Raw genomic sequence first — 55,272 nt, 5'->3', positions numbered from 1 at the left:
TGGTGGTTGCTCCCTCCGGCGCCGGCAAGTCGACGCTCGTCAACGCCCTGCTGGCGCAGGAACCCGAGATCCGCCTGTCCATCTCGTTCACTACCCGGCAGCCCCGACCGGCCGAACAGCACGGACGCGAGTACTACTTCACGACGGTCGAGGATTTCCTCCGGCGGCGCGAAGCCGGGGAATTCCTGGAGTCCGCTGAAGTCCACGGAAACTACTACGGTACTTCGCGCCTGCTGATCGAAGAGGCGATGGCGGTCGGCACCGACGTCCTGCTCGAGATCGACTGGCAGGGTGCGCAGCAGGTAAAGAAGCAATTTCCGCATGCGGTCGGCATCTTCATCCTGCCGCCCTCGATCGCGGCGCTGGAGGAGAGGCTGACGAAGCGCGGACAGGACGACCACCTGGTGATTACCCGCCGCATTCTGGCCGCCGGCGGCGAGATCGCGCACGCCTCGGAGTTCGAATATGTTATTATTAATCAAGAGTTTGCGACTGCTTTGTCTGAACTGACCGCGATTGTCAAAGCGACCCGTTGCCGGTTCCCGCAACAGGCTGCCCGCAACACCTCCCTGTTCGCCCAACTGGGCATTCACGCCAATTTGAGCTGATTTCGCAATTTAAGGAGCACCCCATGGCCCGTATCACCATCGAAGATTGCCTGAAACAAGTCCCGAACCGCTTCCAGCTGACGCTGGCCGCCACCTACCGCGCCCGCCAGCTCCTGCAGGGCCACACCCCGAAGGTGGAGGCCAAGGACAAGCCCACGGTCGTCGCCCTGCGCGAAATCGCCGCCGGGAAGGTCGGGATTGAAATGCTTAAAAAAGTCCCGAGCTGAGTAGCATTAAAAGGGAAGCGGCTGATATGCTTTGTCTATGAACGTGACTCCCGCAGAATTGGCATTGTCAGTCGCTCAAAACAGCCGGGCGAACCCTGATCGTCCGGCTGGCAAGAACCCCGATCCCTCCGTCACACGCGATACCGCGGATACCGCGGCCCAGAACGCCTGCGTCGCGTCCGTCACTCTCCTCAACAACAAGCTCGCCGAATACCTGACGCCTTCCGAGATGAAGAAGGTCAAGGAAGCCTACCGCTTTTCGGACGAGATGCACCTCGGCCAGATCCGCAAGTCCGGCGAACCGTACATCTCTCACCCGATTGCGGTGGCGGAGATCTGCGCCGACTGGAAGCTGGACGCGCAGGCGATCATGGCGGCGCTGCTGCATGACGTGATGGAGGACCAGGACGTCAAGAAAGAAGAGCTGATCGAGCGCTTCGGCGCGCCGGTCGCCACCCTGGTCGACGGCCTCTCGAAACTGGACAAGATCGAGTTTCAGAGCCAGATCGAGGCGCAGGCCGAGAATTTTCGCAAGATGCTGCTGGCGATGGCGCGCGATGTCCGCGTCATCCTCGTGAAGCTGGCCGACCGCCTTCACAACATGCGCACGCTCGGCTTCATGTCGCCGGAAAAAAAGCGCCGCATCGCGCGCGAGACGATGGAGGTCTATGTGCCCATCGCCCACCGTCTCGGCCTCAACAACATCTACCGCGAGCTGCAGGACCTGGCCTTTTCGCACCTGTATCCGCTGCGCTACCGGACGCTGTCCAAGGCGGTGAAGGCAGCGCGCGGCAACCGCCGGGAAGTGGTCAGCAAGATCCTGGACTCCGTGAAGAACACGCTGGCGGCCGGCGGCATCCGCGCCGAAGTCTACGGACGCGAGAAGACGCTGTTCGGCATCTACCGCAAGATGCGCAACAAGCACCTGTCCTTCTCCCAGGTGCTGGACGTCTACGGTTTCCGTATCGTGGTGGACAGCTTTGCCGGCTGCTATGTCGCGCTGGGCACCCTGCACGCCCTGTTCAAGCCGATGCCGGGCAAGTTCAAGGACTACATTGCGATTCCAAAACTGAATGGCTACCAGTCGCTGCACACCACGCTGATCGGCCCCTATGGCACGCCGGTCGAATTCCAGATCCGCACGCAGGAGATGCACCGCGTAGCTGAAGCAGGCGTGGCCGCACATTGGCTCTACAAGAACGACGACGCCAGTCTGACCGACCTGCAACAGCGCACCCACGCCTGGCTGCAGTCGCTGCTGGACATCCAGCAGCAAACCGGCGACTCGGCGGAATTCCTCGAACATGTGAAGGTGGACCTGTTTCCGGACTCGGTCTATGTCTTCACGCCGAAGTCGAAGATCATCGCGCTGCCGCGCGGCGCTACCGTGCTCGACTTCGCGTACACGATCCACACCGACATCGGCGACCAGGCGATCGCGGCCCGCGTCAATCACGAGCACGCGGCGCTGCGCACCGAACTGCGCAATGGCGACATCGTCGAGATCGTCACCGCGCCCTCCTCCCGGCCGAGTCCCAACTGGCTGACCTTCGTCCGCACCGGCAAGGCGCGGTCGGCGATCCGGCATCACCTGCGCACCATCAACCTGACCGAATCGACCGAACTCGGCAAGCGCCTGCTTGCACAGGCGCTCAGCGCGGTCGATATCGATCCCCTGCTGCCCGACGCGCTTGCGGAACGGCTGCTGCGGGAATCAAGCGCCAAGTCGCTGGAGGAGCTGTACGCGGACATCGGCGTCGGCAAGCGCATGGCGACGCTGGTGGCACGCCACATCCGGACGCTGATGGAGTCCGACCCTTCCTGCGCGCTGCCGCCGCTCGCGACGGACAACCCGCAGGGCAAGCTGGATCCGGTGGTTATTACCGGCAACGAGGGTACGGCGGTTCAGCTGTCGCCCTGCTGCCTGCCCATTCCTGGCGACGACATCATCGGGCAGCTCAAGCGCGACCAGGGCATCACCGTCCACAGCATGGAATGCGAGCTCGCCAAGCGCCAGCATGCGAAGGAGCCGGAACGCTGGATCGACCTTGCGTGGGGCACGGGCCTCGGCCGCCGATTCGACTGTCGGGTAAAGGTGCTGGTGAACAATGAAAAAGGCGTGCTCGCACGGGTGGCCGCCGAGATCGGCGAGTCGGACGCCAATATCACGCACGTCGGCATGGACGACGACCGGGATCACCTGATGAAGCAGCTGCGCTTCACCATACAGGTCGAGGACCGCGTGCACCTGGCGCGCCTGATGCGCAATGTGCGCCGCATTCCCGGCGTCGCCCGCATCCTTCGCGAACGGGCCTGAGCAGCCGCGCCGACCTGCTCCCTTCCTTCCTTTTTCGCTCTCCACTGGCACCCGCGGTGGCTGTCACGCAAGCGCGGGGCTGCGGTTTCAGCGCGCGGGGTAGCGGACGTCGAGGATCGTCAGTTCATCCAGCCCGGCCGGGGTCCGCAACGTGACCGTGTCACCCTCGCGCGCCTTGGTCAGCGCCCGCGCGACCGGCGAAATCCAGCTGATCAGGCCGTTGAGGGGATCCAGCTCGTCGATGCCGACGATGGTCACCGTGTGCTCGTCGCCGGCCTGGTTCTCATACGTCACCGTCGCCCCGAAAAAGACCTGGTCGCTGCCGTGGTGCACGCTTGGATCGACGACTTCGGCAAGGTCGAGTCGCTTGGTGAGGAAGCGGATGCGACGGTCGATCTCGCGCAGGCGTCGCTTGCCATAGATGTAGTCGCCGTTCTCGGACCGATCACCGTTCGACGCGGCCCAGGAAACGACTTTCACCACCTCTGGCCGCTCGACGTCGATCAGCCGCAGCAACTCTTCCTTCATGCGGCTGTGGCCGGCGGGGGTCATGTAGTTCTTGCTGCCGGGCGGTATCGACGGCACACCCGGATCGAGGTCGTCGTCGTCGTCGCTTTCCTTCACAAATGCCTTGCTCATGCTGGCGCCCTCCTCGGGAACATTTCACAGCGCACGGTCACGGCGCGAAACGTTCTCTTCCGCCCGGCGACCCGGGCCGGTGACCGTACTTCCCGTCTCCAGGGTGAAGCCGGCGCCGCTGTCCATGCCGAGCGCCTTCACCAGCCACGGCATCAGTTCGCGCAGCATCGGCTCCAGCGTGTAAGGCGGATTGATGACGAACATGCCGCTGCTGTGCAGGCCGAAGCCGTCCGGTGTCGGCGCCCGGATCGAGAGCGTGACGTTGAGCCAGCCGTTGGCCTGGAGCCGCTTGAGCTTGTCCGCGAACTGGCGCGATTCCATCCGCTGCAGTACCGGATACCAGACCGCATAGGTGCCGGTGGCAAAACGGACCAGCGCATCCTCCAGCATCAGCTTGACCTTGCGGTAGTCGTCCTTCACCTCGTAGGGCGGGTCGACCAGCACCAACCCACGCCGCGACGGCGGCGGCAGCAGGCTCCGGAGGCCGGTAAAGCCATCCCCCTTGTTGATCATCACGCGCTTGCCGCGCGACGACGACCGCTGCCCCTGGGCAGCAAGATGGGCTTCCTGCTTGCGGAAATTCTCTTCCAGGATCTTGCTGTCGCTCGGGTGCATTTCGAACAGGCGGATGCGGTCCTGCTCCCGTGCCACGCGGTCGGCGCAATAGGGCGAACCGGGGTAGTAGCGCATCTTGCCGCTCGGGTTCATGTCGCGCACCAGCTGCAGATACTCGGCCACCGGCGGCGGCGCGTCCTTGCGGTCCCACAGGCGGGCGATGCCGGTTTCGTACTCGGTGCTCTTGGCCGCGTAGCCGGTGTCCAGCGCATAGACGCCGGCACCCGCATGGGTGTCGATGTACATGTAGGGCGTGTCCTTCTGCCCGAGATAGCGCAGCAACTGGATGAGTACGACGTGTTTCAGCACGTCGGCGTGATTGCCCGCGTGAAAGGCGTGGCGATAGCTCAGCATGGGAACCTTGGATGGCGGGAATGGAAAAGGGACTGCATTGTATCAAGGCTGCCCCTGCGCCTCGCCGTGGCAGACGCAGTCGTTGCTGGTTGCGGCGCTCTGGAGGTTTTGCAGGATGCCGCATTGCCTTGCACTGAGATGGGCGCCGCAGGTTTTGCGCAACACCTCCAGCTGCTCCTGAAGGCGCTGCAGCGACGCGATCTGCGCGCGAGTCTGCTGCAGTTGCCTGTCCAGCAAGGCATCGATGTCGTCGCAGGCAAGCTCCGGCTCGGCCTGGAAGCGCTGCAACGTGCGGATATCCTCGAGCGACATGCCGAGCGACCGGCAATGCCGGATGAACAGCAGTCGCTCCGCATCCTTCTCTCCATACTGCCGGTAGTTGCCCTCGCTGCGCGCGGGGCGCGGCAGCATGCCTTCCCGCTCGTAATAGCGGATGGTCTCGACTTCGCAGCCGCTGCGTCTTGCCAGTTCGCCTATGCGCATGATGTTCTCCTGGATTGACCTACCCTATAGTAGCTACAGGGTGCGGGAACGGCAAGGCATGCGCAAAAAAAAGGCCGCCCGAAGGCGGCCAGCATGATGGTGCGTGCGGCTCGGCGCACACCGGGCACGCGGATCAGTGGAACTGTTCTTCTTCGGTCGAACCGGTCAGTGCCTTGACCGAGGACGTGCCGCCCTGGATCACGGTGGTGACTTCGTCGAAGTAACCTGCGCCGACTTCCTGCTGGTGCGACACGAAGGTGTAACCCTTCTCGCGCGCTGCGAACTCCGGCTCCTGCACCATGTTCACGTAGTGCTTCATGCCTTCGCCGCGAGCATAGGCATGGGCAAACTGGAAGGTGTTGAACCAGTTGATGTGGATGCCTGCCAGCGTGATGAACTGGTACTTGTAGCCCAGCTCCGACAGCTTCTGCTGGAACTCGGCGATGGTCTTGTCGTCCAGGTTCTTCTTCCAGTTGAAGGACGGCGAGCAGTTGTAGGACAACAGCTTGCCCGGGCATTTCTCGTGCACGGCCTGGGCGAATTCACGCGCAAAGCCGAGGTCGGGCGTGCCGGTCTCGCACCATACCAGGTCGGCATACGGTGCGTAGGCGACGCCACGGCTGATTGCCTGCTCCAGGCCGTTCTTGACGCGATAGAAACCCTCGTTGGTGCGCTCGCCGGTCAGGAAAGGCTTGTCGTTGGCGTCGTGGTCGGAGGTGATGAGGTTTGCTGCCTCGGCATCGGTACGGGCCAGCACGATGGTCGGCACGCCCATGACGTCGGCGGCGAAACGCGCCGCCACCAGCTTCTCGATCGCTTCCTGGGTCGGCACCAGCACCTTGCCGCCCATGTGGCCGCACTTCTTCACCGCAGCCAGCTGGTCTTCGAAGTGCACGCCTGCCGCGCCGGCGGCGATCATGTTCTTCATCAGTTCGAAGGCGTTCAGCACGCCGCCAAAACCGGCTTCGGCATCCGCGACGATCGGCAGGAAGTAGTCGATGAAATTTTCATCGCCCGGGTTGATGCCGCGCGACCACTGGATCTCGTCGGCGCGCTTGAAGGTATTGTTGATGCGGCGAACCATCGTCGGCACCGAGTCATAGGCGTACAGCGACTGGTCGGGATACATGGTTTCGGAGGTATTGCCGTCGGCGGCGACCTGCCAGCCGGACAGGTACACCGCTTCGAGGCCAGCCTTGGCCTGCTGCATCGCCTGGCCCGCGGTGATCGCGCCGAAGGCGTTCACATAGCCCTTCTTTGCGCCGCCGTTGATCTTTGCCCACAGCTTTTCAGCACCTTCCCTCGCGAGCGTGTACTCGATCTGCTTCGAACCGCGCAGACGGATGACGTCCTCGGCGGTATAGCCGCGCTTGACGCCCTTCCAGCGCGGATCTTCCGCCCATTCTTTTTCCAGTGCCTTAATTTGCTCTTCGCGGGATGCCATGCTCATTCTCCTAAGTGAAGCGATGAAAAGAAAAACAGATGGGTCAATATTAGGCCGAATTTTGCGAGGCAACAAGGTCTTATATAAGACATATAACCATTTTTTTGCTGAGCGAAATCAATGACTTATTACGGAGTTTTCGCGATGCGGAACGATTTTCCTCAAAATGAAATGACAAGATGCTGCTCTGCCGTGCACATCTACCGCATTATGAAACGGCGATCGCGGGTTATGAAATTTTGCGCAGATAAGGCGGAATGCGGAGCAAGGTGCGGCGAAACCGGGTGGCGAAGAAACGGACCGGCATGGCGCGCGGCCGGCGGACGCCGGCCGCGGAACGAGAATCAGGCAAGCCTGTCTGCGGCAACCAGCACACCGTCGGCGTCGGCATAGATCCAGTCGCCGGGACGGATCGCCACGCCCGCGATCTGCACGCGCAGGTCGCTTTCGCCGGCGCCCTTGCGCACGCTGCGTTGCGGGTGGGTGGCAAGCGCGCGCACGCCGATGTTGCATGCATTGATTTCGAGCGAGTCGCGTATGCAGCCATTGACGATGATGCCGGCCCAGCCGTTCTTTTCCGCCAGCACGCCGAGGTTGCCGCCGACCAGCGCGCAGCGCAGGCTGCCGCCGCCGTCGACCACCAGCACCTGGCCATTGCCCGGCGTCTCCAGCGTTTTCCGCACCAGGACATTGTCCTCGAATACCTTGAGGGTCTTTGCCGGACCGGCGAAGGACAACTGCTTGCCGAAGATCTGGAACAACGGTGGCAGTACAGCCAGCGTACCGGCAGCAATCTTGTCTTCGTTGGCGTCGCAGATATCGCAGGTGGCAAAGCTCATCAGGGTCTCCGTGGGGTTGTGGATCGGGAAAGCAGGATTGTAAGCGAGCCGAAAAGAAGAAGGCCGGCTCCCGGCCGGCCCTGCACCGTTCCTTGACGCCGCTCAGGCCGGCGCCGCCGGCGGCGTACGGGCGCTACGGGTACCGACGCTGACGGCGCTCAGGATGGCGAGGCACTGGAACAGCCCGATGCCGACGAATACGGCCGCGGGATGGGAGGCATCCATGAGCGCGCCAAACATCAGCGGTGCCAGGGACAGGCCGATGTCGAGTCCGGAATAGACGACGCCGTAGACGCGGCCGGTGGCATTCTTGGGGGCGGCGGCGCGGATCAGCAGGTCACGCGAGGGCCCTGCAACGCCGGCACCGAATCCGACCGCGCCCATCAGTACCAGGGACATCCAGGCCGGGACGATGCCGCTGGCGATCAGCAGCGCAAAGGCGCCGGCAGCGGCGAAGGCGATGGCAATGGTACGGTCGTGACGATCGGTCTTCGACGCAAGGAAGCCGCCCCATACCATGCCGGCGGCGGACGCCAGCATATAGGCGGTATACCCGGCTGTGGCCGCAGGCAGCGAAACGCCGTAGAGTTCGCGCAGCGCCGACGCGGAGAAGCTTTGTATGCCGCCCAGCGCCAGAGCAGTGATGAGGAAGAAGGCGAAACACATCCATACCGCGGGCAGGCGCATGAATGCCAGTACATGACCGCCATCGCCCTCGCGCTGCACCGGTCGCGGGCCGACCGGGACGGCCGGAGGCCCTTCAAGATGACCGCGGCAGGCGAACAGCAAGGCGAGGACGGCGAACGGGATGCAGGCGGCCGCCAGCAGCGCGAAACGCCATCCTGCCACCTGCGCGATCCCCGCCAGGAAGACCGGCGCCGCGGCCCAGCCCAGGTTGCCCGATATGCCGTGTATCGAGAATGCATGCCCCAGGCGCGGCGCCGAGACGCGGCGGTTGAGCAGCGTGAAATCGGCCGGGTGGAACACGCTGTTGCCCAGGCCGGCCAGCAGCGAGCCGGCTAGCAGTACCGGATAGCTCTGCGCCTGCGACAGCAGCAACGCGGACACGCCGAGCAAACCGATTCCGCCGGAAAGCACCCGCTGCGGTCCCACGCGGTCGACCAGGAAGCCGGCCATCGCCTGGCCAATGCCGGATACCACGAAGAACACCGTCATCAGGAAGCCGAGTTCGGCGTACGAGAGGCCGAAAGCCGACTCCTCCTTCCCATGCAACCGGTCACGCATACCCGCCCCCACCTGCCAGGCCGCGCGCCATCCGCGGCGCAGCCGGTGCGCATCGTGGCGCGCGACCTGGACAAGGCCGCGCTGCTCGCCGCGCACTCCCATGCCTGGGGCCAGGTGACCTATGCGATCGACGGCGTGGTACGGGTAACCGTCGGCAGTTCGACCTGGATCGTGCCGCCCCAGAGGGCGATCTGGATTCCGCCGCAGGCGGTGCATGAAGTGGCAACGCTTGAGCCGGCAAGGCTGCGCGCGCTTTACATCGATGCCCGATCGTCGCCCTTCGCCGGCGGGCGCTGCGAAGTGCTGGAAGTGTCGCCGCTGCTGCGCGAACTGGTGGTGGCGCTGGTGCAGGCCGATGGCGAACAGGGCCGTGAAATGCTGCTGGCGCGCCTGATCCTGGACGAGCTGCCGCGCCTGACGACGCGGCCGATCCGGGTCGCGCTGCCGCAGGACAAGCGTCTCAAATCCCTGTGCGAGGCGCTGATCGCCGATCCGGCGCTCGCGCTCACCCTCGCCCAGTGGGCAGGCCGGGTTGGCGCCTCCGAGCGCACGCTGGCGCGCCTGTTCGAACGCGAACTGGGCATGCGCTTCGGCCAGTGGCGCCAGCAGGTGCGGCTGGCGCACGCCGCGCCGCTGATCGCGCGCGGCATGCCCTTGTCCCTGGTCGCCGCCGAACTCGGCTACGCCAGCCAGTCCGCCTTTTCGGCCATGTTCCGCAAGACCTTCGGTAAATCGCCCTCCGCATTCTTCGCGGCGCCCACTTGATAAAAAAAGGGGCAGCGCGGCGTGTGCCGGCTGCCCCTCGCCTGCGGGATGTACCGCGTCAGGCGGCTTCCTTGTCGAACACCAGGCCGGCTCCGCCGGCGCTGACCGAGACTGCATCCTTCGGGCCAAACCGGCCTTCGAGAATCATCTTCGACAGCGGATTCTCGATCTCCTGCTGGATGGCGCGCTTCAGAGGCCGGGCGCCGTACACAGGGTCGAAGCCCGCCTCGGCGATTTTCTGCAGCGCGCTGTCCGACACGTGCAGGCGCATGTCCATCTTGGCCAGGCGCTGCTCCAGCACCTGCAGCTGGATACGCGCGATGGAACCGATGTTCTTCTCGTCGAGCGCATGAAACACCACCAGCTCGTCGATCCGGTTGACGAACTCCGGCCGGAAATGCGCCTTCACTTCGGCCAGGACCGCCAGTTTGACCAGCGCCGGGTCGCTGTCCTCCATCGACTGGATCTTATGGGAGCCGAGATTGGAGGTCATCACGATGACCGTGTTCTTGAAGTCCACCGTACGGCCCTGACCGTCGGTCATGCGGCCGTCGTCGAGCACCTGCAGCAGCACGTTGAACACGTCGTGGTGCGCCTTCTCGATCTCGTCGAGCAGGATCACGCTGTAGGGCTTGCGCCGCACTGCTTCGGTCAGGTAGCCGCCTTCCTCGTAGCCGACATAACCGGGAGGCGCGCCGATCAGCCGCGAAACGGAATGCTTCTCCATGAATTCGCTCATGTCGATGCGGATCAGCGCCTCCTCGGTATCGAACAGGAAGGCAGCCAGCGCCTTGCACAGCTCGGTCTTGCCAACACCGGTCGGGCCGAGGAACATGAACGAGCCGTAAGGCCGGTTGGGATCGGCGAGACCGGCGCGGGACCGCCGGATCGCATCCGACACGGCGACGATCGCCTCGTGCTGGCCCACCACCCGCTTGTGCAGCTCGTCCTCCATCCGCAACAGCTTGTCGCGCTCGCCCTGCATCATCTTCGAGACCGGAATGCCGGTCGCGCGGGAAACCACCTCGGCAATCTCCTCGGCGCCGACCTGGGTGCGCAGCAGCTTGTTCTGCACCGGCTTGTCGTCGCCGCTGTCGGCCTGCGTAAGCTGGGCCTCCAGCTGCGGCAACCTGCCGTACTGGAGCTCGGACATCTTCTGCCAGTCTCCGCGGCGCTTGGCCTCTTCCATCTGCAGCCGCACCTTCTCGATCTCTTCCTTGATCTGCTGGGTGCCCTGCACGCCGGCTTTCTCGGCCTTCCAGACCTCTTCCAGGTCGGCGTACTCACGCTCCAGCTTGCCGATTTCCTCCTCGATCAGGCCGAGCCGCTTCTGCGAAGCCTCGTCGGTCTCCTTCTTGACCGCCTCCCGTTCGATCTTCAGCTGGATCAGGCGACGGTCGAGACGGTCCATCACCTCCGGCTTGGAGTCGATCTCGATCTTGATCTTGGAGGCCGCCTCGTCGATCAGATCGATCGCCTTGTCGGGCAGGAAGCGGTCGGTGATGTAGCGATGGGACAGCTCGGCAGCCGCAACGATCGCCGGGTCGGTGATCTCGACGCCGTGGTGCACCTCGTATTTTTCCTGCAGGCCGCGCAGGATGGCAATGGTCGCCTCCACGCTCGGCTCGACGACCAGGATCTTCTGGAAACGGCGCTCCAGGGCTGCGTCCTTCTCCACGTACTTGCGGTATTCATCCAGCGTGGTGGCGCCGATGCAATGCAACTCGCCGCGCGCCAGCGCGGGCTTGAGCATGTTGCCGGCGTCAATCGCGCCCTCGGCCTTGCCGGCGCCCACCATCGTATGCAGCTCGTCGATGAATACGATGGTCTGCCCCTCATCCTGGGCGATTTCCTTGAGCACCGCTTTCAGCCGCTCCTCGAATTCGCCGCGATACTTGGCGCCCGCCAGCAACGCGGCCATGTCGAGCGACAGCACGCGCTTGGACTTGAGGCTGTCGGGTACCTCGCCATTGACGATGCGCTGCGCCAGTCCTTCCACGATCGCGGTCTTGCCAACGCCGGGCTCCCCGATCAGCACGGGGTTGTTCTTGGAACGCCGCTGCAGCACCTGGATGGCACGCCGGATCTCGTCGTCGCGGCCGATCACCGGATCCAGTTTGCCGGACCGCGCCCGTTCGGTGAGGTCGAGCGTGAACTTCTTCAGCGCTTCGCGCTGGCCTTCCGCATCCTGGGAATTCACGTTGCCGCCGCCGCGCACCGCTTCGATCGCGCTCTCCAGCGCCTTGCGCGTGAGGCCGTGGTCGCGCGCGGAGCGTCCGGCATCGGACTTGTCGTCGGCAAGCGCGAGCAGCAGCATCTCGCTGGCGATGAACTGGTCGCCATGCTTCTGCGCTTCCTTGTCTGCCAGATTGAGAAGCGCCACGGTTTCGCGGCCGACCTGCACTTCACCGCCGGTCCCCGACACCTTGGGCAGGCGTTCGAGTGCCTGTTTCAGCGTATTGGAGAGGCCGCCGACGTTGACGCCGGCCCGCTGCAGCAGCGAACGGGCGCCGCCGTCATCCTGGTTGAGGAGGGCCGTCAGGACGTGCGCCGGCTCTATGTACTGGTTGTCATTGCCGACGGCGAGGCTCTGCGCATCGGACAGGGCCTCCTGCAATTTTGTTGTCAGTTTATCGAGACGCATGATGTTCTCCGGAATTCAACTGCTACCGAAATAAGGCCGGGCAGCGGCATTTCAAGCAAGCCCTGAATCGATCTTCGGGGGCGGCGACCGCCGCCGTCAGTGGAACAGGTGGCGGCAGGCAGCGGCGCCGGCGATGCACAGCGCGATCGAGCCGGCCAGGTGGAACGCGGCGTGGGCAAGCGCCCAGGGAAAATCACCGCGCTCCAGGAGCGTCATTGCTTCCGTGGAAAAGGTGGAGAAGGTGGTGAGGCCGCCAAGCAGCCCGGTGATGACGAAGAGGCGCCATTCCGGCGGGAGCGCCGACGAGGCCGAAAAGAAGGCAAAAGCGAAACCGGCCAGGAAACCGCCGCCGAGGTTTGCAGCCAGCGTGCCGAACGGCAGTGCCGGATGACCGGCATTCAGCCACAGTCCGAGCCCCCACCGCAGCCATGCGCCGATCGCCGCGCCCAGGCCGACGGCGAGCCAGTTCATTCGGCCGTCCCCGGCTCGCCGGGGACCGGGCCGGCATTGCCGGAAACGATGCCCCATCTTGCCAGCGCCTGGTCGTCCGTGACCCTGGCGTCCACCCAGCGGGCGCCATCCGGCCCGTGCTCCTTCTTCCAGAACGGGGCCTTCGTCTTCAGGTAGTCCATGATGAATTCGCAGGCGGCGAAGGCATCGCCGCGATGGCCGGCAACGGTTGCCACCAGCACGATCTGGTCCATCGGCTGCAGCGGGCCGACCCGGTGGATCACCAGCGCATCGATGATCGGCCAGCGCCGCCGCGCCTCGGCCGCGATCTCCTCCAGCGCCTGCTCGGTCATGCCGGGATAGTGTTCGAGTTCCATGGTGCGGACGCTGGCGCCGTCGTTCATGTCCCGCACGGTGCCGACGAAGGCCGCGACCGCGCCGACCGCCGGACGCCCGGCGCGCAGCGCCGTCACTTCCCGTCCCAGGTCGAAGTCCTCCGCCTGCACGCGAACCGGCATGTCAGCCTCCCGTCACCGGCGGAAAGAACGCGACTTCCCCGCCCTCGCCGACCGGCGTGTCGGCGCCGGTCATCTGCTGGTTGTAGGCCATGCGCAGTGCCCTGCCCTCGGCCAGCGCATCGGCCCAAACGCCGCCGCGCGCAACCAGAAGGGACCGCACCTGGCCGACCGTGCGCACCTCGTCCGGCAGCGCCAGTTCCTCCTGCGCGATGCCGACTGCCTCGCGCACGCTGGCAAAGAATCGCAGGCGAATGGTCCTGGTCATTGGTTCAGCTCGCTGAAGGGGATGAACCGCACCAGGTCGCCGCGTGAAATCACCTGGCTCGGCGGGTTGTCGACGAGGCCGCTCCCCCAGACGGTCGAGGTGAGGACCGCCGAGCCCTGGTTCGGGAACAGGTCGAGGCCGCCGGCGGCATTGACGCGGACTCGCAGGAATTCATTGCGGCGGTCGGGTTTCGGCCAGTCGAAATCGGCGCGCAGCAGGAAGCCGGCGGGCGCAACGTCGGCAACGCGTTGCAACCGCAGCAGGAAAGGCCGCACGAACAGCAGGAACGTCACGAAGCTCGACACCGGGTTGCCCGGCAGTCCGAGGAAAAAGGACGGCGCGCCTTCCGGTCGGTTGACCTCGCCGAACGCCAGCGGCTTGCCCGGCTTGATCGCGATCTGCCACATGCTGATCCTGCCCTCGGCCTCCACTGCCGGGCGGACATGGTCCTCCTCGCCGACCGAGACGCCGCCGGAGGTCAGGATCAGGTCGCTGTTGCGGGCGGCGTCCCGCAGTGCCTCGCGCGTCGCATCCAGGGTGTCCGGCACGATGCCGAGATCGAGCACTTCGCAGCCGAGGCCCTGCAGCAGGCCGCGCAGGATGAAACGGTTGGAGTTGTAAATGGCGCCGGGCGCCAGCGTCTCGCCCGGCATCGCCAGCTCGTCGCCGGTGAAGAACACCGCCACCCGCGGCCGCCGCACGACCGGCAGGCTGGCGAGACCGACGGATGCGGCGAGGCCGAGTTCCTGTGCGCGCAAACGGGTGCCGGCCTGAAGGATGGTGCTGCCGGCGGCGATATCCTCGCCGCGGCGCCGTATCCATTCGCCGGGCTGGGGCACGTGGCGTATCGTGACATCGCCGCTTTCCGGGTGCGCTTCGCACTGCTCCTGCATGACGACGGCATCCGCCCCGGCCGGGATCATTGCACCGGTGAAGATGCGCGCCGCACTACCTGGCTGCAGGGGCTGGCCGACGTGGCCGGCGGGAATGCGCTGGTTCACCGCCAGGCGCGCGTTCCCGCCCGTGCAGTCGGCGCTGCGCACCGCGTAGCCGTCCATCTGGGTATTGTCGAGCGGCGGCACATCGATCAGCGACGACTGCGCTGCCGCCAGCACGCGGCCGAGCGCCTGCTCGGTCGGGATCGTCTCCTGCTCGCCGATCGGGCGCGCGGCGGCCATGAGCAGCTCGCGTGCCTGCGCGGCGGTCAGCATCGGCTTCTTCTCCATCCTGCCTCCTTGCCGCCCTGGGACCGATCAAAGTCCCGTGTGGCGGGCGATGAATGCCTTCATCTTGTCGATGTCCGTGCCCATCAGTTCGTAGCGCTGCGGCAGCGCTTCGATATGTTCGAAACCTGCCGGCCGCTCGGCGTCCCGGCCGAGCGCTTCACGGATGGTCTCGTTGAACTTGGCGGGCAGCGCCGTCTCGAGCACCAGCATCGGCACCCCGGGTTTCATGTGCTCGCGCGCAACCTTGACGCCGTCGGCGGTATGGGTGTCGATCGTGATGCCGTAGCGCGCATGGACGTCGCGGATGGTCGCGATGCGATCGGCATGCACCGACTTGCCGGACACAAAGCCATAGCGCGCCGCCTGGCTGAACTCGTCGCCATCGCTTCCGGCCTTGCCCGACAGGTCGAAGCCCCCATGGCTGTCGACCTTGCGGAACAGTGCCGCGAGGCGGGTCGCGTCGCGCCCGAGCAGGTCGAAGACGAATCGCTCGAAATTGGACGCCTTGCTGATGTCCATGCTCGGGCTGGTGGTGTGATAGGTCTCGGCCGACTTGCGTACCCGGTAGACACCGGTGCGGAAGAACTCGTCGAGCACGTCGTTCTCGTTGGTGGCCACCACAAGCTGGTCGATCGGCAGGCCCATCATGCGGGCGATGTGACCGGCGCAGATGTTGCCGAAGTTGCCCGAAGGGACCGTGAACGACACTTTTTGCGCGTTGTGCGCGGTGGCGGCGAGATAGCCGCGGAAGTAGTAGACCACCTGCGCGACGACCCGCGCCCAGTTGATGGAGTTGACCGTCCCGATCTTGTGCCGCGCCTTGTAGGCGAGGTCGTTGGACACCGCCTTCACCATGTCCTGGCAATCGTCGAATACGCCCTCCACGGCAATGTTGACGATGTTGGGGTCCTGCAGGCTGAACATCTGGGCCGTCTGGAATGCGCTCATCTTGCGATAGGGCGACAGCATGAAGACGCGGATACCCTTCTTGCCGCGCATCGCATATTCGGCGGCGCTGCCGGTGTCGCCCGAGGTCGCGCCGAAAATGTTCAGCTCGGCGTCCTGCTTCGCCAGCGCGTACTCGAACAGGTTGCCGAGCAGCTGCATTGCCATGTCCTTGAACGCGAGGGTGGGACCGTTCGACAGTGCCTGCAGCACGAGCTTGCCGCCGCTACCCTCCTCCAGCACGCGCAACGGTGTGATCTGCGCCGGGTCCTCCCCGGCGCGGGCGTTGCGGTAGACGTCGGCGGTGTAGGTCTTGTGCGCGATCGCCTTCAGGTCGGCCGCCGGGATGTCCGTGGCGAACTTCTTCAGCACCTCGAATGCGAGATCGGCATAGGACAGCTTGCGCCAGGCATCGAGCTCTTCGCCGCTGACGCGCGGGTATTCGATGGGGAGGTAGAGGCCGCCATCCGGGGCGAGTCCGCCAAGCAGGATCTGGGAAAACGACTGCGCCGGCGCCTGGCCGCGGGTGGATACGTATTGCATTGACGTTGACAGTTAGATAAGGAACCGCGGCCGGCAAGTTCCCCTTGTCGAAGCGGGCGGCGGCCGTCAGGCGGAAAGGCAACATTATAACTGCGCCCCCGGCGCCGGCCGCCATTTCCCTCAGGCGGCGTGGTGGCGCGGACGGGTCGCCGGCCTGACGTTCTCCAGCATGTCCGTGACCATCTCCGCCAGGCCGACCCGGGCCTTCCAGCCCCAATCGGCACGGGCGTAGGTGTCGTCCAGGCTGTGCGGCCAGCTGTCGGCGATCGCCTGGCGCTGATCCGGCTGGTAACGGACATCGAAGCGCGGCAGGTGGCGCCGGATCTCCTCGGCCAGCTCGCGCGGGCTGAAGCTGACGCCGGCGACGTTGTAGCTGGAGCGTACCCGCACCTGGTCCGCCGGCGCTTCCATCAGGGTGATCGTGGCGCGGATCGCGTCCGGCATGTAGATCATGGGCAGCGTCGTTTCCGGTCCGAGGTAGCAGGCGTAGGCCTCGCCCGCCAGCGCCGCATGGAACATGGCAATCGCGTAGTCGGTGGTGCCGCCCCCGGGGGGCGACTTGTGGCTGATGATGCCGGGATAGCGGATGCTGCGGACGTCGACGCCGAACTTGCTGAAGTAATACTCGCACAGGCGCTCGCCGGCCTGCTTGCTGATGCCGTAGATGGTGGTCGGGTCCATCACGGCGAGCTGCGGCGTATCCACGGCGGGCGTATGCGGGCCGAAGGCCGCGATCGAGGACGGCCAGAACACCTTGAGCGGCTTGCCTTCCGCCGTGCGCTCGCGCGCCAGCTCCAGGATATTGAGCAGGCCGTTCATGTTCAGCGTCCACGCCTTCAACGGGGCCTGCTCGCCGGTGACCGAGAGCAGTGCCGCGAGCTGGTAGACCTGCGTGACGTCGTGCTCGCGCACCAGCTGGGCGAGCCTGCCGCTGTCGAGCACGTCCAGGCACTCGTAGTGCGCCGCATTGAACAGGCTGCGCGGCCCGATGTCGGTGGCGATCACGCTGCCCGCGCCGTGCCGTTCGCCCAGCGCCTCCACCAATTCGCTGCCAATCTGCCCGTTGGCGCCGATGACCAGGATTTTATCCATGCTGTTCCCCCTCAGTTCTTGATCAGCCCGAGCTCTTCGCCCGCCTGCCGAAACGCCGCCAGCGCCCGTTCCAGCTGTTCCTTGCTGTGCGCCGCCGACAGCTGCACACGCACGCGCGCCTGGCCCATCGGCACCACCGGATAGAAGAAACCGGTGACCAGCACGCCAAGTTCGTACAAACGCTGTGCGAAGCGCTGCGCGAGCGGCGCATCGAACAGCATGACCGGCACCACCGGATGCGTGCCCGGCTTGATCGTGAATCCCAACGAGGCGATCTCGCGCCGGAAATAAGCGGTGTTCTCGTGCAGCCGGTCGCGCAGTTCCGTCGAGGAGCGCAGTCGTTCGAGCACGGCGAGCGATGCGCCGGCGATGGCGGGCGCCAGCGAGTTCGAGAACAGGTAGGGACGCGATTTCTGGCGCAGGGTTTCAATGACCTCCCGGCGGGCGGAGGTGAACCCGCCCATCGCGCCGCCGAGCGCCTTGCCGAGGGTGCCGGTAATGATGTCCACCCGCCCCATGACGCCGTGGTGCTCATGCGTGCCGCGGCCCGTCGGGCCCATGAATCCCGACGCGTGGCTTTCGTCTATCATCACCAGCGCCCCGTACTTGTCGGCCAGGTCGCAGATGCGATCCAGCTGGGCGATGGTGCCGTCCATGGAAAACGCGCCATCCGTCACGATGAGCTTGTGACGCTTGCCCTCGGCGGCACGCAGTTGCGTTTCGAGGTCGTCCATGTCGTTATGCTGGTAGCGCAGGCGCGCGGCCTTGCACAGCCGGATACCGTCGATGATCGATGCATGATTGAGCGCGTCCGAGATGATGGCGTCGTTCTCGTCGAACAAGGGCTCGAATACGCCGCCGTTGGCATCAAAGGCGGCGGCGTAGAGAATGGTGTCCTCCATGCCCAGGAAATCCGACAGCGCCTGTTCGAGCCGCTTGTGCACCGTCTGCGTGCCGCAGATGAACCGCACCGATGACAGCCCGTACCCGTAGCGCTCCGTCGCCGCGATTGCCGAGCGCACCATCTCCTGGTCGCCCGACAGTCCGAGGTAGTTGTTCGCGCACAGGTTGATCAGCTGCCGGCCGTCGTCGCAGGCGACCTCCGCGCCCTGGCGCGACGCAATCACCCGTTCGGACTTGAACAGGCCCTGCTCCCGCAAGCCTTCGAGCTGGACCGCGAGGCCCTCGTAAAACGCATCTTTCTGCCTGGTCACCGTCATGTTCCCCTCCTTGGACGTCTTCGCGCAGCTTCATCCGGCCGGGCGCAGCATGATGTCTTCGGCCGGAGATGCGCCCCGCCGTTGCATTCTGCTACCATAGCCGTTCAGTAAATCGACCCAGATTCGATATATCGAACTTCGTTTTCAATATATCGAATACTAGCTTCCCTCATTTCCGATTGCAAGCATGGCTACAAAAAATCCGGTCCCGCCGCCCATTGCGCCGCCTGAAGTCGGCGCCACGCTGCAGCGCATCCGCCTCGCACAGGGTTTGACACTGGAAGACCTGTCGCGTGCCGCCGGGGTGTCGAAGTCCATGCTGTCGCAGATCGAACGGGAGAAAGCCAATCCCACCATCGCCGTGGCCTGGCGGCTGGCGAACGCGCTTGGGATCGGCATAGACGAGTTGCTGGCCGGGGAGCAAAGGGCCGGCGAGGCAATACAACTGGTCGAGCCGCACGAGACCCCGACCCTGCCCGGCACCCACTCCGGATACGTACTGCGCATCCTGGGACCGATGGATCTGGCCGGGAAGTTCGAATGGTATGAACTGACCCTCGCACCGGGCGGCGCCCTGCGCTCCCAGCCCCACGACCCGGGCACCGCCGAGCACCTGAGCGTGCTGTCCGGCAACCTCGAGGTCGAGGTCGAAGGCGAACGAAAGAAACTCAGGACCGGCGCCAGCGCGCGCTACGCCGCCGACAAGGCACACGCGGTCGTCAACAACGGCAAGACCGAGGCGAAGGCACTGCTGGTCGTCATCCATCGCTGAAACGCAAAACGGGCGCACTGCTTGCGGCAATGCGCCCGTTTCCCTGCAATGCGGCAAGAGGCCGCGTTACGGACGGCTCAGCTCAGTTGCTCAAGACGAATCTTGGTGACCTTGCCGACCACCGTCTGCAATCCCTCGATGCGCGCGATTGCGGCCTCGACATTCTTCTCCTGCGTCTGGTGCGTCAGCATGATGATGTCGGTGCGCGTCTCGCCTTCCGCCGGCTCCTTCTGCAGCATGGCATCGATCGAGATCGTCGAATCCGCGAGGATGCGGGTGATGTCGGCAAGCACTCCGGCCTGGTCGGCGACCTGCATGCGCAGGTAATAGCTGGTCGTGACTTCCGTCATCGGCAGGATCGGCGTGTCCACCATCTGGTCGGGCTGGAAGGCCAGGTGCGGTACACGGTGCCCGGGGTCTGCCGTTGCCAGCCGCGTGATGTCGACCAGGTCGGCAATGACGGCCGATGCAGTCGGCTCGGCACCCGCACCCTTGCCATAGTAAAGCGTGGCGCCCACGGCATCGCCCTGCACCAGCACGGCATTCATCGCACCCTCGACGTTGGCGATCAGGCGTCTGGCGGGGATCAGGGTCGGATGCACGCGCAGCTCGATGCCCTGTGGCGTGCGCTTGGCGATGCCCAGCAGCTTGATGCGGTAGCCCAGCTGTTCCGCGTAGCGGATGTCGGTCGCCTGCAGCTTGGTGATGCCTTCGACGTGCGCCCGGTCGAACTGGACAGGAACGCCGAATGCAATCGCCGCCATGATGGTGGCCTTGTGCGCGGCATCCACGCCTTCGATGTCGAAGGTCGGATCGGCTTCCGCATAGCCGAGACGCTGCGCCTCCTTGAGCACGACGTCGAAGTCGAGGCCCTTGTCGCGCATCTCGGACAGGATGAAGTTGGTGGTGCCGTTGATGATGCCCGCGATCCACTGGATGCGATTCGCAGTCAATCCCTCGCGCAGTGCCTTGATGATCGGGATGCCGCCGGCCACCGCCGCCTCGAACGCGACCATCACGCCCTTCTGCTGCGCAGCCTTGAAAATCTCGTTGCCATGGGTCGCGAGCAGCGCCTTGTTGGCCGTTACCACGTGCTTGCCGTTGGCAATCGCCTTCAGCACCAGGTCGCGTGCAACGCCATAGCCGCCGATCAGTTCGACGACGATGTCGATGTCGGGGTTGTTCACCACCAGGTTGCCGTCGCTAACCACTTCGCACTCGCCGTTGGTCAGTTCCTTCGCGCGGGCGGTATCGAGGTCGGCCACCATCGTAATCTGGATGCTGCGGCCGGCACGGCGCGTAATCTCTTCCTGGTTGCGCTTCAGGACGTTGAATGTGCCGGAACCGACGGTTCCGATGCCGAGCAAGCCTACTTTGATGGGTTTCATGGTTTCTGAAAATAAGGGTCTGCGTACGTGCCGCATATCCGGCCGGGGCCGGGTTGGAAAGCCGCAGGCTCAGGCGGTCCCGTGGCGCCTGCGGTAGTGCTCGAGGAAGCGGGCAATACGTCCGATGGCCTCGGTCAGGTCGTCGGAGTTCGGCAGGAACACGACCCGGAAATGGTCGGGCGCGATCCAGTTGAAGCCGGTGCCCTGTACGATCAGCACCTTTTCCTCGGCCAGCAGTTCATAGGCGAACTTCTGGTCGTCTTCGATCGGGTAAAGCTTGGGATCCAGCTTGGGAAACATGTACAAGGCCGACTTTGGCTTGACGCAGCTGACCCCCGGGATCTCGGTGAGCAGCTTGTGCGCCAGGTCGCGCTGCCGCAGAAGGCGGCCGCCCGGCCCGACCAGGTCGTTGATGCTCTGGTAACCGCCGAGTGCGGTTTGGATCGCATACTGGCCCGGCGCGTTCGCGCACAGCCGCATCGATGCCAGCATGTTCAGCCCTTCAATGTAGTCGCGTGCGGGCTTCTTGTTGCCCGACACGACCATCCAGCCCGCGCGGTAACCGCACGAGCGGTAGTTCTTGGACAGGCCATTGAGGGTGATGAACAGTACGTCGTCGGCCAGCGAGGCGATCGATGTATGCACCTCGCCGTCGTACAGTGTCTTGTCGTAGATCTCGTCGGCGAACACGATCAGCTGATTCTGGCGCGCCACCTCGACGATCTGCTGCAGCACTTCCAGGGGGTACAGCGCGCCGGTGGGATTGTTCGGGTTGATGACGACGATCGCCTTGGTGTTGGGCGTGATCTTCTTGCGGATGTCGTCGATGTCGGGCAGCCAGCCGGATTGCTCGTCGCAAACGTAGTGCACGGGCTTGCCGCCCGACAGACTGACGGCTGCGGTCCACAGCGGGTAGTCGGGTGCCGGGACCAGCACCTCGTCACCGGTATTGAGCAGCGCATTCATGCCCATGACGATCAGTTCGGACGCGCCGTTGCCGATATAAATGTCGTCGATGCCCACGCCGGCGATCTTCTTTTCCTGCGTGTAGTGCATGATCGCCTTGCGCGGCGCGAACAGCCCCTTGGAGTCGGTATAGCCGGCCGCATTGCCCATGTTGATGATCATGTCGTGCACGATCTCGTCCGGCGCATCGAAACCGAATACGGCGAGGTTGCCGATGTTCAGCTTGATGATCTTGTGGCCCTCCTCCTCCATCTGCTTGGCCTTTTCAAGCACCGGGCCGCGGATGTCGTAGCAGACGTCTGCCAGTTTCTTCGATTTCTGAATCGGTCGCACGGGGCAATCCCTTGTAGTTGAGGCAAGAACTGGGATGCAATGCTGCACCGCCAAAATACCCATTTTGCCGAAAGCAACCCGTTTTATCAATCTGAAACCGGGCTGGCCGGAAGAGTAAAGGCTACAATGGCCATCTTTTTCCTGGCGTTGGCGGAAATTCATTGCCGCCCGCATGTCTACAGCGTCATGAAGCTACACAACACCCCCACCCAGCACTACCAGACCGTGACCGCCTACGACGAGTCAGGGGTCGAGATCAACGCGGTACGATTCGGCTACAGCCTGACCGTCATGCCCGAGACGCCCCCGGTGCCTTGGCCGCCGACGACTTTCGAGACGCTGTCCGTCGCGGATTTCGAGCGCATCGCGGAGCGCGAACCGGACGTCGTGATCCTCGGTACCGGGAAACGCCAGCGCTTCGTGCACCCGCGACTGGTGCAGCCCCTGACCGCACGCCGCATCGGGGTCGAATGCATGGATAACCCGGCTGCATGCAGGACATACAACATCCTGATGGGCGAAGGGCGCAAGGTCGTACTCGCCCTGATCATGGAATGACGTCCGGGCACTCTTCCCAAAGATGATAAATTCTGGCTAACATCTGGTTGCGGCACCGTGACCGACGGTCCCGCTTCCGATGCTCGCCAAAAACGAGAACAACCCGCACTGGAGAACAACGTGGCCGAAAGCCCATCCGCACTGAATCTCACCGTTCCGGAATTTTCCGCGGCAATGACCGGGGAACGCCCGTTCAGGCTGTCCGATTACCAGGGCAAGACCGTCGTGCTGTATTTCTACCCCAAGGACAACACGCCCGGCTGCACTACCGAGGCGATGGAGTTTCGCGATCTGCATCCCCAGTTCCAGGCCGCCAATACCGAGATTTTCGGCATCAGCCGCGACAGCATCCGTTCGCACGAGGGTTTCAAGGCCAAGCTCGGCATGCCGTTCGAGCTGATCTCCGATCCGGACGAGACCGTTTGCAACATGTTCGATGTCATGAAGATGAAAAGCATGTATGGCAAACAAGTGCGGGGCGTCGAACGTTCCACTTTCATCATTGACGGCAGCGGGAAATTGGTGAAAGAATGGCGTGGAGTGAAAGTGCCGGGACATGTGGAAGACGTCCTGGCGTTTGTGAAGGCCCTTGCATAATTCGCCCTACCCTTTGAATTCAAAAGAGATTTTCTTCAAGAAGCCGTTTGCGGAAGAGGCGCATCGCCTCCCCCTCAAACGGCTTTTTGCTTTTCAGGCCTCCCCGCCACCGCTTGTTTCACCCGTCAGTACGACTGGCGTCTTAAAGAGTAGTAGTCAATCCCACTTTTCCCTAGATTGAGGTCCTGATGCCACTGCCTAAAATTCCGACGAAACCGGCAACGCTACTTTCGCAGCAAGACTACCCAAAGGCAGAAAAAGGCAAGGCAGTAAAACCGATCATGACCCTGGTGGAGGCGCCGCCGGCAGAGACGGCCGACGCTCCCCGGGCCCGGGCAAGGACGGAAGAAAAGCTGCCGCAGTCCAGGGCGCGCAGCGCAAAGCCGAAGGCCTTGGACAGCAGCGTCATCAAGTCCGGCGCCAGCCGGACCGCCGACAAGCTCGGCGTCCCGAAGCTCTTCGTGCTCGACACCAATGTGCTGATGCATGACCCGACCTCCCTGTTCCGGTTCGAGGAACACGATGTCTACCTGCCGATGATGACGCTGGAGGAGCTGGACAACAACAAGAAGGGCATGTCCGAGGTGGCCCGCAACGCCCGCCAGGTTTCCCGCTCCCTCGACGCGCTGATCGCCGGCGTGGAAGAGCATGCGATCGAGGAAGGCATTCCGCTGGCAAAGCTCGGCAACAAGGATGCCAAGGGGCGCCTGTTCTTCCAGACCCGCCTGCAGAACGGCGCACTGCCGGAGGGCCTACCGATCGGCAAGGCCGACAACCAGATCCTTGGCGTGGTCCGGGCACTGGAGGAACAGCATCCCGAACGTCCCATCGTGCTGGTGTCCAAGGACATCAACATGCGCATCAAGGCGCGTGCGATGGGGCTGCCGGCCGAGGAATACTTCAACGACCATGTACTGGAAGACACCGACCTTCTGTACTCAGGCATCACCCAGCTGCCCGACGACTTCTGGCACAAGCATGCGAAGGGCATGGAGTCCTGGCAGGAGAACAAGCACGGCACCGGCTACACCTTCTATCGCGTCACCGGCCCGGCCGTGCCCTCGCTGCTGGTCAACCAGTTCGTGTTCCATGAGCCGAACAACGGCGAGGCACCCTTCTACGGCCAGGTGAGGCAGATCAACGGCAAGACCGCGGTATTGCAGACACTCCGCGACTACACGCACGGCAAGAACGGGGTCTGGGGCATTACCGCCCGCAACCGGGAGCAGAACTTCGCCCTCAACCTGCTGATGAACCCGGAGTGCGATTTCGTCACCCTGCTGGGTCAGGCGGGCACCGGCAAGACGCTGCTTGCGCTCGCCGCCGGACTGGCACAGGTTTTGGAGACCAAGCTGTACAACGAGATCATCGTCACCCGCGTCACGGTGCCGGTCGGCGAGGACATCGGTTTCCTGCCCGGCACGGAGGAAGAGAAGATGTCGCCCTGGATGGGCGCCTTCGACGACAACCTCGAGGTGCTGAACAAGTCGGACAGCGACGCCGGTGAATGGGGGCGGGCGGCGACGCAGGACCTGATCCGGTCGCGCATCAAGATCAAGTCCCTGAACTTCATGCGCGGCCGGACCTTCGTCAACAAGTTCCTGATCATCGACGAGGCGCAGAACCTGACGCCGAAGCAGATGAAGACCTTGGTGACGCGAGCGGGCCCCGGCACCAAGATCGTCTGCCTTGGCAATATCGCGCAGATCGACACGCCTTACCTCACCGAGGGATCGAGCGGACTCACCTACGTGGTGGACCGTTTCAAGGGCTGGTCCCACAGCGGCCATGTGACGCTGGCCCGCGGGGAGCGGTCCCGGCTTGCCGATCACGCAAGCGAAGTGCTCTGACGCCGGCGCCTGCCGCAGAGACAAAAAACCCCGCGGATGCGGGGTTTTTCTTTTGCAGCGTCGGGCGCTACATGATGTGTGTGCCGATCCACCATGCAATCGCCGCCATGAAGGCCGATGCGGGGATGGTGAAGACCCACGCCCAGACGATATTGCCGGCCACGCCCCAGCGCACCGCACTCATCTTGCGCGAGGAGCCGACGCCGACGATGGCGCCAGTGATGGTATGCGTCGTCGAGACCGGGATACCGAGTCCGGTCGCCAGGAACAGCGTGATCGCCCCGCCGGTCTCCGCACAGAAACCACCGACAGGCTTGAGCTTGGTGATCTTCTGACCCATCGTCTTGACGATGCGCCAGCCGCCGAACAGTGTGCCGAGGCCAATGGCCGCGTAGCAGCTCAGTACCACCCACATCGGCAGGTGGTCGTCGGCAGTGGAATACCCGGCGGCGATCAGCAGCATCCAGATGATGCCCATCGTCTTCTGTGCATCGTTGCCGCCATGGCCGAGACTGTACATCGAGGCCGACACCAGCTGCATGCGGCGGAACCACTTGTCCACCTTCCGTGGCGTCGAGCGGACGAACATCCATGACACCAGGACCATCATGATGGACCCGAAGACGAAACCGAGCAGCGGCGACAGCAGGATGAAGGAAATCGTCTTGATCAGGCCGGACGAGATCAGCGAACCGGTGCCCGCCTTGGCGACCGCGGCGCCGACCAGGCCGCCGATCAGTGCATGGGACGACGACGACGGAATGCCGTAGTACCAGGTCAGGACGTTCCAGGCGATGGCCCCGACCAGCGCCCCGAACACCACATAGTGGTCGACCACCGAGGGTTCGATCGTCCCCTTGCCGACCGTGGTCGCAACCTTGAGCTGGAAGAAGAAGATGGCGATCACATTGAACAGTGCTGCCATCGCCACCGCGTGCTGCGGCTTCAGCACCCCGGTCGACACGACGGTGGCAATTGCGTTTGCCGCGTCGTGGAAGCCGTTCATGAAGTCGAACAGCAATGCCAACGCAATCAGGAACGCAAGGACATAGATGCTTATTTCTAGGGTTTGCATGAGGTTTTCTCGTCGTTTTTCTTGGATTGCCCGCGACTTACGCGTTTTCGACGATGATCGCCTCGATGATGTTGGCCACGTCCTCGCAGCGGTCGGTGACGGTTTCCAGGATCTCGTAGATTGCCTTCAGCTTGATCAGGGTGCGGACGTCCGGCTCGTCGCGGAAGAGCTTCGACATTGCCGCACGCATCACGTGGTCGGCGTCCGACTCGAGGCGGTCGATCTCTTCGCAGATGGCCAGCATCTGGCGCGAGTTGTCCATGTTGTTCAGCATGCCGACCGCCGACTGCACCTTCTCGGCGCACGACAGGCACAGCTCCGCCAGCCGCTTGGCTTCCGGGGTGATCGACTTGATGTCGTACAGGGAGATGGTCTGGCCGGCGTCCTCGAGCAGGTCGAGGATGTCGTCCATGCTGGTAATCAGCTTGTGGATGTCGTCGCGGTCGAGCGGCGTGATGAAGGTCTTGTGCAGCATGTCCAGCGTTTCGTAGGTGACCTTGTCCGCCTGCTTCTCAACGCTTTCGATGGCGTGCACCCTGTTCTCCAGGTCGTCGAAGTTGGTCATCAACGCAACCATCTCCTTTGCGCCCTTCACGCACAAGTCGGCGTGCTGGCTGAAAAGCTCGAAAAATTTGCCCTCCGTGGGCATCAGTCGTCCAAACATGGGTCGCTCTCTGAAGTAGGTATGTCAATCCGAAACGGCGCGCCGACAGGCGGCGGCCGCGCTATTCGTTGTCAAAGACGGCATTGCCGCCGGTGTAATTGTCAAACTTCGTATACTCGCCAAGGAAGGTCAGCCTGACAGTGCCGATCGGACCGTTACGCTGCTTGCCGATGATGATCTCCGCGGTCCCCTTGTCGGGCGAATCCGGGTTGTAGACCTGGTCGCGATAGATGAACAGGATGACGTCGGCATCCTGTTCAATGGCACCCGATTCGCGCAGGTCGGACATGACGGGACGCTTGTTCGGCCGCTGCTCAAGGGAGCGGTTGAGCTGCGACAGCGCGATCACCGGACATTGCAGCTCCTTGGCCAGGCCTTTCAGGTTACGGGAGATCTCCGAGATCTCGGTCGCCCGGTTCTCCCCCTGGCTGTTACCTGCCATCAGCTGCAGGTAGTCGACGATGATCAGGCCGAGCTTGCCGCACTGCCGGGACAGCCGGCGCGCCCGCGCCCGCAATTCGATCGGACTCAGCGCGGGTGTCTCGTCGATATACAGCTGCGCATCGTTCATCTTCTGGATCGCATGCGTCAAACGCGGCCAGTCCTCGTCGTTCAGCTTGCCGACCCGCAGCCGGCTCTGGTCCAGCCTGCCCACCGAGCCCAGCATACGCATTGCAAGCTGGGCGCCGCCCATTTCCATGGAAAACACGGCGACCGGCAGGCCGCTGTCGATCGCGACGTTCTCGCCGATGTTGAGCGAGAACGCGGTCTTGCCCATCGAGGGGCGACCGGCGACGATCACCAGGTCGCCCGCCTGCAGGCCGGAGGTCATGCGGTCGAGGTCGATGAAGCCGGTTGGCACACCGGTGATGTCGTTCTGGTTGTCGCGATTGTAGAGCTCGTCGATGCGCTCGACGACCTGGGTCAGCAGAGGCTGGATCGCCTGGAAACCCTGCGCGCCACGCGCGCCTTCCTCGGCGATCGCAAAAATCTTGGACTCCGCTTCGTCGAGGATCTGTTTCACTTCCTTGCCCTGGGGGCTGAAGGCCTGGGTCGAGATCTCGTCCGATACCGTGATGAGTTTGCGCAGGACGCCGCGGTCGCGCACGATCTCCGCATAGCGGCGGATGTTGGCAGCCGAGGGCGTGTTTTGTGCAAGCGCATTCAGGTAAGTCAGACCGCCTACCTCCTCGGCCCTGCCGCTTGTGCTGAGCGCTTCGTAGACGGTGATGACGTCCGCCGGCCGGGTCGCGCTGACCAGCTTGACGATGTGCTGGAAAATGATGCGATGGTCGTAGCGATAGAAGTCATCCTCGCTGACGATATCGGCGATGCGATCCCAGGCCGCATTGTCGAGCAGGAGTCCGCCTAGTACGGATTGTTCTGCTTCGATCGAATGGGGGGGAACGCGGAGGGCATCGAGCTGGGGGTCGGTGCGGGTATTCATGGCGCGCATTATACCTTCTTGCCACTATGGGCAGCGGAAGGCATGACCTTATTCAAGACAATCGCCTGGATGGCATGGCAAACAGGCAAGCCCGATTCGCCGGGCACAAAAAAAGCCGGCTTGCGCCGGCTTTCCTTCTTCAGCAATGACTTACGCTTGCTCGCCAACGACGGACACGGTGATGTCCACCACGACGTCGGTGTGCAGTGCAACAGCGATGGTGTAGTCGCCAACCGTCTTCAGCGGACCCTGCGGCATACGGACCTGGGCCTTCTCGACGGCAAAGCCCGCCTTCGTTACCGCCTCGGCGATATCGGCATTGGTCACGGAACCGAACAGGCGCCCGTCAACGCCAGCCTTCTGGCTGATGCGGACAGTCGTGCCGCCCAGCTTCTCGCCCTGGGCCTGGGATTCGGCCAGCTTCTGGGCTGCTGCCTTCTCCAGGTCCGCGCGCTTCGCCTCGAACTCGGCGATAGCGGCCGAAGTCGCACGGCGTGCCTTGCGCTGGGGGATCAGGAAGTTGCGGGCGAAGCCGTCCTTGACCTTCACCACGTCACCGAGGTTGCCCAGGTTGACGACTTTTTCCAACAGAATGACTTGCATGTTTTTCTCCTATTCTTCGTCGTCAATTACGCGTTGTGCAGGTCCGTGTACGGCAGCAGCGCGAGATAACGTGCACGCTTGATCGCGGTATCGACCTGACGCTGGTAGTGCGCCTTGGTGCCGGTCAGACGAGCGGGCATGATCTTGCCGTTTTCCTGCACGAAGTCCTTCAGCGTGTCGACGTCCTTGTAGTCAACCTGTTCCACGCCGGCGGCGGTGAAGCGGCAGAATTTCTTGCGCTTGAACAGCGGGTTCTGCTGCTGGCGCTTGTGCTTGAGTTTGCTCTTGTCGAATTTTTTACCAAATGCCATTTTCGGCTCCTGTATCTAGTGATCTGGTGAGTACGCCTCGAAGTCCGTGATATGGAAGACAAGGCTTTTGCTGTTGCGATGCTTGCGAGCGAGAAATCCGGTGAATTGCAGCGTTTCGCCCAGCTCCACGCCGTTGAACCGCCCTGAAATTTCACCCGCGGCAATTGCCGCGATTTCAAACTCGGTCCGACGCGTGATGCCGGCTTCCACCTGGTCCGACGTATGCAGCAGCACTGCGGAAACAATCGGTATGCCGGCCGGGGTATAACGCAATACGTCGCGTTCCGCGATCGCGGCCGTCAGGCGCAGCTGGTTCACACTCCTCCGCTAACGCAATCAGGCCGCGGACGCCTCGGCGCGCTGGCTCTTGGCGGCATCTTCCTTCTGCACCGCCTTCATCATCGGCGACGGTGCGGTTTCAGCCTTCTTCATCTTCACGGTGAGGTGGCGCAGCACGGCATCATTGAACTTGAAGCCGGTTTCGATCTCGGCCAGCGTCTCGCCGTCGCACTCGATGTTCATGCAGACGTAATGTGCCTTTGCCAGCTTCTGGATCATGTAAGCCATCTGGCGACGGCCCCAGTCTTCGACACGGTGGATCTTGCCGTTGCGGGCAGTGACGATGCCCTTGTAGCGCTCGATCATTGCGGGCACTTGCTCGCTCTGATCAGGATGCACGATAAATACGATTTCGTAGTGACGCATGTAATCTCCTTGTGGACAAACAGATAATTGCCCACCCCGGCGTCAGACGGGTGTGGGAAGGGAAAGCCCGCTATGATAACCCGAGCCGCGGAAATGCTCAACACCACCCAACACCGCATTGCCGCGCCAGCCGCGCCTTCCGGGGAAAACGAACGCTTGCATTCCCTGCGCTCCTGTATAAAAATACAGGCTGTCTTTATAAACAGCGCCTTAGCGCCCGCCGATCATGATCAAATTGACCGCCCGCCAGGAACAGATTCTGAACCTGATCAGGGAAGCGATCGAAAACACCGGGTTCCCACCTACCCGGGCCGAGATCGCGAATGAGCTCGGCTTCAAGTCGGCGAACGCGGCCGAAGAACACTTGCAGGCGCTGGCGCGCAAGGGGGCGATCGAAATATCGCCCGGAACATCGCGCGGAATCCGGCTGCGGGACGTGCCGGGCAGCGGTTCGGCGCGCCAGATGGCCCTTCCCCATCCCGCACTGATGCAACTCAGCCTTCCGCTGGTCGGACGTGTGGCCGCAGGTTCTCCCATCCTGGCGCAGGAGCATGTGGAATCCACGTACCAAGTCGATCCGGCGCTGTTCTCGGCAAAGCCCGACTATCTGCTGAAAGTACGAGGACTGTCGATGCGGGATGCCGGCATCCTGGACGGCGACCTGCTTGCGGTAAAAAAGGCGGACACTGCGAAGAACGGGCAGATTATCGTTGCCCGCATCGGCGACGATGTGACGGTGAAGCGTTACCGGAAGTCGGGAAGCCTGATTGAACTGCTGCCGGAAAATCCTGATTTCGAACCGATCCGGGTACAGTCGGGACAGGAAGATTTCGCGCTCGAAGGCCTGGCAGTCGGTCTCTTGCGCGCCTGGGGCTGACGGCAGCGCAAGTCTGGCTGATCAGGGTGGCTGCAACTTAGCGGCGCTTCGCAGGCTTCGGCCCTCAATGGCCCCTGCAGAATCGGCGACCATCGTGGCACGTTCACCGCGCCGGAGCCTGAACGGCGACATCCTTATCGCCGGGAAGGCTGCCGTTGCCGTTCGCGTCTCCGGCCTTCATCGGCATGCGGGCCGGGGGCATGCGGCGCTGCACTCATTCGCGGCGCTTCTGCAGGATCTTCCCGGCAATGCCCCGCAGGATATTCACCTCTTCCTTTTCCAGCTGCGTGCGCGAGAACATGCGCCGCAACCGCGGCATCAGTTTCTTCGGGTTTTGCGGGTCAAGAAATGCGAGTGCGATCAGGGCCTGTTCAAGGTGCTGGTACATGCCCTCGATTTCGTCGAGGTCCGCGGCCTCACCTACGAAACCAACGGGTTGCGCCGGCAAGCGGTCTCCGCTGAGCGCCTGCCGCGCCTCATAGGCCAGCAGTTGCACCGCCTGCGACAGGTTCAGCGACGAATAGTCGGGATTGGCCGGAATGTTGATGAGGACATTGCACCGCTCGATCACCTCGTTCGGCAGGCCATAGCGCTCGCTACCGAAAACCAGCGCCGGCTGCAGGGCGGGATCCGCGGCGAGTGTGCCGGCGAGGCTGCGCGGCGTGGCAAGGGGGGGCGAGTATTCGCGCAGGCGCGCACTCAGCGCTGCCGCAAAGTTGCAACCCGCGATGGCTTCTTCGAAAGTGCCGACCACCTTTGCCGCGGCGAGAACGTCCTGGGCGCCGCTGGCAAACGCGATGGCCTCCTCGTGTTGCGCCACGTCGGGGAAGCGGGGATCGACCAGCACCAGGCGGGAAAAGCCCATGGTTTTCATGGCGCGGGCGGCGGCGCCGACATTGCCCGGATGGCTGGTGCCTACCAGGATGAAGCGCAGGCGGTCGAAAAGAGAATTACTGCTCGGGTGCTGGTTCATTTAAAATAGCGTGATCAGCGGCGCCTCGCTCAGCGCGGGGACCGGCCGCTTCGCTCCTTAATCCAAATTTCAAGTGGTTCCGCACGCGGTCGCGACGGTACCGCAATTTTAACGGAACCTCTATGCATCCCATGCTCAACACGGCCGTCAAGGCCGCACGCCGCGCGGCGTCGATCATCAACCGGGCCTCCTTCGACCTCGAACGGGTGCAGGTCACGCAGAAGGGCCAGAACGATTTCGTCACCGAAGTCGACCAGGCCGCGGAGCAGGCGATCATCGAGGTTCTGAAGACCGCGTATCCGGATCATGCGATCCTCGCGGAGGAGTCGGGCCCGTCGGCCAACCTGCACGACGAGAACGACAATGTATGGATCATCGACCCGCTCGACGGCACCACCAACTTTATCCACGGGTTTCCGCAATACTGCGTGTCGATCGCGCTGCAGCAGCGCGGCCAGATCACGCAGGCAGTGGTCTACGACCCGACCCGCAATGACCTGTTCACCGCATCCAAGGGGGCAGGCGCCTACCTGAACGAAAAGCGCATCCGTGTCAGCCGCCGCGACAAGATGGCCGAGGCGCTGATCGGTACCGGCTTCCCGTTCCGCGATACCGAGGGCCTGGACGAGTATGTGAAGATGTTCAAGGTGATGACCGAGAAATGCGCCGGCCTGCGTCGTCCCGGCGCTGCTGCGCTCGACCTCGCGTATGTCGCGGCCGGCCGGCTCGACGGTTTCTTCGAAAAGGGCCTGAAACCCTGGGACGCCGCAGCCGGCTCGCTGCTGATTACCGAGGCCGGCGGCATCGTCGGCGATTTCGCGGGCGAATCCGATTACCTCTACAAGGGCAACGTGCTGGCCGGCACGCCGAAGATTTTTGGCCAGATGGTGAACCTGCTGTCGCCGTTCGCGAAGTAAATCCACCTCTCCTCGCTTGCAGCCGTCATGCACGGTTGCAGTTTTCTTTCCCGCCACCCGGCCCTGCCGACGGCGGGCAACCGTTTTTCTGAGTATCCATGTCTTTTTCCGAACTCGGCCTCGCCGATGAAATCGTTCGCGCAGTCAGCGAACAGGGCTATACCTCGCCCACCCCGATCCAGACCCAGGCCATCCCCGCCGTCCTGAAAGGCGGCGACCTGCTTGCCGGCGCGCAGACCGGCACCGGCAAGACCGCCGGCTTCACCCTGCCCATCCTGCAGCGACTGACCTCGAAGCCGGCGCCCGCGAAACGGTCCAAGACGGTACGCGCACTGATCCTCACCCCTACCCGCGAACTCGCGGCGCAGGTCGAGGAAAGCGTGCGCGTCTACGGCAAGTACCTGAGGCTCAATTCCGCAGTGATCTTCGGCGGTGTTGGCATCAACCCCCAGATTGCACTGCTCGCGAAAGGACTCGACATCCTGGTGGCAACCCCGGGCCGCCTGCTTGACCACATGCAGCAAGGCACGGTCGACCTGTCGCAGGTCGAGATCCTGGTCCTCGACGAAGCCGACCGCATGCTGGACATGGGCTTCATCCGTGATATCAAGCGCGTGCTCGCCGCGCTGCCGCCGAAGCGTCAGAACCTGCTGTTCTCTGCCACCTTTTCCGACGACATCAAGGCACTTGCCGACAGCCTGCTGAACGCGCCCGCCATGATCGAGGTCGCGCGCCGCAATTCGACGGTCGAAGTGATCGCACAGAAGATCCATCCGGTCGACCGCAACCGCAAGCATCCGCTGCTGAGCCACCTGATCAAGTCCAGCAACTGGACCCAGGTACTCGTCTTCACCCGTACCAAGCATGGCGCCAACAAGCTGGTCGAACAGCTTGGCAAGGATGGGATCAGCGCGATGGCAATCCACGGCAACAAGAGCCAGTCGGCGCGTACCAAGGCGCTGTCCGAGTTCAAGGACGGCAAGCTGCAGGTACTGGTCGCAACCGACATTGCCGCACGCGGCATCGATATCGACCAGTTGCCCCACGTGGTGAACTACGACCTGCCGAACGTCCCCGAAGACTATGTGCACCGGATCGGTCGCACCGGCCGCGCTGGCGCCAGCGGCGAAGCGGTCTCGCTGGTCTGCGTCGACGAGCACGACATGCTCAAGGGGATCGAGAAGCTGATCAAGCGCTCGCTGCCGCGTGAAGTCGTGCCCGGATTCGAGCCCGACCCCAACGCCAGGCCGCAGCCAATCCAGCTGCGCAGCGGCGAGGCACATGGCCGCGGCCGCGCATCCCAGGGACAGCGCGCCGGGAACGCCTCGCAAGGACAGCGTGGAGGGAATGCGCCGCAAGGACAGCAGGCCCGCTCCCCTAGCGGCGGAAACAAGCCCGCCGGCCCCAGGCCCGCTCCTCACCGCAGCGGCGGGCGCGGCCGGTAACCGCATTCGCGCAACCGGTACACATCCGGTTGCGCTCCAGGCATGCCTCCCGGTCGCCGCGGGTATTAAAATGGCGGCTTCGTTTTCGCCCCGTTGCGGCCGATTGCGCCCGAGAGAAGAAAGACTGGAATGGCATCGCAAACCGTCCTGAGCCCGAATCAAGACCCACCCGTCCGCGCCGATGGCGCACTGGAGAAGCACACGCCCATGATGCAGCAGTACCTGCGCATCAAGGCGGAGCATCCGGACATGCTGGTGTTCTACCGGATGGGCGATTTCTACGAGCTGTTCTTCGAAGATGCCGAGAAGGCGGCGCGCCTGCTCGGCATCACTCTGACCCAGCGCGGCGCCTCGAACGGCAACCCCGTCAGGATGGCCGGCGTGCCCTTCCATTCGGTCGAGCAGTACCTCGCCAAACTGATCAAGCTTGGCGAGTCCGTCGCGATCTGTGAACAGATCGGCGACCCGGCCACCAGCAAGGGACCGGTCGAACGCAAGGTGGTCCGGGTGGTGACTCCCGGCACCCTGACCGACTCGGACCTGCTGCCTGAAAAATCGGAGCGGCCACTGCTCGCGGTCCGCCTGCTGGTCCAGCGCAAGACCGTCACCGTCGGCCTGGCCTGGCTGTCGATGGCCAGCGGGGCGCTCAGGATGATGGAATTCTCGTCCGACGCCAAGACGGCAGACGTCCGCCTCAAGCAGGAACTGGAGCGCATCTCGCCGGCGGAAATCCTGCTGAATGACGAAAGCGAGCTCGGACAGGCGCCGACGGCGTCCGGGAAGCCAACCACCGTGCCGCACTGGCACTTCGACGAAACCAGCGGCCGCAAGGCCTTGCTGGAACAGCTCGGTGTTGCGACGCTGAGTGGTTACGGCGCCGAAGCATTCACCGCCGCCATCGGCGCCGCAGGCGCCGTGCTGCGCTACGCCCAGGCGACGCAGGGGCGCAGCCTGCAGCATGTGCGCACCCTGGCGGTGGAATCGGAAAGCGAATTCATCGGACTCGACGCCGCGACCCGGCGCAACCTCGAACTCACCGAAACCCTGCGGGGCCAGGAAGGCGCCGGGTCACCCACCCTGTTTTCCCTGCTCGATCACTGCCGGACCTCGATGGGATCGCGGCTCCTGCGCCACTGGCTCCATCATGCCAGCCGCGACCAGGACGTTGCCAGGGCCAGGCATGCGGCCCTCAATGCACTGATGCGGGCGAATGCTTCTTCCGGCCTGTCGGCCACGCTTGCGGCGGTGCCGGATATCGAGCGCATCACCACGCGCATTGCCCTGCTGTCGGCGCGCCCACGCGACCTTGCCGGACTGCGCGCCGGCCTGCAGCAACTGCCCTCGCTGCGCTCCTATGTCGCGATGTGCAATCGCGACGCCGACGCCCCGCTGCTGCGGGCGATACTGGACGCGCTCGCGACGCCGGCAGAATGCCTGGACCTGCTCGAGCGCGGGATCGCGCTGGAGCCCGCAGCCATGGTGCGCGACGGCGGCGTCATCGCCCGTGGGTTCGACGCCGAGCTTGACGAGCTGCGCGGCCTGTCCGAGAACGCGGGCCAGTTCCTGGTCGAGCTGGAGGCGAGAGAAAGGACGCGCACCGGCATCGGCAATCTTCGCGTCGAATACAACAAGGTGCACGGCTTCTATATCGAGGTGACCAACGGTCAGACCGACAAGGTGCCGGAAGACTACCGTCGCCGGCAGACCCTGAAGAATGCGGAACGCTACATCACGCCCGAGCTGAAGGCGTTCGAGGACAAGGCACTGTCGGCGCAGGAGCGCGCGCTCGCCCGCGAGAAGCATCTGTACGACCGGTTGCTGGCCGAGCTGGCGCCGCACATCGCCGCCCTGCAGCGCATTGCCCATGCGCTGGCGCAGTTGGATGTGCTGGTTGCCCTTGCCGACCACGCCGCGCGCAACAACTGGTGCGCGCCCCAGCTGGTAGCCGAGCCGTCGATCGTTATCGAGCAGGGCCGCCACCCGGTGGTCGAAAACCAGATCGAACGCTTCATTGCAAACGATTGCAAGCTCGACGCGGAACGCAAGCTGCTGCTGATCACCGGTCCGAACATGGGCGGCAAGTCCACCTTCATGCGCCAGGTCGCCCTGATCACCCTGCTCGCCTACGTCGGCAGCTTCGTGCCGGCGGACGCCGCGCGCATCGGCCCGATCGACCGCATCTTCACCCGCATCGGCGCGGCCGACGACCTTGCGGGCGGGCGATCCACCTTCATGGTCGAGATGACCGAGGCGGCTGCCATCCTGAACGGCGCAAGCGAATGCTCGCTGGTGCTGATGGACGAAATCGGCCGTGGCACGTCGACCTTCGACGGACTGGCGCTTGCGTGGGCGATTGCCCGCCACCTGCTGGAGGCCACGCGCAGCTTCACGCTGTTTGCCACGCACTACTTCGAGCTGACGCAGCTGCCGGAGACCCACGCCGCCGCGACCAACGTGCACCTGTCCGCAGTCGAGCACAAGGATAATATTGTTTTCCTGCATGCGGTCCAGGAAGGACCTGCATCGCAAAGCTACGGCCTGCAGGTCGCCCAGCTGGCCGGCGTGCCGCAGCCGGTGATCCGGGCGGCCCGCAGGCACCTGGCCATGCTGGAAGCGAATTCCGTGCAGCAGACGCCGCAGTTCGACCTGTTCGCGCCGCCTGTCGCTGACTGCGACGACGACGATGAGGCAATGCCAACGACGGCCGCAGCCGCGGAGCCGGTGCTCGACATGCTGGCGCAGACGGATCCCGACGCGCTGACCCCGCGCGAGGCGCTTGCGCTCCTCTATCGCCTGAAATCGCTCGCGGACGCCCAATGAGCGGCTTGGTCAGGCGTGCGGCGGTAGCAATCCTGTGCGTTGCGCACGGACTGGCGGGTGCGGCCGACCATGCATTCAAATTCGCCGTGATTTCCCATGCGGTTGAGCGGGACCGCGGAGGACCGGGGCTGGAAGAAGCGCTGGCAGCGACCGATGACGACAACCTCGCCTTCGTCGTGGTCAGCGGCATCAAGGACAGCGCCGAGCCTTGCAGCGATCGGCTTTACCAGCGCCGTTTCGATCTGCTGAACGCCGCGCAGAACGGCATCGTGGTCTCGCTGGCAGCAAGCGACTGGGCGGAGTGCCGGAACGAGAACGGCCGTTCCGCCGCAATCAGCCGCCTGTCCCGGCTGCGCGAGTTGCTGTTCGCCGACGAATTCTCGCTGGGCGCCAGCCGTATCCCGCTGGTGCGTCAGGCGACCAACCCGAAATTCCGTACGTACGTCGAAAACGCGCGCTGGGAGATCGGGGAGACGATGTTCGCAACGATCAACCTCCCCGGCAACAACAACCACTATGTCATCGACGCCGGGAGAAACAGCGAATTTGAGGACAGGACGGTCGCGAACCGGGAATGGCTTCAGCGAATTTTCGTCCACGCCCGGCAGAAGAAGATGAAAGGCATCGTGCTCTTCAGCGACGGCAACGCGCTTTCGCCGCAGCGCAAGCACAGGCGTGACGGGTATCTCGAAACGCGACGTCAGCTGATCAGGTTGTCAGCGGATTTTCCCGGGCAAGTGCTGCTTGTCCACGGAGAATCGGACAAGGCGGCGCCGAACCGCATACGCTGGCAGGGCAACCTCGGCGAGCTGGATGCCGGCGCAGGCGTCGCGACGGTCACGGTCCGGACCGCCGCCCCCTACTTCCAGCTTGCGGGATCGGCAGACAGCGCGCGGCGGACGACGCCCTGACCCTTGCGAATCGGTCCGCAGTTCAGGCATCGCCCTAGCGCGACGGTATGGCAGTTCTCACTGCAAGGGGAAGCTGCGGAATTCGTCGCCTTCGTCACTCTCGACGTCGCCGTGATGATGCCCGTGCGCCCCGTGCACGTGGCCGTGCGCGATTTCCTCGTCGCTCGCATTGCGCACCTCGGAGACGTTCAGCGTGAAGCGCAGCGCCATCCCCGCCAGCGGATGATTCCCGTCGAGGACCACCTTGTCCTCGGCGATGTCGGTCACGGTAAAGATCAACGGCTCTTCGCCGCTGTCGGGGCTGTCGGGCGTGCCTTCGAACTGCATGCCGATCTCGATCGGTTCCGGCAACCGGTTGCGCGGCTCCACCTTGATCAGCTCCGGATCGTACTCGCCAAAGGCATCGTCCGGCTCGACCTGGATCGTGGTTTCGTACCCCGGGTCCTTGCCGTCGAGCGCTTCCTCGATCTTCGGCAGGGTGTTCTCATATCCGCCGTGCAGGTACACCATCGGCTCGCGGCTTTCCTCGATCAGATTGCCCTGCGCGTCAGACAATTTGTAGTGCAGTGTGACGACCGTATTCTTGGCAATCTTCATGGCGATTCCTTTCAAGTGAGTGATCAGTCCGATTATAGCGGCAGGCGCGTCGGGAATACCTGACTGCGTTAATGCAAAGTCATCGCCGCTGGAGGCGTCCCTATATAATTCGCGCATGAAAAAACTTGCCCTGCTCGGCGGCCTTACGCCGCAACAATTCCTGCGCGAATACTGGCACAAGAAGCCGCTGCTCATCCGCCAGGCGATTCCCGGATTCCAGCCCTTGCTGAGCCGGGAAGACCTGCTGGCGATGGCAAGGCGCGACGACGTCGAGTCCCGTTTGATCTCCCGCTCCGGAAAGCGCTGGCAGATGGCCAAGGGGCCGCTGGAAGTCATGCCGGCCATCGGCAAGAAGGGATGGACCCTCCTGGTGCAGGGCGTCAACCTGCATGACGACGCCGCCGACACGCTGATGCAGTCCTTCCGCTTCATTCCGGATGCGCGCCTGGACGACCTGATGATCAGCTATGCGACCGAGGGCGGCGGCGTCGGACCGCACTTCGACTCCTATGACGTCTTTCTGCTGCAGGCACATGGACGCCGCAGATGGCAGATCAGCGCGCAGAAGGATCTTTCGCTGGCGGAAGGCATGCCGCTGAAGATTCTCGAGAACTTTCAGGCGGAACAGGAATATGTGCTGGAACCCGGCGACATGCTCTACCTGCCGCCGCATTACGCCCACGATGGCGTCGCCCTTGATGAGTGCATGACGTACTCGATCGGATTCCGCGCACCCGCGTACCAGGAGCTTGCCGAAGGTTTCCTGCAATTCATGGCGGACTCCGTCGAGGTGCCGGGCCGATACGCCGATCCTGACCTTGCGCCGGCCTCGCGACCGGCCGAGATCAGCGCGGCAATGCTCGATCGCGTCAGTAGCGAGATCAACCGCATCCGCTTCACCCGCGACGACATCGCGATTTTCCTCGGCGAGTATTTGTCGGAACCGAAGCCCACGGTGTTCTTCGACCTGCCGGCACGGCCGATGCGCAAGGAGAAATTCCTGCAGTCCGCCGCAAGCCGTGGCGTCCGCCTTGCCCGCAAGACCAGGATGCTGTATCGAGGCAAGCACCTGTTCGTCAATGGCGACTCGTTCACGCTGCAGCGGCAGGACCGCGATGCATTGCTGGCACTGGCCGACCACCGCGTATTGAGTGCCGAAGAGGTCGAGACGGCGTCGGCCGATGTGCTCGATGCCTTCTACGCCTGGTATCAGGACGGCTGGCTGGTACTGCGCTGAATTTCCTGTTGCTTGCTTACAAAGACCTTACTGTTAGCACTGCGCTTCGCTTCCGTTGTTAAAAAGTAGCTATAATTGCGGGTTAGGAAGTTTTCTCATCTGCGCAATGTTGGCGGAAATGGGAAAACACCTACCGAGCGATAATTACCGGTAATTATTCATCGCAAAAAAACTCATATAACTTTTTAAGGGAAATCCCATGAAAAAGACTCTGTTGATCGCATCCCTCCTCGCTGTTGCCCTGGCCGCTTGCGGCAAGAAGGAAGAAGCCGCTCCGGCCGCTCCGGCTGCTGAAGCACCCGCTGCCGCTCCGGCTGCTGAAGCACCTGCTGCCGCTCCGGCTGCTCCGGCTGCTGAAGCGCCTGCTGCTGCTCCGGCTGACAGCGCTGCCGCTCCGGCTGCTCCGGCTACCGGCGACGCTGCTGCTGCCCCGGCCGCTCCGGCTGCTCCGGCTGCTGAAGCCCCGGCACAGAAGTAATCTCTGCTGCAATAAAAAAGCCGACCCATGGTCGGCTTTTTTTTCGCCCAGTCGTCGTTCAGACGCACTCCCCGTTTCCTCTCAGTCGCCGATATCGATCCAGTCGAAACCTTCATGCTGGTCAGCGATCCTGATATCGGCATGGTCCACGCCGGCCACGCCGCGCAGCGCAGCCAGCGCCAGTTCAGGCGTATTGTTCTGCTGGCTAAGGTGAGCGCCGACCACCATCTTCAAACGCGACTTGTCGAGCGCGGCCAGAATCTCGGCGGTCGTCTCGTTGGCGAGATGCCCGTATGGTCCCCCTATCCTTCGCCGCAGCGACGGCGGGTACGTGGAGTTGGCAAGCATGGTCCGGTCATGATTGCACTCGAGGACGAGTGTGTCACATCCACCGAGCGCCTCGACAACATGTGCGGTCGCATGTCCGGCGTCCGTCAGGACGCCAAGGCGCCGCAGGCCGTCGTTCGCCACATACTGCACCGGCTCCCGGGCGTCATGAGGAACCGTGTAGGGCACAAGCTCCAGCCCGCCGATCCTGAAAGCCTCGCCGTCCCGGCAGTATGCATACTCGACGCCATCGCAATCCTTGGCGACGGCCTGAAAGGTGCCGAAGGTAAGCCACACCGGAATGCGGTGGCGCCGGGCGAACCGGAAGACACCGCCGACGTGGTCTGAATGTTCATGGGTGACGATGATGCCCGCAAGATCGCCGGCATGCATGCCGAGGCGCTGCAGACGACGTTCGGTCTCCTTGATCGCGAAGCCGCAATCGAGCATGACCGTGGTACGGGACGTACCGGAAGCGGCAGAGATCAGCAAGGCGTTGCCTTCGCTGCCGCTTCCCAGACTGGCGAATTTCAATAGGAAACGATATTACTTGAGTTGCTCGTTCAGCAGGGTCAGGATGCGGCCGGCAGTCTGCGACGCGTCGGGCGCGCCATCCTTGTTCAGGACGGCGACCTGGCTGGTGCTGCCGGCGCCCTTGACGGACACCTGGTAGCGCAACGCGGTCTTGGCCTTGTCGTCCGAGCCGAACGAGAACAGCTTGGAGAAAAAGCCTTTCTCGGATGCCTTGTTCCTGTCCTGCTCGGGGTCGACGTAGCGCACGAAATACAGGCCCTGGGTACGGTCGCGATCCTCGACGGTGAAGCCGACGCGGTCGAGCGCCAGGCCCACGCGGCGCCAGGCCCGCTCGAAGCCTTCATCGACCTCGACGTAGCCGGCATTGCCGGATTTGACCAGCTTGGCCCGGGTCGGTTGCAGCCCGGCGTTCGCGATGACGGCCTTGGCGCGGGTGGACTCGGCGCCGAGGCGGGTCATCAGGCGCGACAGGAATTCGGCTTCCAGCTCGGGATCGGACTCGCGCGGCGTCCACACGGTGCTGTCCTTCTGCTGGCCGACGATCACTTCCTGCATGCCACGATGGCTGATGTAGATTTCGGTCGACCCGTCGGCGGTGCGCTCGAGGCGGGTGCGGAACTTGTCGCGCTCGCCGGTGGAATACAGGGAATCAAGCGCCTTGCCAAGCGTGTTGCGGATGAAATCCTGCGGGATCTTTGCGCGGTTCTCGGCCCAGTCGGTCTCCATCACGCCGGCCTGCGGCACTTCCTGGGTCAGCAGAAAGCCGGAATCCTGCCAGAAGTCCTTGAGCTGCGGCCACAATGCCTCCGGCGCCTGCTTCACCACCAGCCAGCGCTGGTTGCCGGCACGCTCGATGCGCATGTCGGGCGTCGCCGCCGGCGCCACGTTCGCAACCTGGGCCGCCGGCGCTGCACTTTGCTGCAGCATGTAGCCGGACGCCGTGGCCTGCCCGCGGTTCGCCTCGGGGATCGCATAACGGTTCTCGCGCTGCAGTTTGGTCAGGTCCGGGGGAATCTCGAGCGACGGCGCCTTGCCGGCGCTCTTGTATTCGATGCGATCGGGCTCCAGCACGTTGCCGATCGTGCTGCAGCCTGCAATGGCGGCCAGCGCCAGCGCATAGGTGATGCCACGACGGGCCGTCTGGAGGTGCTTGCGAGTTGTCATATCGATGCGGATAGAGGTTCGGTTTATATGCGCCGGCGTGTGCAGCGAAGCGCGGCGGCGCTTATTGTAATACACCCGATTCGCGCAATGCCTCGCGCACGGTTTCATGGTATGCGGCGGACATCGGCACGAGCGGCAGGCGGATCCCGTCCGGGATCAGCCCCATCCTGGCCAGTGCCCATTTGACGGGCACGGGGTTCGGTTCGACGAACAGCTTGTTATGCAAGGGCAGCATGCGGTTGTTGATCGCGACAGCCTCGGCGACCTTGCCGGCCATCGCGGCCGCGCAGAGTTCGTGCATGGCGCGCGGCGCCACGTTGGCCGTGACCGAGATATTGCCCTTGGCGCCGCAGAACATCAGTGCCATTGCCGTGGGATCGTCGCCCGAGTACACGGCAAAGGAAGACGGGGCAAGGCGGATGAGATCGCTGCCGCGGCCGATGTTGCCGGTCGCGTCCTTGACGCCGATGATGCCGGGAACCTGGGCCAGGCGCAGGATGGTCTCGTTCGCCATGTCGGCAACCGTGCGGCCGGGTACGTTGTACAGGATGACCGGCAGGTCGACCGCCTCGGCGATACGGCGGAAGTGCTGATACATGCCTTCCTGCGTCGGCCGGTTGTAATACGGGACGACCTGCAGCGAAGCGTCGGCCCCGACATCCTTTGCGAAACGCGTGAGCTCGATTGCTTCCGTGGTCGAATTGCCGCCGGTGCCGGCAATGATGGGGACGCGCTTAGCCGAATGCTCCACCGCGATCCTGATCAGTTCGCAATGCTCGTCCACCGAGACCGTCGGCGATTCTCCGGTGGTCCCGACGATGACGATGCCGTCGGTACCCTCGGCGATGTGCCAGTCGATCAGTTTGCGCAAGCCCGGCAGGTCGAGGGTGCCATCGGCGTGCATGGGGGTCACAATTGCGACAATGCTGCCCTGAATCATGATGATGTTATCGGGTAAGGAAAGAAAGGATCGATTGTAGCGGAACGTCTGCTCCCGTGGTGCAATCCCCCGGAATCCGGGCGCGTACTCAGGCCCCGAGGATGGCGGCAATGACGGCGCTTCCCGGGCTGGCGGCGCAGATGCGCTGTACGACCGCCGGACGAGGGTGGTCGACACAGCCATCCTCATAGGCGATCACCGTCAAGCCGGCGCTGGCTGCGGCATCCAGCAGTTCTCCCCGGCGCAGCAGGAAGTCGGGACGCGACGGCTTGCCAAACTGCTCATTTCCGGCAGCGAAGGTCTCGTAGATCAGGATGCCCGCCGGCGCAAGGCTGCGGAAGAGCTGCGGAAACAGGGGGCGGTGCAGATAGTTGGTGACGACGATGCCCGCGAAGCGGCCAATCGCAAACGGCCATGTCGCGCCCGCTTCCTCGAGGTCGGCCTGGATCGTCGTGATCCCGGGACCGGCCGCGCGGGCAAGCGCCACCGGGTCGCGATCGACGGCCAGCACCGGATGTCCTGCAGCCGCAAACAGGCGCGCGTGGCGACCGCCGCCGCAGGCGAGATCGAGCACCTCGCCGGCAGGCACCAGGCCGGCGAAACGCCGGACCCAGGCCGAAGGCTGGTCGAGCGGAACGTGGGCCTGCGCTTCGGACATGGCGTCGCCGGGCTTCAGCGGTAGTGGAGGCCCATCGCGCTGCGCACGTCGACCATGGTTTCCTGCGCCAGCTTGCGGGCCTTGTCGCAGCCGTCGGCGACGATGTCGCGCACCAGGGCCGGGTTGTCGAGATATTGCTGCGCGCGCTCGCGCATCGGCTCCTGCTCCCTGAGGACGCCGTCCACGACCGGCTGCTTGCACTCGATGCAGCCGATGCCGGCCGAACGGCAGCCTTTCAGCACCCATTCCTTGGTGGGCTCGTCCGAATACACCTTGTGCAGCTGCCAGACCGGGCATTTCTCGGGCTCGCCGGGGTCGGTCCGTCGCACGCGTGCCGGATCGGTCGGCATGGTCCTGATCTTCTTGACCACCGACTCCCGGTCTTCGCGCAATGCGATTGCGTTGCCGTAGCTTTTCGACATCTTCTGGCCGTCCAGTCCCGGCAGGCGCGATGCCTCGGTCAGCTTCGCCTGCGGCTCCACCAGGATGACACGCCCGGTGCCCTCGAGATGGCCAAGCAGGCGTTCGCGGTCGTTCAGCGACAGGCTCTGCGCCTGGTCCAGCAGCGTCTTTGCGTGCGCCACCGCCTCATGCTTGCCCTGCTCCTGGTATTCGGCGCGCAGCTGGTTATAGCTCTTGGCGGCCTTGCCGCCCAGCTTTTTCAAGGCTTCCTGGATCTTTTCCTCGAAGCCCTTTTCCTTGCCATAGAGGTGATTGAAGCGCCGCGCCAGCTCGCGCATCATTTCGATATGCGGGATCTGGTCTTCCCCCACCGGCACCATGCTGGCGCGGTAGATCAGCACGTCGGCCGCCTGCAGCAGCGGATAGCCGAGGAAGCCGTAGGTGGCGAGATCGCGGTCAGCCAGCTTTTCCTGCTGGTCCTTGTAGGTCGGCACCCGTTCCAGCCAGCCGAGGGGGGTCGCCATGGACAGCAGCAGGTGCAGTTCCGCATGCTCGGGCACCCTCGACTGGATGAAGATGGTCGCCTTCGACGGATCGACGCCCGCGGCCAGCCAGTCGATCACCATGTCCCAGGTGCTGGTTTCGATGATGCTCGGGTCGTCGTAGTGCGTGGTCAGTGCATGCCAGTCGGCGACGAAGAACAGGCAAGGATGCTCGGATTGCATCCTGATCCAGTTCTTCAGCGCGCCATGGTAGTGGCCAAGGTGCATCGCCCCGGTCGGGCGCATGCCGGAAACTACACGTTCGGGGTACATGGTCTTCAGCTCAGCAAAAAGGTCAGGGGAGAAATGATCAGCTTCAGGACGCTGTGCGTCGCGGTCATCACCGGCACCATCCAGAAATAAAGGACCTTCAGCAGGACCAGCGCCAACACGATGAAGAACCCATAGGGTTCGATGCGGGCGAATTTCCAGGCGAGGCGATGCGGCAACAGGCTGGTCACCACGCGGCCGCCGTCGAGCGGCGGAAGCGGAAACAGGTTGAATGCAAATACAACGAGGTTCGTCAGCACGCCGGCCTGCGCCATTCGCAGGAAGAAGGTTTCGTCGATGTCGAAAATGGCGAGCATGATCGCAAACAGCATCCACAGCAAGGCCATCACGAAATTGGCGAATGGGCCGGCAAGGGCGACCCATGCCATGTCGCGCTTGGGCTTGCGCAGGTTGCCGTACTCCACCGGCACCGGCTTTGCATAACCAAACAGGAAATTGCCGGAAGTGGAAACGTAGAGCAGGATCGGAATCAGAATGGTGCCGATCGGATCGACGTGCTTGATCGGATTCAGGCTCATCCGCCCCTGCATGTACGCCGTCGAATCACCAAGGTAGCGGGCGGCGTAGGCATGTGCCGCCTCGTGCAGCGTGATCGCGAACAGCACCGGCAGTGCATATACCGCGACGGTTTGTATGAGTTCTTCCATGGGGCGAGATTCTAACAGAGCAGGCGCCCTGCCCTGTTTCGGGGTTGAAATACCGGCAGGCAGAAAAACGCCCGTGTCACTTGCTACAGGCCGAACATCGACACGTCGCCCCGCCCTTGCCTGACAAGCTCCGGCTCGTCGCCGGTCAGGTCGAGCACGGTGGTCGGCTCGAGGCTGCATGCGCCGCCGTCAATGACCAGTTCGACCTGGCGCTCAAGCCGCTCCCGTACCTCGTCCGGATCGGTCAGCGGGTCCGTGTCGTCGGGCAGGATCAGGGTGGTGCCCAGCAGCGGCTGCCCGAGTTCTTCCAGCAGGACCTGGGCGATGCGGTTTTCAGGCACCCGCAGGCCGATGGTCCGGCGCGACGGATGGCTCAGCCGGCGCGGCACTTCCTTGGTCGCCTCCAGGATAAAGGTATAGGGACCCGGCGTCGCCGATTTCAGCAGCCGGTACTGGCGGTTGTCGACCCGCGCGTACTGTGCGACCTCGCTCAGGTCACGGCACAGCAGGGTCAGGTGGTGCTTGTCGTCGACGCCGCGGATGCGCCGCAGGCGCTCCACCGCGGCCTTGTCATCGAGGTGGCTCACCAGCGCGTAGCAGGAATCCGTCGGCAAGGCCACGATGCCGCCGCCATGGATGATTTGCGCCGCCTGCTTGATCAGCCGCAGTTGCGGGTTGTCGGGATGGATTTGAAAGAATTGGCTCATGAAAAAAGAACGGCGGTCTGTTCCGACCGCCGTTGTCAGGTTGTATGCCGGTCAGCGCGCCGCACGCAGGGCCGCGATGCGCTCTTCGATCGGCGGGTGGCTGGAAAACAGCGCGGCCAGCCCGGAAGCGCCGCCGCTGATACCGAACGACTTGAAGTTCTGCGGCAGGCTCTCCGCCGGCTCAAGCCCGCCGAGCCGAGCCAGCGCCTTCACCATCGGTTGCGGGCTGCCGAGCAGCTGCGCGGAGCCGGCGTCGGCGCGGAATTCGCGGTAACGCGAGAACCAGGCAACGATGATGGAGGCCAGGATGCCGAACACGATCTCGCACACGAACACCGTCATCATGTAGCCGATGCCGGGACCGCGGTCCTCGCCGTTGCGGAAGATGGCCTTGTCGATCATGAAGCCGACCACGCGCGCCAGGAACACCACGAAGGTGTTCACCACGCCCTGGATGAGGGTCAGGGTGACCATGTCGCCATTGGCGACGTGGGCGATCTCGTGGCCGAGCACCGCCTCGACCTCGTCCTTGGTCATGCCTTGCAGCAGGCCGGTGGACACGGCGACCAGCGCCGAGTTTTTGAAAGCGCCCGTGGCGAAGGCATTCGGCTCGCCATCGTAGACCGCCACCTCGGGCATGGCGATGCCTGCACGGTCCGACAGGCGCTTGACCGTGTCGAGCAGCCATAGCTCGGTGGACGAGGAAGGCGCGTCGATCACCCGGGCGCCGGTCGACCACTTCGCCATCTGCTTGCTCATCAGCAGCGAGATGATGGCGCCGGTGAAGCCGACCACGAGCGAGAAGATCATCAGCATGCCGAGATCGAGTCCGTTCGCCGTCAGAAAACGGTTGACCCCCAGCAGCGACAGCACGACGGACATGACGAGCATGACCGCGAGGTTGGTGGCAAGGAACAAGACGATTCTTTTCATGGATACCCCCTTCAGGAACCAGGACGCCCTGGGACAGGACGCGGCGACGGGACGCAGATGCGGTTGCCGGACCAGAATTTCAAGAGTGATGGAACTACAGGTTCCAGTCGTGCCAGACCGGCACCAGCGACGCAGGCAAGGCAGGCAAGCTGCCCAGCTCGACTTGCGACTCGCCGGGTGCGTGGAAGTCGGAACCGCGCGATGCGAGCAGGCCGTACTTGCGGGCGACACTGGCGTATTCGCCGTACTCGTCGGGCGTATGGCTGCCGGTGATGACCTCGATGCCGGCGCCTCCCCAGCGCTTGAATTCGCGCAGGAAAACATCCAGCGAGAGTTCGTCGAGGTCGTACCGCCCCGGATGGGCGACCACGGCAATGCCGCCGGCGCCACGGATCCAGCTGACGGCATCCTTGAGCGTCGCCCAGCGGTGCGGCACGAAACCCGGCTTGCCTTCGATCAGGAAGTTGCGGAAGACGTCGGCGACGTCGGCGCAGATCCCGCGCTCGATGATGTAGCGCGCAAAGTGGGTGCGCGAAATCAGGTCCGGGTTGCCCACGTATTTCAGCGCGCCTTCGAAGGCGTCGGGGATGCCGGCCTCGGCCAGCTGCGCGGCCATCTCCCGCGCACGGCGCTCGCGCCCGGAACGGGTACTGGCAAGGCCGCGGCGCAGGTCTTCATTGGTCTCGTCGAAACGAAGGCCGACGATGTGGATCGTCTGGGCCGCCCAGGTGATCGATATCTCGACCCCGGTCACATGCCGGATCCCGAGGTCGCCGGCGGCCTCGCGCGCCTCGGCGATGCCGCCGATCTCGTCATGGTCGGTAAGCGCCCAGACATCGACACCCTTCGCCTGGGCGAGCGCCGCCACCTGGGCGGGAGCAAGCGCGCCGTCGGAGACGTTGGAATGGCAATGGAGGTCGACGTTGAGCATGGTGCGTGTTCTGAAAATCGGCGAGATGCGTTACGACGATTGTACGCCCTTCATGCAGGCCTGGTCTTGCGGTGTCTTAGAGAAATCCCTCGATGAGTTCCGCCAGGATTTCCGGCTGGTCGTGATGCAACATGTGGCCGGCGGCCGGGACCGAAGCCGTCCTCACCTGGCGAATATGGCCGATGCGGCGGTCGATTTCCCCCCGGGCCTGCTCCTTCGGCCCCATCCATCGCCAGGCGTCGGTTTCCTCCGCCTCCACCCAAAGCACGGGGGCGCTGATTGCCCGCCAACAGGCGAGCACTTCCTCCACCCGGTACAGGATGGGACTGCTGAGCTTGTGCGCAGGGTCTCCGAGGATTTCCCACTCGCCGCGGGCATTCTGCTCGGCCCAGTTGGCCGCAAGGAAGGCGGCGCGTTCGTCGCCCAGCCGCGGATTGGTCTTTTGCAGCCGGGCCGCCACTTCGGCCAAGCTCGTATAGCTGCGCATGCCGGGAGGCGATTTCAGTTCGTCCATCCATTTGGCGTAGCGCCCCGGCGCCTGCTCGGGCTGCGTCAATTGCAGGCCGAAACCTTCCAGGTTGATCAGCTTTGCAATACGCGCCGGACGGACCCCGGCATATAGGCAGACCACGTTGCCGCCCATGCTGTGGCCCAGCAGGTTGACCGCCTCGTCGGCGGCATAGTGGTCGAGCAGCGCGTCGAGGTCGCCGAGGTAATCCGGGAACCAGTAGCTGTCGACCCCGGGATTGCGGGTGAGGCCAAAACCGCGCCAGTCGGGAGCGATGACGTGCCAGTCGCGACGCAGGCAGTCGACCACGAACTGGAAGGACGCCGACATGTCCATCCAGCCGTGCACCATGAAGAGCTTGGGAGCGCCTTCGTCGCCCCAATGACGCACATGGTATTGCAGGCCGCGGATCGGTATGTATTCGGAACGGGAGGGTTTCATGGGCAGGCGGTCAATGTCGAAGGTATCCTTCCACGGCATAATGCAGGCTCTCGCCGCAGGGCGGACAAAACATAATAGAACGATCGTTCGATAATTATAACGGAGACCAGATGACATCTGCCGCAGCCACCTCCCGCAATCCAGTCGAGCAAGACGACTACCCGTCGCTGTACCGCGAGTTCCGCTGGTCGGTGCCGGAGTACATGAACATCGCGACGCTGTGCTGCACCCGCTGGAAAGACGATCCCGAGCGCATCGCCATCCAGTACGAGGATGAGGACGGTGACGCCGCGCAGTTCAGCTACGCCTGGCTGGACCGGCAGGCAAACCGCCTCGCGAACGTGCTGCGCGAAATGGGCGTGGCCAAGGGCGACCGGGTGGCGATCATCCTGCCGCAGCGACCGGAAACCGCGGTAGCGCATATCGCGTGTTATCGACTGGGGGCCGTCGCCATGCCGCTTTCCATCCTGTTTGGCCCGGAGGCGCTCGAATACCGGCTGCAGAACAGCGAGGCGACGGTGGCCATCGTCGACGTCGCCGGCGCCGGCAACCTGGCTGCATCCCTGCCGGCGTGCCCGCGTCTGGCCCACATCATCGCGGTGGACTGCGCGCACCCGGGCGCCGTCGACTGGCAGCAGGCCCTGGCGCAGGCGTCCGAGAACTGCGAGGAAGCGCGCACCGGCGCGACCGACCCCGCGGTCCTGATCTACACCAGCGGAACTACCGGCGCGCCGAAAGGGGCGCTGATCCCGCACTCGGCGCTGATCGGCAACCTGACCGGCTTCGTCGCTTCGCAAAACTGGTTTCCCAGGGACGGCGACGTCTTCTGGTCGCCGGCCGACTGGGCATGGACCGGCGGCCTGTGGGACGCGTTGCTGCCTACGCTCTATTTCGGCAAGCCGATCGTTGCCTATCGCGGCCGCTTCTCGCCCGAGACCGCCTTCGGCCTGCTGGAGAAATACGGCGTCACCAACACCTTCCTGTTCCCGACGGCGCTGAAAATGATGATGAAGGCGGTACCGGCCCCGCGCGAGCGCTACAAGCTGAAGCTGCGCGCGATCATGAGCGCGGGCGAGGCGGTCGGCGACGCGGTCTTCAACTGGTGCGAGCGCGCGCTCGGCGTGACGCCGAACGAGATGTTCGGCCAGACCGAGATGAATTACATCGTCGGCAATAGTGCGCAGCGCTGGCCGGCGCGCCCGGGCAGCATGGGACGGCCCTATCCGGGACACCGTGTCGCGGTGATCGACGACGACGGCAATCCGCTGGGCCCCGGGCAGACGGGCGAGGTCGCCCTGCACCGCACCGACATCCACGGGACGCCGGACCCGATCTTCTTCCTCGGCTACTGGAAGAATCCGGACGCAACCCGCAACAAGTACAGCGGCGACTGGTGCCGCACCGGCGATCTCGCCTTGACGGACGAGGACGGCTATCTCTGGTACCAGGGCCGGGCGGATGACATGTTCAAAGCGGCCGGTTACCGCATCGGCCCCTCCGAGATCGAGAACTGCCTCGTCAAGCATCCGGCTGTCGCCAATGTCGCCGTGGTACCCAAGCCGGACGCCGAGCGCGGCAACCTGGTCAAGGCATTCGTCGTGCTGACACCGGAAACGCCACGGGGCAAAGCGGAAGACGCTGCGCTGATTGCGGAGTTGCAGGAACACGTGCGGGGGAAACTGGCGCCGTACGAATATCCGAAAGAGATCGAGTTCATTGCCGAGCTGCCGATGACAACCACTGGCAAGGTGCAGCGCCGGATACTGCGCCTGCTCGAACAGGACCGCGCTAGCCAAACAGGCGGCTAGGCCGGAACGAGGAACGCACGCCAAGGTCCCGGAAGTTCTGCTGCAGCCAGGCATGCGCACGCTCCCTGCCCTCGGCGTGCAGGCGCCGGATGAAAGCCGGATGGGCATTGAGCTTGCTGTGCCGCCCGAGGCTGCTCATCATGTCGCCCGACTCCACTGCGTGCATGTTCAGGCCGCGCAGGCGGCGCTCCATCCGGCCGACGGCGAACCAGCTGCGTTTCGCCTCGCGCTGCGCCTGCACAAGCACCTGCAGCTCGGCGAAAAAGGTTGAACTGAAATTCATCTCCGCGAGACGGTGGGAGATCGCTTCCGCGGTGACCGGCAGCCTGGTGCCAGGACACGGATGCAGCAGCACCGCGATGATGTCGCGCGCGCTGCACCGTTGCACCAGCGGCAGCAGTGGCGGATTCGCCGTCAGCCCGCCATCCCAGTACACCTCGCCGTCGATCTCCACCGCACGATGCAGCAGAGGCAGGCAGGCCGACGCAAGCAGCACGTCCAGGCTCAGCTGCCGCGTGCGAAACAGCTTCAGGGTGCCGGTGGCGACATGGGTCGTCGCGATGAACAGCCGCATCGGACATCTCTTGCGCACGCCATCGAAATCGACCTGCCGCGCCAGGATCGCGCGCAGCGGATTGATGTCGAAGGGATTGAGCTGGTACGGCGAAAACACCCGAAGCAGCGACAGCATGGGCTTGTAGGCGACCGGCAAACCTGACGTGGATCCCCTGGTGGCGCCGAGCAGGCTCTCGGGCCACTGGCTGAACGGCGCGGTACCTGCCACCGCCTCCCAGAAGTCGCTAAGCGCCTGACGCGCGCCCTCCCGTCCCCCGACGGTCATGCCATGCGCGAGCACGACGGCGTTCATTGCCCCGGCGCTCGCGCCGCTGATGCCTTCGATCCGGACGCGGCGGTCCTCAAGCAGGCGGTCGAGGACGCCCCAGGTGAATGCACCGTGCGATCCGCCGCCCTGCAGCGCGAGCGTGACCGATTTTCGGTCGGTGAGCATGATGCAGCCTGGTACAGGACAGGAAGAATGCGTGCACGTTGCTGCGCAAGCAGCTCGCCCCGGCGTAAAGCGGTGACGCCGGGTGCATGCCGGCGCGCGGTGCGGCGCGGCCTGTTATTGCTTCTGGGGTTCCTGCTGCTGCGCTTCCTGCGCCTTGTTCTGAAGCTTCTCGCCGGCTTGCTGCATGCCCTGTCCTGCCTTGTCGGCGAGCTTGTTCAGCTCCTGCCCGGCCTTGGCCGCCGCCTGGTCTATGTGCTGCCCGGCACGTTCCGCCGGCCCTTCGCCGCCGGCCGCCTGCTCGCGCTTCTCGCATGCAGCCAGCCCAAACACCAGCACTCCTCCTGCAAGTAATGCAGTGGCAGATTTGAAGAGATTCAACATCGCACACCTCCCTCTGTGGACGAGACGCCGCCATGGGAAGCGGCGTCTCCTTCCCCTAGAGACTCCCGCACTGCAGCGAAGTTTCTTGCGCTTGTTCTTGCGCAACATCCTATTGCTGCAAGGCGATCAACTCGTCTTCCGTAAATCCGGCGGCGCGACGCGCATCCAGGTTGAAGGGACCACGCAGCGGCGGCGCCTTATACTGCCGGGCCAGGTCCGCATACGCCTGCAAGGGCTCGAGGCCGCGCTGGCGGCACAGCCACAGAAACCAGCGGTTGCCGATGCCAACGTGTCCGATCTCGTCGCGCAGGATGACGTCGAGAATCGCTGCCGCCGCATGGTCGCCGGCCTGGGCCAGCTTTGCGCGCACAGGCGGTGAAGCATCGAGGCCGCGGGCTTCCAGGGTGCGCGGTACGAGCGCAATGCGCGCGAGCACATCGTCACGGGTCTTCTCGGCCATGTCCCACAGGCTGTTATGCGCGGGGAAGTCCCCGTAGCGATAGCCGAGCGAAGCAAGGTGTGCCGAGAGCATCGAGAAGTGCAGCGCCTCTTCGGCAGCCACCTGCAGCCAGTCGGCATAGTACGCGGCCGGCATGCCGGGAAAGCGCCAGATCGCATCAAGTGCCAGATTGATCGCATTGAATTCGATGTGGGCGAGCGCATGGATCAGCGCCGCCCTGCCCTCGGCCGTCCGCATCGAGCGGCGGCCGACCTCCAGCGGCGGCACCAGGAGCGGGCGCGTCGGACGGCCCGGCACCGCTTGCGTCGCATGAAGCAAGCGGGCAGGATCCAGCGTCATTTCTCCGCCATCAAATCGCCGCCCGAGGGCGGCGACGCCATCGGCCTTGGGCTCGGGCTCGGTGACGCAGAGCCAGTGAAGCGCGGCGGCACGCAGTTCCCTCTCGACAAGCTCATTTGGAGCGGCTGAATCAATCATGAGGCGCGGGTAGAATGACGACTTGCAAACTCTCGATTCTACGGAAATCCATGGCCCTCTACCAACTTGACGACCAAGCGCCCGACGTCGATGCATCCGCCTATGTCGCGGAGAACGCGAACGTTATCGGCCGCGTCCGCATCGAAGCCAATGCGAGTATCTGGTTCGGCGTCACGATCCGGGGCGACAACGAACTGATCCGCATCGGCGAAAACAGCAACATCCAGGAGAATGCGGTGCTGCATACCGACCCCGGCATGCCGCTCGACGTAGGCAGCAACGTGACCATCGGTCACCAAGCCATGCTGCACGGTTGCCAGATCGGCGACGGTTCGCTCATCGGCATCCAGGCGGTGATCCTGAACGGCGCAAAGATCGGCAGGAATTGCCTGGTCGGAGCTGGTGCCCTGGTCACCGAAGGCAAGGAATTCCCCGACAACTCGCTGATCATCGGCGCGCCTGCGAAAGCGGTGCGCACGCTGGGCGAGGAAGATATCGCCCGAATGCGCGTCAATACGGCCAGCTACGTGAAGCGTGGCCAGCTCTTCAAACAGGGCCTGAAGCAGATTGGATAGGCATGGACACGCTACAACGATTCCTCTTTGAGAATGCCGCAGTGCGCGGCGAACTGGTCGAGATTTCAGAGACCTGGCACCAGGTACAAGCGCGAGCTGCCTATCCGGCGCCGGTACGCAGGCTGCTCGGCGAGATGCTGGCGGCGGCGGCCCTGCTGACGGCCAACCTGAAATTCAACGGCATGGTCGTGATGCAGATGCATGGCGACGGCCCGGTGAAACTGCTTGTGGTGGAATGCGATTCGGAACTGCATATGCGCGCCACGGCAAAGCTTGCGGAGGAAGCGGTGATTCCCGGCGAGGCCACGCTGACGCAACTGGTCAATGCCGGCGGCCACGGGCGATTCGTGATCACGCTTGACCCGAAGGACAAGCTGCCTGGCCAACAGCCTTACCAGGGCATCGTCCCGCTTGACGGGGACTCGGTGGCGGTCGTGATCGAGAACTACATGCTGCGTTCCGAGCAGCTTGACACGCGCCTGTGGCTTGCTGCAGACGAGAAGGTCGCACGCGGGCTGCTGCTGCAGAAGCTGCCCGGGGAAGGTGGCAGCGGGGCCCAGGTCGCCGACACCGCCGAGACCTGGAACCATACCGTGACCCTGGCCTCCACCCTGCGCAGGGAGGAAATGCTGGCGACCGACATCAACACGCTGCTGCGGCGCCTGTTCTGGGAAGAGACGATCCGGGTCTTCGAGCCGCGGCATCCGCGCTTCCAGTGTTCCTGCTCCCGTGAGAAGGTCGGCAACATGCTGCGCCTGCTCGGCAAGGAGGAGATTGATGCGGCACTGGCCGACCTTGGCAAGCTGGCGATCAACTGCGATTTCTGCGGCCAGCACTATGAATTCGACAAGGTCGATTGCGCGCAGCTGTTTGCAGCGGAAAATCCATCGGATGCCATGCAGCAGGCAGGGACTGCACGGCACTGAGCCTGAAGTACTGCGGTGGCGGGTGTGGCTGGCGCCGCAACGGCCTGCGGCGGCCGGTCAGTCGCCGGCGGGCGCAGACGGCAGCGGCGGCAGCGGTGCCGACTTGCCGTTCGGTTCGACGATCTGGATGAAGATCTCGCCGTCCTTGATCATGCCGAGTTCATAGCGGGCGCGTTCCTCGACCGCCTCGGTGCCGTCGCGCAGGTCGCGCACCTCGGAATCAAGCTTGTCGTTGCGCGCCTTCAGCGCATCATTCTTCGTGTGCGCCTCACTCACCTGGTTGTCCAGATCCCAGACGCGCAGCCAGCCGCCCTTCCCCAGCCACAAGGGAAGCTGGATCAGCAGAAGCAGGGCGGCGAGGCTGAGGGTGATCAGGCGCATGCGGCATTCTATGCGAAACAGTGACCTGGGAGCAGGTGCCCCGAGGTCACTGTTGCGTACGCGTCGCTTGTGTTAGCGATTAGCGAAGATTATAGAACGCGGAGCGCCCGGGATAGCTGGCGATGTCGCCCAGGTCTTCCTCGATGCGCAGCAGCTGGTTGTACTTGGCCATGCGGTCGGAACGCGACATCGAGCCGGTCTTGATCTGCAGCGCATTGGTGCCGACAGCGATATCGGCGATCGTGGAATCCTCGGTCTCCCCGGAGC

Annotated in this window: 57 protein-coding genes and 1 pseudogene (1 of these 58 only partly in view); 18 read left to right on the top strand and 40 right to left on the bottom strand. The window is 63.9% G+C overall.

The annotated features are described in order from the left end of the window. The 3 genes in view from gmk to VIM12_RS00405 are tightly spaced (at most 37 nt apart) and all read left to right on the top strand, a layout consistent with a single transcriptional unit that may run on beyond the window. Nucleotides 1–608 carry the 3' portion of a guanylate kinase gene (gene gmk / locus VIM12_RS00415; protein WP_331939623.1) on the top strand. Its footprint begins 37 nt before the window's first position, so only the last 608 of its 645 coding nucleotides appear in the window; its start codon lies beyond the left edge, outside the window; the stop codon is at nucleotides 606–608. Between the two features lie 23 nt (nucleotides 609–631). Beyond that, nucleotides 632–835, top strand: a complete 204-nt coding sequence (gene rpoZ / locus VIM12_RS00410) for a DNA-directed RNA polymerase subunit omega (protein WP_331939622.1) — start codon at nucleotides 632–634, stop codon at nucleotides 833–835. Between the two features lie 37 nt (nucleotides 836–872). Next, nucleotides 873–3,152, top strand: coding sequence for a bifunctional (p)ppGpp synthetase/guanosine-3',5'-bis(diphosphate) 3'-pyrophosphohydrolase (locus tag VIM12_RS00405; RefSeq protein ID WP_331939621.1), 2,280 nt, complete (start codon nucleotides 873–875; stop codon nucleotides 3,150–3,152). 87 nt (nucleotides 3,153–3,239) lie between these two features. Here VIM12_RS00405 and greB read toward each other — a convergent pair whose 3' ends face one another. From greB to VIM12_RS00375, 6 genes are all read right to left on the bottom strand, one after another. Then, the gene (greB, locus tag VIM12_RS00400) at nucleotides 3,240–3,791 is read right to left on the bottom strand and encodes a transcription elongation factor GreB (protein ID WP_331939620.1); all 552 of its coding nucleotides are present in this window, start codon (nucleotides 3,789–3,791) and stop codon (nucleotides 3,240–3,242) included. A gap of 24 nt (nucleotides 3,792–3,815) precedes the next feature. Further along, nucleotides 3,816–4,760 carry a 23S rRNA (adenine(2030)-N(6))-methyltransferase RlmJ gene (locus VIM12_RS00395; protein WP_331939619.1) on the bottom strand — a complete coding sequence of 315 codons (945 nt, stop codon included), beginning with the start codon at nucleotides 4,758–4,760 and terminating at the stop codon, nucleotides 3,816–3,818. Between the two features lie 42 nt (nucleotides 4,761–4,802). After that, nucleotides 4,803–5,243 carry a Cd(II)/Pb(II)-responsive transcriptional regulator gene (gene cadR, locus VIM12_RS00390; RefSeq protein WP_331939618.1) on the bottom strand — a complete coding sequence of 147 codons (441 nt, stop codon included), beginning with the start codon at nucleotides 5,241–5,243 and terminating at the stop codon, nucleotides 4,803–4,805. Between the two features lie 133 nt (nucleotides 5,244–5,376). Continuing rightward, the gene (gene aceA / locus VIM12_RS00385; RefSeq protein ID WP_331939617.1) at nucleotides 5,377–6,693 is read right to left on the bottom strand and encodes an isocitrate lyase; all 1,317 of its coding nucleotides are present in this window, start codon (nucleotides 6,691–6,693) and stop codon (nucleotides 5,377–5,379) included. 338 nt (nucleotides 6,694–7,031) lie between these two features. Continuing rightward, nucleotides 7,032–7,526: a ribonuclease E activity regulator RraA gene (rraA, locus tag VIM12_RS00380; protein WP_331939616.1), complete on the bottom strand. Its 495-nt coding sequence runs from the start codon at nucleotides 7,524–7,526 to the stop codon at nucleotides 7,032–7,034. 102 nt (nucleotides 7,527–7,628) lie between these two features. After that, nucleotides 7,629–8,771 (bottom strand): MFS transporter, encoded by a 1,143-nt coding sequence (locus VIM12_RS00375; protein ID WP_331939615.1) that lies wholly within the window; start codon nucleotides 8,769–8,771, stop codon nucleotides 7,629–7,631. Here VIM12_RS00375 and VIM12_RS00370 point away from each other — a divergent pair. After that, a complete protein-coding gene (locus tag VIM12_RS00370) occupies nucleotides 8,754–9,536 on the top strand; it encodes a helix-turn-helix transcriptional regulator (RefSeq protein WP_331939614.1) in 783 nt (260 codons plus the stop codon). The genes VIM12_RS00375 and VIM12_RS00370 overlap by 18 nt on opposite strands. Nucleotides 9,537–9,594: 58 nt before the next feature. On the opposite strand, the gene clpB is transcribed toward VIM12_RS00370, so the two are convergent. The 8 genes from clpB to kbl form a co-directional block, all read right to left on the bottom strand. Further along, nucleotides 9,595–12,180, bottom strand: coding sequence for an ATP-dependent chaperone ClpB (gene clpB / locus VIM12_RS00365; protein WP_331939613.1), 2,586 nt, complete (start codon nucleotides 12,178–12,180; stop codon nucleotides 9,595–9,597). 96 nt (nucleotides 12,181–12,276) lie between these two features. Then, on the bottom strand, nucleotides 12,277–12,651 hold the full coding sequence (gene crcB / locus VIM12_RS00360) for a fluoride efflux transporter CrcB (RefSeq protein WP_331939612.1): 375 nt from the start codon (nucleotides 12,649–12,651) through the stop codon (nucleotides 12,277–12,279). Beyond that, nucleotides 12,648–13,148, bottom strand: coding sequence for a molybdenum cofactor biosynthesis protein MoaE (locus VIM12_RS00355; RefSeq protein ID WP_331939611.1), 501 nt, complete (start codon nucleotides 13,146–13,148; stop codon nucleotides 12,648–12,650). Before VIM12_RS00355 ends, crcB begins: the two co-directional genes overlap by 4 nt. A 1-nt stretch (nucleotide 13,149) precedes the next feature. After that, nucleotides 13,150–13,413 carry a molybdopterin converting factor subunit 1 gene (moaD, locus tag VIM12_RS00350; protein ID WP_331939610.1) on the bottom strand — a complete coding sequence of 88 codons (264 nt, stop codon included), beginning with the start codon at nucleotides 13,411–13,413 and terminating at the stop codon, nucleotides 13,150–13,152. Next, nucleotides 13,410–14,639, bottom strand: a complete 1,230-nt coding sequence (gene glp, locus VIM12_RS00345; RefSeq protein ID WP_331939609.1) for a gephyrin-like molybdotransferase Glp — start codon at nucleotides 14,637–14,639, stop codon at nucleotides 13,410–13,412. Before glp ends, moaD begins: the two co-directional genes overlap by 4 nt. A gap of 27 nt (nucleotides 14,640–14,666) precedes the next feature. Next, nucleotides 14,667–16,127 carry a threonine synthase gene (gene thrC / locus VIM12_RS00340; protein WP_331939608.1) on the bottom strand — a complete coding sequence of 487 codons (1,461 nt, stop codon included), beginning with the start codon at nucleotides 16,125–16,127 and terminating at the stop codon, nucleotides 14,667–14,669. Between the two features lie 120 nt (nucleotides 16,128–16,247). Continuing rightward, on the bottom strand, nucleotides 16,248–17,219 hold the full coding sequence (locus VIM12_RS00335) for an NAD-dependent epimerase/dehydratase family protein (RefSeq protein WP_331939607.1): 972 nt from the start codon (nucleotides 17,217–17,219) through the stop codon (nucleotides 16,248–16,250). A gap of 11 nt (nucleotides 17,220–17,230) precedes the next feature. Beyond that, nucleotides 17,231–18,439, bottom strand: a complete 1,209-nt coding sequence (gene kbl / locus VIM12_RS00330) for a glycine C-acetyltransferase (RefSeq protein WP_331939606.1) — start codon at nucleotides 18,437–18,439, stop codon at nucleotides 17,231–17,233. Nucleotides 18,440–18,626: 187 nt separating this feature from the next. Here kbl and VIM12_RS00325 point away from each other — a divergent pair, with 187 nt between their 5' ends. Then, entirely contained in the window at nucleotides 18,627–19,211 is a 585-nt protein-coding gene (locus VIM12_RS00325; RefSeq protein ID WP_331939605.1) for an XRE family transcriptional regulator, read from the top strand. 77 nt (nucleotides 19,212–19,288) lie between these two features. Here the strand turns inward: VIM12_RS00325 and VIM12_RS00320 are convergent, their stop codons facing one another. Both VIM12_RS00320 and VIM12_RS00315 read right to left on the bottom strand, forming a co-directional pair. After that, on the bottom strand, nucleotides 19,289–20,599 hold the full coding sequence (locus VIM12_RS00320; protein ID WP_331939604.1) for a homoserine dehydrogenase: 1,311 nt from the start codon (nucleotides 20,597–20,599) through the stop codon (nucleotides 19,289–19,291). 69 nt (nucleotides 20,600–20,668) lie between these two features. Continuing rightward, nucleotides 20,669–21,898, bottom strand: a complete 1,230-nt coding sequence (locus tag VIM12_RS00315; protein ID WP_331939603.1) for a pyridoxal phosphate-dependent aminotransferase — start codon at nucleotides 21,896–21,898, stop codon at nucleotides 20,669–20,671. A 186-nt stretch (nucleotides 21,899–22,084) separates the two neighbouring features. Here VIM12_RS00315 and VIM12_RS00310 point away from each other — a divergent pair, with 186 nt between their 5' ends. The 3 genes from VIM12_RS00310 to VIM12_RS00300 all read left to right on the top strand — a co-directional run bounded on the left by VIM12_RS00310 (nucleotide 22,085) and on the right by VIM12_RS00300 (nucleotide 24,903). Then, the gene (locus tag VIM12_RS00310) at nucleotides 22,085–22,456 is read left to right on the top strand and encodes an Mth938-like domain-containing protein (protein WP_331939644.1); all 372 of its coding nucleotides are present in this window, start codon (nucleotides 22,085–22,087) and stop codon (nucleotides 22,454–22,456) included. 120 nt (nucleotides 22,457–22,576) lie between these two features. Continuing rightward, on the top strand, nucleotides 22,577–23,053 hold the full coding sequence (locus VIM12_RS00305) for a peroxiredoxin (RefSeq protein WP_331939643.1): 477 nt from the start codon (nucleotides 22,577–22,579) through the stop codon (nucleotides 23,051–23,053). A gap of 188 nt (nucleotides 23,054–23,241) precedes the next feature. Then, nucleotides 23,242–24,903, top strand: a complete 1,662-nt coding sequence (locus VIM12_RS00300; protein WP_331939602.1) for a PhoH family protein — start codon at nucleotides 23,242–23,244, stop codon at nucleotides 24,901–24,903. Nucleotides 24,904–24,970: 67 nt separating this feature from the next. Here the strand turns inward: VIM12_RS00300 and VIM12_RS00295 are convergent, their stop codons facing one another. From VIM12_RS00295 to rpsF, 7 genes are all read right to left on the bottom strand, one after another. Continuing rightward, the gene (locus tag VIM12_RS00295; RefSeq protein WP_331939601.1) at nucleotides 24,971–25,978 is read right to left on the bottom strand and encodes an inorganic phosphate transporter; all 1,008 of its coding nucleotides are present in this window, start codon (nucleotides 25,976–25,978) and stop codon (nucleotides 24,971–24,973) included. A 37-nt stretch (nucleotides 25,979–26,015) separates the two neighbouring features. Further along, nucleotides 26,016–26,642: a DUF47 domain-containing protein gene (locus VIM12_RS00290; RefSeq protein WP_331939600.1), complete on the bottom strand. Its 627-nt coding sequence runs from the start codon at nucleotides 26,640–26,642 to the stop codon at nucleotides 26,016–26,018. Between the two features lie 61 nt (nucleotides 26,643–26,703). Continuing rightward, nucleotides 26,704–28,089, bottom strand: a complete 1,386-nt coding sequence (locus VIM12_RS00285) for a replicative DNA helicase (RefSeq protein WP_331939642.1) — start codon at nucleotides 28,087–28,089, stop codon at nucleotides 26,704–26,706. Between the two features lie 150 nt (nucleotides 28,090–28,239). Next, nucleotides 28,240–28,692 (bottom strand): 50S ribosomal protein L9, encoded by a 453-nt coding sequence (gene rplI / locus VIM12_RS00280; RefSeq protein ID WP_331939599.1) that lies wholly within the window; start codon nucleotides 28,690–28,692, stop codon nucleotides 28,240–28,242. A 26-nt stretch (nucleotides 28,693–28,718) separates the two neighbouring features. Continuing rightward, nucleotides 28,719–29,003 carry a 30S ribosomal protein S18 gene (gene rpsR, locus VIM12_RS00275; protein WP_331939598.1) on the bottom strand — a complete coding sequence of 95 codons (285 nt, stop codon included), beginning with the start codon at nucleotides 29,001–29,003 and terminating at the stop codon, nucleotides 28,719–28,721. A gap of 15 nt (nucleotides 29,004–29,018) precedes the next feature. After that, the gene (gene priB, locus VIM12_RS00270) at nucleotides 29,019–29,321 is read right to left on the bottom strand and encodes a primosomal replication protein N (RefSeq protein ID WP_331939597.1); all 303 of its coding nucleotides are present in this window, start codon (nucleotides 29,319–29,321) and stop codon (nucleotides 29,019–29,021) included. Nucleotides 29,322–29,339: 18 nt separating this feature from the next. Beyond that, a complete protein-coding gene (gene rpsF, locus VIM12_RS00265) occupies nucleotides 29,340–29,708 on the bottom strand; it encodes a 30S ribosomal protein S6 (protein ID WP_331939596.1) in 369 nt (122 codons plus the stop codon). Nucleotides 29,709–29,934: 226 nt separating this feature from the next. On the opposite strand from rpsF, the gene lexA reads away from it, so the two are divergent. Further along, entirely contained in the window at nucleotides 29,935–30,585 is a 651-nt protein-coding gene (gene lexA / locus VIM12_RS00260; protein ID WP_331939595.1) for a transcriptional repressor LexA, read from the top strand. Nucleotides 30,586–30,799: 214 nt separating this feature from the next. On the opposite strand, the gene VIM12_RS00255 is transcribed toward lexA, so the two are convergent. Continuing rightward, nucleotides 30,800–31,558, bottom strand: coding sequence for an RNA methyltransferase (locus VIM12_RS00255; protein ID WP_331939594.1), 759 nt, complete (start codon nucleotides 31,556–31,558; stop codon nucleotides 30,800–30,802). Between the two features lie 122 nt (nucleotides 31,559–31,680). On the opposite strand from VIM12_RS00255, the gene VIM12_RS00250 reads away from it, so the two are divergent. From VIM12_RS00250 to VIM12_RS00235, 4 genes are all read left to right on the top strand, one after another. After that, nucleotides 31,681–32,475, top strand: a complete 795-nt coding sequence (locus VIM12_RS00250; protein ID WP_331939593.1) for an inositol monophosphatase family protein — start codon at nucleotides 31,681–31,683, stop codon at nucleotides 32,473–32,475. 98 nt (nucleotides 32,476–32,573) lie between these two features. Continuing rightward, nucleotides 32,574–33,920, top strand: a complete 1,347-nt coding sequence (locus VIM12_RS00245) for a DEAD/DEAH box helicase (protein WP_331939592.1) — start codon at nucleotides 32,574–32,576, stop codon at nucleotides 33,918–33,920. A 129-nt stretch (nucleotides 33,921–34,049) separates the two neighbouring features. Further along, a complete protein-coding gene (gene mutS, locus VIM12_RS00240; RefSeq protein ID WP_414691731.1) occupies nucleotides 34,050–36,740 on the top strand; it encodes a DNA mismatch repair protein MutS in 2,691 nt (896 codons plus the stop codon). Then, entirely contained in the window at nucleotides 36,737–37,651 is a 915-nt protein-coding gene (locus tag VIM12_RS00235; protein WP_331939591.1) for a hypothetical protein, read from the top strand. Before mutS ends, VIM12_RS00235 begins: the two co-directional genes overlap by 4 nt. Before the next feature lie 57 nt (nucleotides 37,652–37,708). Here the strand turns inward: VIM12_RS00235 and VIM12_RS00230 are convergent, their stop codons facing one another. Then, nucleotides 37,709–38,248 carry a peptidylprolyl isomerase gene (locus VIM12_RS00230; RefSeq protein ID WP_331939590.1) on the bottom strand — a complete coding sequence of 180 codons (540 nt, stop codon included), beginning with the start codon at nucleotides 38,246–38,248 and terminating at the stop codon, nucleotides 37,709–37,711. Nucleotides 38,249–38,363: 115 nt separating this feature from the next. On the opposite strand from VIM12_RS00230, the gene VIM12_RS00225 reads away from it, so the two are divergent. Together VIM12_RS00225 and VIM12_RS00220 are read left to right on the top strand one after the other, a co-directional pair. Next, a complete protein-coding gene (locus VIM12_RS00225; RefSeq protein WP_331939589.1) occupies nucleotides 38,364–39,485 on the top strand; it encodes a cupin domain-containing protein in 1,122 nt (373 codons plus the stop codon). A 199-nt stretch (nucleotides 39,486–39,684) separates the two neighbouring features. After that, nucleotides 39,685–39,963 carry a hypothetical protein gene (locus VIM12_RS00220; protein ID WP_331939588.1) on the top strand — a complete coding sequence of 93 codons (279 nt, stop codon included), beginning with the start codon at nucleotides 39,685–39,687 and terminating at the stop codon, nucleotides 39,961–39,963. A gap of 81 nt (nucleotides 39,964–40,044) precedes the next feature. On the opposite strand, the gene VIM12_RS00215 is transcribed toward VIM12_RS00220, so the two are convergent. The 10 genes from VIM12_RS00215 to VIM12_RS00170 form a co-directional block, all read right to left on the bottom strand. Beyond that, on the bottom strand, nucleotides 40,045–40,824 hold the full coding sequence (locus VIM12_RS00215) for an MBL fold metallo-hydrolase (protein WP_331939587.1): 780 nt from the start codon (nucleotides 40,822–40,824) through the stop codon (nucleotides 40,045–40,047). 12 nt (nucleotides 40,825–40,836) lie between these two features. Then, nucleotides 40,837–41,988, bottom strand: coding sequence for an outer membrane protein assembly factor BamC (gene bamC / locus VIM12_RS00210; protein WP_331939586.1), 1,152 nt, complete (start codon nucleotides 41,986–41,988; stop codon nucleotides 40,837–40,839). 61 nt (nucleotides 41,989–42,049) lie between these two features. Then, nucleotides 42,050–42,928, bottom strand: coding sequence for a 4-hydroxy-tetrahydrodipicolinate synthase (gene dapA, locus VIM12_RS00205; RefSeq protein WP_331939585.1), 879 nt, complete (start codon nucleotides 42,926–42,928; stop codon nucleotides 42,050–42,052). 88 nt (nucleotides 42,929–43,016) lie between these two features. Continuing rightward, nucleotides 43,017–43,586 carry a class I SAM-dependent methyltransferase gene (locus tag VIM12_RS00200; RefSeq protein ID WP_331939584.1) on the bottom strand — a complete coding sequence of 190 codons (570 nt, stop codon included), beginning with the start codon at nucleotides 43,584–43,586 and terminating at the stop codon, nucleotides 43,017–43,019. Between the two features lie 14 nt (nucleotides 43,587–43,600). Then, nucleotides 43,601–44,803 (bottom strand): tryptophan--tRNA ligase, encoded by a 1,203-nt coding sequence (locus VIM12_RS00195; RefSeq protein ID WP_331939583.1) that lies wholly within the window; start codon nucleotides 44,801–44,803, stop codon nucleotides 43,601–43,603. 5 nt (nucleotides 44,804–44,808) lie between these two features. Further along, nucleotides 44,809–45,468 (bottom strand): site-2 protease family protein, encoded by a 660-nt coding sequence (locus VIM12_RS00190; protein ID WP_331939582.1) that lies wholly within the window; start codon nucleotides 45,466–45,468, stop codon nucleotides 44,809–44,811. 83 nt (nucleotides 45,469–45,551) lie between these two features. Next, on the bottom strand, nucleotides 45,552–46,175 hold the full coding sequence (locus VIM12_RS00185; RefSeq protein ID WP_331939581.1) for an L-threonylcarbamoyladenylate synthase: 624 nt from the start codon (nucleotides 46,173–46,175) through the stop codon (nucleotides 45,552–45,554). Between the two features lie 51 nt (nucleotides 46,176–46,226). Continuing rightward, on the bottom strand, nucleotides 46,227–47,108 hold the full coding sequence (gene htpX, locus VIM12_RS00180) for a protease HtpX (protein ID WP_331939580.1): 882 nt from the start codon (nucleotides 47,106–47,108) through the stop codon (nucleotides 46,227–46,229). 94 nt (nucleotides 47,109–47,202) lie between these two features. Then, a complete protein-coding gene (locus tag VIM12_RS00175) occupies nucleotides 47,203–48,039 on the bottom strand; it encodes a 3',5'-nucleoside bisphosphate phosphatase (RefSeq protein ID WP_331939579.1) in 837 nt (278 codons plus the stop codon). A 76-nt stretch (nucleotides 48,040–48,115) separates the two neighbouring features. After that, nucleotides 48,116–48,988: an alpha/beta hydrolase gene (locus VIM12_RS00170; RefSeq protein WP_331939578.1), complete on the bottom strand. Its 873-nt coding sequence runs from the start codon at nucleotides 48,986–48,988 to the stop codon at nucleotides 48,116–48,118. Between the two features lie 110 nt (nucleotides 48,989–49,098). Between VIM12_RS00170 and VIM12_RS00165 the strand changes: the two genes are divergently transcribed. Continuing rightward, on the top strand, nucleotides 49,099–50,796 hold the full coding sequence (locus VIM12_RS00165) for an acyl-CoA synthetase (protein WP_331939577.1): 1,698 nt from the start codon (nucleotides 49,099–49,101) through the stop codon (nucleotides 50,794–50,796). Here VIM12_RS00165 and VIM12_RS00160 read toward each other — a convergent pair. From VIM12_RS00160 to VIM12_RS00150, 3 genes are all read right to left on the bottom strand, one after another. Beyond that, nucleotides 50,777–51,805 (bottom strand): patatin-like phospholipase family protein, encoded by a 1,029-nt coding sequence (locus VIM12_RS00160; RefSeq protein WP_331939576.1) that lies wholly within the window; start codon nucleotides 51,803–51,805, stop codon nucleotides 50,777–50,779. The genes VIM12_RS00165 and VIM12_RS00160 overlap by 20 nt on opposite strands. A 114-nt stretch (nucleotides 51,806–51,919) precedes the next feature. Further along, entirely contained in the window at nucleotides 51,920–52,135 is a 216-nt protein-coding gene (locus tag VIM12_RS00155) for a hypothetical protein (RefSeq protein WP_331939575.1), read from the bottom strand. 160 nt (nucleotides 52,136–52,295) lie between these two features. Further along, nucleotides 52,296–53,123, bottom strand: coding sequence for a ferritin-like domain-containing protein (locus VIM12_RS00150; protein ID WP_331939574.1), 828 nt, complete (start codon nucleotides 53,121–53,123; stop codon nucleotides 52,296–52,298). A 50-nt stretch (nucleotides 53,124–53,173) separates the two neighbouring features. Between VIM12_RS00150 and VIM12_RS00145 the strand changes: the two genes are divergently transcribed. Then, on the top strand, nucleotides 53,174–53,698 hold the full coding sequence (locus VIM12_RS00145) for a gamma carbonic anhydrase family protein (RefSeq protein WP_331939573.1): 525 nt from the start codon (nucleotides 53,174–53,176) through the stop codon (nucleotides 53,696–53,698). Nucleotides 53,699–53,700: 2 nt separating this feature from the next. Continuing rightward, nucleotides 53,701–54,624 (top strand): Hsp33 family molecular chaperone HslO, encoded by a 924-nt coding sequence (hslO, locus tag VIM12_RS00140; RefSeq protein ID WP_331939572.1) that lies wholly within the window; start codon nucleotides 53,701–53,703, stop codon nucleotides 54,622–54,624. A gap of 57 nt (nucleotides 54,625–54,681) precedes the next feature. Here hslO and ftsB read toward each other — a convergent pair whose 3' ends face one another. Both ftsB and eno read right to left on the bottom strand, forming a co-directional pair. Next, nucleotides 54,682–55,005 carry a cell division protein FtsB gene (ftsB, locus tag VIM12_RS00135; RefSeq protein ID WP_331939571.1) on the bottom strand — a complete coding sequence of 108 codons (324 nt, stop codon included), beginning with the start codon at nucleotides 55,003–55,005 and terminating at the stop codon, nucleotides 54,682–54,684. A gap of 79 nt (nucleotides 55,006–55,084) precedes the next feature. Then, a pseudogene (eno, locus tag VIM12_RS00130) lies at nucleotides 55,085–55,272 on the bottom strand (phosphopyruvate hydratase); the annotation flags it as partial.

This window comes from Noviherbaspirillum sp. (genome assembly GCF_036563305.1).
Taxonomy (GTDB): Bacteria; Pseudomonadota; Gammaproteobacteria; order Burkholderiales; family Burkholderiaceae_D; genus Noviherbaspirillum.
The sequence above is the reverse complement of the archived record's forward strand: the minus strand, read 5'-3'. Positions and strand labels throughout refer to the sequence as shown.

Coding starts and splice junctions, on each gene's coding strand:
- rpoZ (WP_331939622.1), top strand. CDS start 632: ATGGCCCGTATCACCATCGAAGATTGCCTGAAACAAGTCCCGAACCGC.
- VIM12_RS00405 (WP_331939621.1), top strand. CDS start 873: ATGAACGTGACTCCCGCAGAATTGGCATTGTCAGTCGCTCAAAACAGC.
- greB (WP_331939620.1), bottom strand. CDS start 3,791: ATGAGCAAGGCATTTGTGAAGGAAAGCGACGACGACGACGACCTCGAT.
- VIM12_RS00395 (WP_331939619.1), bottom strand. CDS start 4,760: ATGCTGAGCTATCGCCACGCCTTTCACGCGGGCAATCACGCCGACGTG.
- cadR (WP_331939618.1), bottom strand. CDS start 5,243: ATGCGCATAGGCGAACTGGCAAGACGCAGCGGCTGCGAAGTCGAGACC.
- aceA (WP_331939617.1), bottom strand. CDS start 6,693: ATGAGCATGGCATCCCGCGAAGAGCAAATTAAGGCACTGGAAAAAGAA.
- rraA (WP_331939616.1), bottom strand. CDS start 7,526: ATGAGCTTTGCCACCTGCGATATCTGCGACGCCAACGAAGACAAGATT.
- VIM12_RS00370 (WP_331939614.1), top strand. CDS start 8,754: ATGCAACCGGTCACGCATACCCGCCCCCACCTGCCAGGCCGCGCGCCA.
- VIM12_RS00375 (WP_331939615.1), bottom strand. CDS start 8,771: ATGCGTGACCGGTTGCATGGGAAGGAGGAGTCGGCTTTCGGCCTCTCG.
- clpB (WP_331939613.1), bottom strand. CDS start 12,180: ATGCGTCTCGATAAACTGACAACAAAATTGCAGGAGGCCCTGTCCGAT.
- crcB (WP_331939612.1), bottom strand. CDS start 12,651: ATGAACTGGCTCGCCGTCGGCCTGGGCGCGGCGATCGGCGCATGGCTG.
- VIM12_RS00355 (WP_331939611.1), bottom strand. CDS start 13,148: ATGCCGGTTCGCGTGCAGGCGGAGGACTTCGACCTGGGACGGGAAGTG.
- moaD (WP_331939610.1), bottom strand. CDS start 13,413: ATGACCAGGACCATTCGCCTGCGATTCTTTGCCAGCGTGCGCGAGGCA.
- glp (WP_331939609.1), bottom strand. CDS start 14,639: ATGGAGAAGAAGCCGATGCTGACCGCCGCGCAGGCACGCGAGCTGCTC.
- thrC (WP_331939608.1), bottom strand. CDS start 16,127: ATGCAATACGTATCCACCCGCGGCCAGGCGCCGGCGCAGTCGTTTTCC.
- VIM12_RS00335 (WP_331939607.1), bottom strand. CDS start 17,219: ATGGATAAAATCCTGGTCATCGGCGCCAACGGGCAGATTGGCAGCGAA.
- kbl (WP_331939606.1), bottom strand. CDS start 18,439: ATGACGGTGACCAGGCAGAAAGATGCGTTTTACGAGGGCCTCGCGGTC.
- VIM12_RS00325 (WP_331939605.1), top strand. CDS start 18,627: ATGGCTACAAAAAATCCGGTCCCGCCGCCCATTGCGCCGCCTGAAGTC.
- VIM12_RS00320 (WP_331939604.1), bottom strand. CDS start 20,599: ATGAAACCCATCAAAGTAGGCTTGCTCGGCATCGGAACCGTCGGTTCC.
- VIM12_RS00310 (WP_331939644.1), top strand. CDS start 22,085: ATGAAGCTACACAACACCCCCACCCAGCACTACCAGACCGTGACCGCC.
- VIM12_RS00300 (WP_331939602.1), top strand. CDS start 23,242: ATGCCACTGCCTAAAATTCCGACGAAACCGGCAACGCTACTTTCGCAG.
- VIM12_RS00295 (WP_331939601.1), bottom strand. CDS start 25,978: ATGCAAACCCTAGAAATAAGCATCTATGTCCTTGCGTTCCTGATTGCG.
- VIM12_RS00290 (WP_331939600.1), bottom strand. CDS start 26,642: ATGTTTGGACGACTGATGCCCACGGAGGGCAAATTTTTCGAGCTTTTC.
- VIM12_RS00285 (WP_331939642.1), bottom strand. CDS start 28,089: ATGAATACCCGCACCGACCCCCAGCTCGATGCCCTCCGCGTTCCCCCC.
- rplI (WP_331939599.1), bottom strand. CDS start 28,692: ATGCAAGTCATTCTGTTGGAAAAAGTCGTCAACCTGGGCAACCTCGGT.
- rpsR (WP_331939598.1), bottom strand. CDS start 29,003: ATGGCATTTGGTAAAAAATTCGACAAGAGCAAACTCAAGCACAAGCGC.
- rpsF (WP_331939596.1), bottom strand. CDS start 29,708: ATGCGTCACTACGAAATCGTATTTATCGTGCATCCTGATCAGAGCGAG.
- lexA (WP_331939595.1), top strand. CDS start 29,935: ATGATCAAATTGACCGCCCGCCAGGAACAGATTCTGAACCTGATCAGG.
- VIM12_RS00255 (WP_331939594.1), bottom strand. CDS start 31,558: ATGAACCAGCACCCGAGCAGTAATTCTCTTTTCGACCGCCTGCGCTTC.
- VIM12_RS00250 (WP_331939593.1), top strand. CDS start 31,681: ATGCATCCCATGCTCAACACGGCCGTCAAGGCCGCACGCCGCGCGGCG.
- VIM12_RS00245 (WP_331939592.1), top strand. CDS start 32,574: ATGTCTTTTTCCGAACTCGGCCTCGCCGATGAAATCGTTCGCGCAGTC.
- mutS (WP_414691731.1), top strand. CDS start 34,050: ATGGCATCGCAAACCGTCCTGAGCCCGAATCAAGACCCACCCGTCCGC.
- VIM12_RS00235 (WP_331939591.1), top strand. CDS start 36,737: ATGAGCGGCTTGGTCAGGCGTGCGGCGGTAGCAATCCTGTGCGTTGCG.
- VIM12_RS00230 (WP_331939590.1), bottom strand. CDS start 38,248: ATGAAGATTGCCAAGAATACGGTCGTCACACTGCACTACAAATTGTCT.
- VIM12_RS00225 (WP_331939589.1), top strand. CDS start 38,364: ATGAAAAAACTTGCCCTGCTCGGCGGCCTTACGCCGCAACAATTCCTG.
- VIM12_RS00220 (WP_331939588.1), top strand. CDS start 39,685: ATGAAAAAGACTCTGTTGATCGCATCCCTCCTCGCTGTTGCCCTGGCC.
- bamC (WP_331939586.1), bottom strand. CDS start 41,988: ATGACAACTCGCAAGCACCTCCAGACGGCCCGTCGTGGCATCACCTAT.
- dapA (WP_331939585.1), bottom strand. CDS start 42,928: ATGATTCAGGGCAGCATTGTCGCAATTGTGACCCCCATGCACGCCGAT.
- VIM12_RS00200 (WP_331939584.1), bottom strand. CDS start 43,586: ATGTCCGAAGCGCAGGCCCACGTTCCGCTCGACCAGCCTTCGGCCTGG.
- VIM12_RS00195 (WP_331939583.1), bottom strand. CDS start 44,803: ATGTACCCCGAACGTGTAGTTTCCGGCATGCGCCCGACCGGGGCGATG.
- VIM12_RS00190 (WP_331939582.1), bottom strand. CDS start 45,468: ATGGAAGAACTCATACAAACCGTCGCGGTATATGCACTGCCGGTGCTG.
- VIM12_RS00185 (WP_331939581.1), bottom strand. CDS start 46,175: ATGAGCCAATTCTTTCAAATCCATCCCGACAACCCGCAACTGCGGCTG.
- htpX (WP_331939580.1), bottom strand. CDS start 47,108: ATGAAAAGAATCGTCTTGTTCCTTGCCACCAACCTCGCGGTCATGCTC.
- VIM12_RS00175 (WP_331939579.1), bottom strand. CDS start 48,039: ATGCTCAACGTCGACCTCCATTGCCATTCCAACGTCTCCGACGGCGCG.
- VIM12_RS00170 (WP_331939578.1), bottom strand. CDS start 48,988: ATGAAACCCTCCCGTTCCGAATACATACCGATCCGCGGCCTGCAATAC.
- VIM12_RS00165 (WP_331939577.1), top strand. CDS start 49,099: ATGACATCTGCCGCAGCCACCTCCCGCAATCCAGTCGAGCAAGACGAC.
- VIM12_RS00160 (WP_331939576.1), bottom strand. CDS start 51,805: ATGCTCACCGACCGAAAATCGGTCACGCTCGCGCTGCAGGGCGGCGGA.
- VIM12_RS00150 (WP_331939574.1), bottom strand. CDS start 53,123: ATGATTGATTCAGCCGCTCCAAATGAGCTTGTCGAGAGGGAACTGCGT.
- VIM12_RS00145 (WP_331939573.1), top strand. CDS start 53,174: ATGGCCCTCTACCAACTTGACGACCAAGCGCCCGACGTCGATGCATCC.
- hslO (WP_331939572.1), top strand. CDS start 53,701: ATGGACACGCTACAACGATTCCTCTTTGAGAATGCCGCAGTGCGCGGC.
- ftsB (WP_331939571.1), bottom strand. CDS start 55,005: ATGCGCCTGATCACCCTCAGCCTCGCCGCCCTGCTTCTGCTGATCCAG.